This window comes from Psychrobacter sp. 1Y4, from assembly GCF_051847555.1.
The window spans coordinates 1-57,671 of record NZ_JBPYDE010000011.1 but is presented as its reverse complement, the minus strand read 5'-3'; the positions used below and the strand labels follow the sequence as shown (position 1 = coordinate 57,671).

At 43.4% G+C, this 57,671-nt stretch carries 51 protein-coding genes, 1 tRNA gene and 3 pseudogenes (1 of these 55 running past the window's edge); 23 read left to right on the top strand and 32 right to left on the bottom strand.

What is annotated here, in order from left to right:
* Positions 1-369: the end of an IclR family transcriptional regulator gene (locus tag ACS8FC_RS10480; RefSeq protein WP_439296705.1), read on the top strand. The gene continues 459 nt to the left of window position 1, outside the view; the window shows 369 of its 828 coding nt (coding positions 460-828); the start codon falls outside the window, past its left edge; it ends in the stop codon at positions 367-369.
* Between the two features lie 179 nt (positions 370-548).
* Here ACS8FC_RS10480 and rtcR read toward each other — a convergent pair whose 3' ends face one another.
* Entirely contained in the window at positions 549-2,321 is a 1,773-nt protein-coding gene (gene rtcR / locus ACS8FC_RS10475; protein WP_439296703.1) for an RNA repair transcriptional activator RtcR, read from the bottom strand.
* A 123-nt stretch (positions 2,322-2,444) separates the two neighbouring features.
* Between rtcR and ACS8FC_RS10470 the strand changes: the two genes are divergently transcribed.
* From ACS8FC_RS10470 to ACS8FC_RS10435, 8 genes and pseudogenes are all read left to right on the top strand, one after another.
* The gene (locus tag ACS8FC_RS10470; RefSeq protein ID WP_439261028.1) at positions 2,445-2,585 is read left to right on the top strand and encodes a hypothetical protein; all 141 of its coding nucleotides are present in this window, start codon (positions 2,445-2,447) and stop codon (positions 2,583-2,585) included.
* Between the two features lie 585 nt (positions 2,586-3,170).
* Positions 3,171-4,403, top strand: a complete 1,233-nt coding sequence (locus ACS8FC_RS10465; protein ID WP_439296702.1) for an RtcB family protein — start codon at positions 3,171-3,173, stop codon at positions 4,401-4,403.
* A gap of 38 nt (positions 4,404-4,441) precedes the next feature.
* Entirely contained in the window at positions 4,442-5,137 is a 696-nt protein-coding gene (locus tag ACS8FC_RS10460) for a hypothetical protein (protein WP_439296701.1), read from the top strand.
* Positions 5,138-5,204: 67 nt separating this feature from the next.
* Positions 5,205-5,750, top strand: a complete 546-nt coding sequence (locus ACS8FC_RS10455; protein ID WP_439296753.1) for an LA2681 family HEPN domain-containing protein — start codon at positions 5,205-5,207, stop codon at positions 5,748-5,750.
* Positions 5,735-6,088: pseudogene (locus ACS8FC_RS10450) on the top strand (LA2681 family HEPN domain-containing protein); the annotation flags it as partial. The gene ACS8FC_RS10455 and the pseudogene ACS8FC_RS10450, both read left to right, overlap by 16 nt.
* A 77-nt stretch (positions 6,089-6,165) precedes the next feature.
* A complete protein-coding gene (gene rtcA / locus ACS8FC_RS10445) occupies positions 6,166-7,260 on the top strand; it encodes an RNA 3'-terminal phosphate cyclase (protein ID WP_439296700.1) in 1,095 nt (364 codons plus the stop codon).
* 211 nt (positions 7,261-7,471) lie between these two features.
* Positions 7,472-9,277, top strand: coding sequence for an FMN-binding glutamate synthase family protein (locus ACS8FC_RS10440; protein ID WP_439261032.1), 1,806 nt, complete (start codon positions 7,472-7,474; stop codon positions 9,275-9,277).
* 35 nt (positions 9,278-9,312) lie between these two features.
* Entirely contained in the window at positions 9,313-10,140 is an 828-nt protein-coding gene (locus ACS8FC_RS10435; protein ID WP_439296699.1) for a phosphodiester glycosidase family protein, read from the top strand.
* A gap of 9 nt (positions 10,141-10,149) precedes the next feature.
* Here ACS8FC_RS10435 and ACS8FC_RS10430 read toward each other — a convergent pair whose 3' ends face one another.
* The gene (locus ACS8FC_RS10430; protein WP_439261034.1) at positions 10,150-10,545 is read right to left on the bottom strand and encodes a DUF7079 family protein; all 396 of its coding nucleotides are present in this window, start codon (positions 10,543-10,545) and stop codon (positions 10,150-10,152) included.
* A gap of 137 nt (positions 10,546-10,682) precedes the next feature.
* On the opposite strand from ACS8FC_RS10430, the gene ychF reads away from it, so the two are divergent.
* The 3 genes from ychF (at position 10,683) to ACS8FC_RS10415 (ending at position 14,189) form a co-directional block, all read left to right on the top strand.
* Complete coding sequence (gene ychF / locus ACS8FC_RS10425) at positions 10,683-11,774, top strand: redox-regulated ATPase YchF (protein WP_439261035.1); 1,092 nt, start codon at positions 10,683-10,685, stop codon at positions 11,772-11,774.
* Positions 11,775-11,967: 193 nt separating this feature from the next.
* The gene (locus tag ACS8FC_RS10420; protein WP_439296698.1) at positions 11,968-13,410 is read left to right on the top strand and encodes a deoxyguanosinetriphosphate triphosphohydrolase; all 1,443 of its coding nucleotides are present in this window, start codon (positions 11,968-11,970) and stop codon (positions 13,408-13,410) included.
* A 98-nt stretch (positions 13,411-13,508) separates the two neighbouring features.
* Complete coding sequence (locus ACS8FC_RS10415) at positions 13,509-14,189, top strand: TetR family transcriptional regulator (RefSeq protein ID WP_439296697.1); 681 nt, start codon at positions 13,509-13,511, stop codon at positions 14,187-14,189.
* A 30-nt stretch (positions 14,190-14,219) separates the two neighbouring features.
* Here the strand turns inward: ACS8FC_RS10415 and gspK are convergent, their stop codons facing one another.
* The 6 genes from gspK to ACS8FC_RS10385 all read right to left on the bottom strand — a co-directional run bounded on the left by gspK (position 14,220) and on the right by ACS8FC_RS10385 (position 19,245).
* A complete protein-coding gene (gspK, locus tag ACS8FC_RS10410) occupies positions 14,220-15,269 on the bottom strand; it encodes a type II secretion system minor pseudopilin GspK (RefSeq protein ID WP_439296696.1) in 1,050 nt (349 codons plus the stop codon).
* 12 nt (positions 15,270-15,281) lie between these two features.
* Positions 15,282-16,064 carry a type II secretion system minor pseudopilin GspJ gene (gene gspJ, locus ACS8FC_RS10405; RefSeq protein ID WP_439296695.1) on the bottom strand — a complete coding sequence of 261 codons (783 nt, stop codon included), beginning with the start codon at positions 16,062-16,064 and terminating at the stop codon, positions 15,282-15,284.
* A complete protein-coding gene (gene gspI / locus ACS8FC_RS10400) occupies positions 16,061-16,549 on the bottom strand; it encodes a type II secretion system minor pseudopilin GspI (protein ID WP_439296694.1) in 489 nt (162 codons plus the stop codon). Before gspI ends, gspJ begins: the two co-directional genes overlap by 4 nt.
* A gap of 3 nt (positions 16,550-16,552) precedes the next feature.
* Positions 16,553-17,467 carry a pilus assembly FimT family protein gene (locus tag ACS8FC_RS10395; RefSeq protein ID WP_439296693.1) on the bottom strand — a complete coding sequence of 305 codons (915 nt, stop codon included), beginning with the start codon at positions 17,465-17,467 and terminating at the stop codon, positions 16,553-16,555.
* 13 nt (positions 17,468-17,480) lie between these two features.
* Complete coding sequence (locus ACS8FC_RS10390; protein ID WP_299219409.1) at positions 17,481-18,170, bottom strand: TetR/AcrR family transcriptional regulator; 690 nt, start codon at positions 18,168-18,170, stop codon at positions 17,481-17,483.
* 286 nt (positions 18,171-18,456) lie between these two features.
* Positions 18,457-19,245: a TatD family hydrolase gene (locus ACS8FC_RS10385; protein WP_439296692.1), complete on the bottom strand. Its 789-nt coding sequence runs from the start codon at positions 19,243-19,245 to the stop codon at positions 18,457-18,459.
* 159 nt (positions 19,246-19,404) lie between these two features.
* Here ACS8FC_RS10385 and ACS8FC_RS10380 point away from each other — a divergent pair, with 159 nt between their 5' ends.
* A complete protein-coding gene (locus tag ACS8FC_RS10380; RefSeq protein ID WP_439296691.1) occupies positions 19,405-20,163 on the top strand; it encodes an acyltransferase in 759 nt (252 codons plus the stop codon).
* A gap of 21 nt (positions 20,164-20,184) precedes the next feature.
* Here the strand turns inward: ACS8FC_RS10380 and ACS8FC_RS10375 are convergent, their stop codons facing one another.
* Complete coding sequence (locus ACS8FC_RS10375) at positions 20,185-21,972, bottom strand: GspE/PulE family protein (RefSeq protein ID WP_439296690.1); 1,788 nt, start codon at positions 21,970-21,972, stop codon at positions 20,185-20,187.
* Positions 21,973-22,053: 81 nt separating this feature from the next.
* Positions 22,054-23,004 carry a tRNA (N6-threonylcarbamoyladenosine(37)-N6)-methyltransferase TrmO gene (gene tsaA / locus ACS8FC_RS10370; protein ID WP_439296751.1) on the bottom strand — a complete coding sequence of 317 codons (951 nt, stop codon included), beginning with the start codon at positions 23,002-23,004 and terminating at the stop codon, positions 22,054-22,056.
* A 546-nt stretch (positions 23,005-23,550) separates the two neighbouring features.
* On the opposite strand from tsaA, the gene ACS8FC_RS10365 reads away from it, so the two are divergent.
* Both ACS8FC_RS10365 and ACS8FC_RS10360 read left to right on the top strand, forming a co-directional pair.
* Positions 23,551-24,324, top strand: coding sequence for a ferredoxin--NADP reductase (locus tag ACS8FC_RS10365; protein ID WP_439296689.1), 774 nt, complete (start codon positions 23,551-23,553; stop codon positions 24,322-24,324).
* A gap of 146 nt (positions 24,325-24,470) precedes the next feature.
* Positions 24,471-24,557, top strand: a tRNA-Leu gene (locus tag ACS8FC_RS10360).
* Positions 24,558-24,769: 212 nt separating this feature from the next.
* On the opposite strand, the gene ACS8FC_RS10355 is transcribed toward ACS8FC_RS10360, so the two are convergent.
* Positions 24,770-25,465: a hypothetical protein gene (locus ACS8FC_RS10355; protein WP_439261045.1), complete on the bottom strand. Its 696-nt coding sequence runs from the start codon at positions 25,463-25,465 to the stop codon at positions 24,770-24,772.
* Between the two features lie 118 nt (positions 25,466-25,583).
* On the bottom strand, positions 25,584-27,497 hold the full coding sequence (locus ACS8FC_RS10350) for an acyltransferase family protein (protein WP_439261046.1): 1,914 nt from the start codon (positions 27,495-27,497) through the stop codon (positions 25,584-25,586).
* A 343-nt stretch (positions 27,498-27,840) separates the two neighbouring features.
* On the opposite strand from ACS8FC_RS10350, the gene ACS8FC_RS10345 reads away from it, so the two are divergent.
* Complete coding sequence (locus tag ACS8FC_RS10345) at positions 27,841-28,092, top strand: transposase (protein ID WP_439296688.1); 252 nt, start codon at positions 27,841-27,843, stop codon at positions 28,090-28,092.
* Positions 28,093-28,264: 172 nt separating this feature from the next.
* Here ACS8FC_RS10345 and ACS8FC_RS10340 read toward each other — a convergent pair.
* The 9 genes and pseudogenes from ACS8FC_RS10340 to ACS8FC_RS10300 all read right to left on the bottom strand — a co-directional run.
* Positions 28,265-28,432, bottom strand: a pseudogene (locus ACS8FC_RS10340) (cation transporter); the annotation flags it as partial.
* A 111-nt stretch (positions 28,433-28,543) separates the two neighbouring features.
* Positions 28,544-28,600 (bottom strand): annotated as a pseudogene (locus tag ACS8FC_RS10335) (hypothetical protein); the annotation flags it as partial.
* A 203-nt stretch (positions 28,601-28,803) separates the two neighbouring features.
* Positions 28,804-28,980, bottom strand: a complete 177-nt coding sequence (locus tag ACS8FC_RS10330) for a hypothetical protein (RefSeq protein ID WP_439261048.1) — start codon at positions 28,978-28,980, stop codon at positions 28,804-28,806.
* A 137-nt stretch (positions 28,981-29,117) separates the two neighbouring features.
* A complete protein-coding gene (locus ACS8FC_RS10325) occupies positions 29,118-29,594 on the bottom strand; it encodes a DUF305 domain-containing protein (RefSeq protein WP_439296687.1) in 477 nt (158 codons plus the stop codon).
* A 95-nt stretch (positions 29,595-29,689) separates the two neighbouring features.
* Positions 29,690-30,838, bottom strand: a complete 1,149-nt coding sequence (locus tag ACS8FC_RS10320) for a copper resistance protein B (RefSeq protein WP_439296686.1) — start codon at positions 30,836-30,838, stop codon at positions 29,690-29,692.
* A gap of 25 nt (positions 30,839-30,863) precedes the next feature.
* Positions 30,864-32,567 (bottom strand): copper resistance system multicopper oxidase, encoded by a 1,704-nt coding sequence (locus tag ACS8FC_RS10315; protein WP_439296685.1) that lies wholly within the window; start codon positions 32,565-32,567, stop codon positions 30,864-30,866.
* A gap of 74 nt (positions 32,568-32,641) precedes the next feature.
* Complete coding sequence (locus ACS8FC_RS10310) at positions 32,642-33,283, bottom strand: DUF411 domain-containing protein (protein ID WP_439261052.1); 642 nt, start codon at positions 33,281-33,283, stop codon at positions 32,642-32,644.
* A gap of 90 nt (positions 33,284-33,373) precedes the next feature.
* Entirely contained in the window at positions 33,374-33,970 is a 597-nt protein-coding gene (locus tag ACS8FC_RS10305) for a c-type cytochrome (RefSeq protein WP_439296684.1), read from the bottom strand.
* 132 nt (positions 33,971-34,102) lie between these two features.
* Complete coding sequence (locus ACS8FC_RS10300; protein ID WP_439261054.1) at positions 34,103-34,378, bottom strand: hypothetical protein; 276 nt, start codon at positions 34,376-34,378, stop codon at positions 34,103-34,105.
* A 218-nt stretch (positions 34,379-34,596) separates the two neighbouring features.
* Between ACS8FC_RS10300 and ACS8FC_RS10295 the strand changes: the two genes are divergently transcribed.
* A complete protein-coding gene (locus ACS8FC_RS10295; protein WP_439296683.1) occupies positions 34,597-35,298 on the top strand; it encodes a heavy metal response regulator transcription factor in 702 nt (233 codons plus the stop codon).
* A 4-nt stretch (positions 35,299-35,302) separates the two neighbouring features.
* Positions 35,303-36,790 carry an ATP-binding protein gene (locus ACS8FC_RS10290; RefSeq protein WP_439296682.1) on the top strand — a complete coding sequence of 496 codons (1,488 nt, stop codon included), beginning with the start codon at positions 35,303-35,305 and terminating at the stop codon, positions 36,788-36,790.
* A 41-nt stretch (positions 36,791-36,831) separates the two neighbouring features.
* Here the strand turns inward: ACS8FC_RS10290 and ACS8FC_RS10285 are convergent, their stop codons facing one another.
* The 10 genes from ACS8FC_RS10285 to ACS8FC_RS10240 all read right to left on the bottom strand — a co-directional run bounded on the left by ACS8FC_RS10285 (position 36,832) and on the right by ACS8FC_RS10240 (position 47,928).
* Positions 36,832-38,142: an arsenic transporter gene (locus tag ACS8FC_RS10285; protein WP_439296681.1), complete on the bottom strand. Its 1,311-nt coding sequence runs from the start codon at positions 38,140-38,142 to the stop codon at positions 36,832-36,834.
* Positions 38,143-38,185: 43 nt separating this feature from the next.
* Positions 38,186-38,944, bottom strand: coding sequence for an arsenical resistance protein ArsH (arsH, locus tag ACS8FC_RS10280; protein WP_439296680.1), 759 nt, complete (start codon positions 38,942-38,944; stop codon positions 38,186-38,188).
* Complete coding sequence (gene arsC / locus ACS8FC_RS10275) at positions 38,928-39,338, bottom strand: arsenate reductase (glutaredoxin) (RefSeq protein ID WP_201595128.1); 411 nt, start codon at positions 39,336-39,338, stop codon at positions 38,928-38,930. Before arsC ends, arsH begins: the two co-directional genes overlap by 17 nt.
* A 101-nt stretch (positions 39,339-39,439) precedes the next feature.
* Positions 39,440-39,790 (bottom strand): ArsR/SmtB family transcription factor, encoded by a 351-nt coding sequence (locus ACS8FC_RS10270; RefSeq protein WP_439296679.1) that lies wholly within the window; start codon positions 39,788-39,790, stop codon positions 39,440-39,442.
* Positions 39,791-40,137: 347 nt separating this feature from the next.
* On the bottom strand, positions 40,138-40,863 hold the full coding sequence (locus tag ACS8FC_RS10265) for a DUF3726 domain-containing protein (protein ID WP_439296678.1): 726 nt from the start codon (positions 40,861-40,863) through the stop codon (positions 40,138-40,140).
* A gap of 12 nt (positions 40,864-40,875) precedes the next feature.
* A complete protein-coding gene (locus ACS8FC_RS10260; RefSeq protein WP_439296677.1) occupies positions 40,876-42,603 on the bottom strand; it encodes a hypothetical protein in 1,728 nt (575 codons plus the stop codon).
* A gap of 176 nt (positions 42,604-42,779) precedes the next feature.
* On the bottom strand, positions 42,780-44,453 hold the full coding sequence (locus tag ACS8FC_RS10255) for a BCCT family transporter (protein WP_439296676.1): 1,674 nt from the start codon (positions 44,451-44,453) through the stop codon (positions 42,780-42,782).
* A gap of 196 nt (positions 44,454-44,649) precedes the next feature.
* Complete coding sequence (locus tag ACS8FC_RS10250) at positions 44,650-45,639, bottom strand: membrane dipeptidase (RefSeq protein ID WP_439296675.1); 990 nt, start codon at positions 45,637-45,639, stop codon at positions 44,650-44,652.
* 187 nt (positions 45,640-45,826) lie between these two features.
* The gene (locus ACS8FC_RS10245) at positions 45,827-47,302 is read right to left on the bottom strand and encodes an aldehyde dehydrogenase family protein (protein WP_439296674.1); all 1,476 of its coding nucleotides are present in this window, start codon (positions 47,300-47,302) and stop codon (positions 45,827-45,829) included.
* A 236-nt stretch (positions 47,303-47,538) separates the two neighbouring features.
* A complete protein-coding gene (locus tag ACS8FC_RS10240) occupies positions 47,539-47,928 on the bottom strand; it encodes a RidA family protein (protein ID WP_439296673.1) in 390 nt (129 codons plus the stop codon).
* 181 nt (positions 47,929-48,109) lie between these two features.
* On the opposite strand from ACS8FC_RS10240, the gene ACS8FC_RS10235 reads away from it, so the two are divergent.
* The gene (locus ACS8FC_RS10235) at positions 48,110-49,051 is read left to right on the top strand and encodes a LysR family transcriptional regulator (protein ID WP_439296672.1); all 942 of its coding nucleotides are present in this window, start codon (positions 48,110-48,112) and stop codon (positions 49,049-49,051) included.
* Positions 49,052-49,098: 47 nt separating this feature from the next.
* Here the strand turns inward: ACS8FC_RS10235 and ACS8FC_RS10230 are convergent, their stop codons facing one another.
* Positions 49,099-50,889, bottom strand: coding sequence for a potassium/proton antiporter (locus ACS8FC_RS10230; RefSeq protein ID WP_439261068.1), 1,791 nt, complete (start codon positions 50,887-50,889; stop codon positions 49,099-49,101).
* Positions 50,890-51,281: 392 nt separating this feature from the next.
* On the opposite strand from ACS8FC_RS10230, the gene ACS8FC_RS10225 reads away from it, so the two are divergent.
* The 4 genes from ACS8FC_RS10225 (at position 51,282) to ACS8FC_RS10210 (ending at position 57,597) form a co-directional block, all read left to right on the top strand.
* Positions 51,282-52,667, top strand: coding sequence for a purine-cytosine permease family protein (locus ACS8FC_RS10225; RefSeq protein WP_439296671.1), 1,386 nt, complete (start codon positions 51,282-51,284; stop codon positions 52,665-52,667).
* 117 nt (positions 52,668-52,784) lie between these two features.
* Complete coding sequence (gene capB / locus ACS8FC_RS10220; RefSeq protein ID WP_439261084.1) at positions 52,785-54,569, top strand: caprolactamase subunit beta; 1,785 nt, start codon at positions 52,785-52,787, stop codon at positions 54,567-54,569.
* A 56-nt stretch (positions 54,570-54,625) separates the two neighbouring features.
* Complete coding sequence (gene capA / locus ACS8FC_RS10215) at positions 54,626-56,707, top strand: caprolactamase subunit alpha (RefSeq protein ID WP_439296670.1); 2,082 nt, start codon at positions 54,626-54,628, stop codon at positions 56,705-56,707.
* 146 nt (positions 56,708-56,853) lie between these two features.
* Positions 56,854-57,597 carry a cupin domain-containing protein gene (locus ACS8FC_RS10210; protein ID WP_439296669.1) on the top strand — a complete coding sequence of 248 codons (744 nt, stop codon included), beginning with the start codon at positions 56,854-56,856 and terminating at the stop codon, positions 57,595-57,597.
* The last annotated feature ends 74 nt before the right edge of the window (positions 57,598-57,671 follow it).

Here is a 57,671-nt window from a genome sequence, read left to right as displayed (position 1 = left end):
GGCTCAGCCGTACCCATTGCACGCACCGCCATTGGACGAACTTTTTATGCGGCAAGCTCACAAGAAAGACAGGCGGTTATCATTGGCAATCTGCAAGAGAATTTGTCTGTCGAGAATTATAACCATGCGCAAAGCACTCTAGCCAGCGCAGCGGAGCATTATGAGCAGTACGGTTATACTGTGTCTGATGGAGAGTTTTCTACTGACATATTAGCAGTCGCGGTTGGGGTGTTTGATGTCGCCACTGGGCAATATGCGTATTCACTCAATGCTAGTGTGCCAAGTGCCAACTGGGAAGCAGATGACTATGCTGAGATGATAGTGCCAAAGTTGCAGGCATTGGCGGAGCGGATTGGTGGTGGGGATTAAAGCGGTTGATATTTATCATCTTTAACGCTATAGATCATTATCGAACCATTAGCATTAACCTTATAACGATTGCGAACATGAGCAATGTAAGGATCGCCGCCACAGATTTCATCGTGGATCACTCATAACTACTTCCTTTTATTTTAATATTCAATCAGCAAAAACAATGCTTTTAAACTCTACCCCAGCTCATCAAATCTAAGCCCGAATTTGAGCAAATACTTACGCAATCTATCGCTATCATTTGGGCTTTTAAGCTTATCTCTTGAATTAGCGTAAAGATAGCGTCCCGCCGCCGCTTGGTTTTTATGGCTGATACACACCTCAATGACATACGCCAGTTGTACTGCGTCAAACGGATCAATCGTAGCAAGGGTTTCATTATCTAAATATTTATTTAGAATGTCATAACTACCCTGCTCAACTAACTCACTGTTGGAACTGATTTTAACATCATTACTTGAACCATTACTTAGGCTATTTTTAGTTGCGTCATTGCCTTTATCATTACTTAAACTGTTCGAGCCATTCAAACCATCTACCAAACCCCAAATATTCATCAAGCGCGCGATCTCTGCTTGTACGTCTGTTTTCCGAATCACTTTACTTTCAGTCAGCGTTGTTAAGCGAATCATACTCGCGGTCAAATCACGAAAGTTACCTTGCCATGTCGCCTCAGAACTTGTCGCAAAGTCTTCGTATAATTGCCGCGCATCAACCGTAAAGCGGAATTGCTGTTGCTGCTCGCTACCCAAACGCGCCAGCTCATAGTCGATATTGGCAGGTAAATCCTCTAAGCGGTCTTTTAATGAGGGCAAAAAAAACGTCCAAGTATTGAGCCGTGCAAATAAATCCGCACGAAACTCTCCATTGGCAACTGCTTGTCGCAGGTCTTTATTGGTTCCTGCCATCAGCTGAAATGAGACACTGATCGGCGTATCACTACCCAGCGGATAAAAGCGCTGCTCCTCCAAAGCGGTTAGTAACATCGCTTGCTCATCAAGACCCAACTCGCCGATTTCATCTAAAAACAACAATCCGCCATCGGCTGATTTTAGCAGTCCCTCACGACTGGACGCCGCGCCGGTAAACGCGCCTTTGATATGACCAAAGAGTACGCTCATAGCGGTATCGCCGCGCAAGGTGGCACAGTTGACCTCGACAAAGTTATCAAGGGTATATTTGTTTTGCGCGCTGCTATTGGCTTTGGCTTTTTTAAGCGCGTAGATTTGGCTCGCCAATTGCGACTTGCCTGCCCCTGTTGCGCCTATTAAAAGTATTGGCGCGGTGGAGCGCGTCGCGACTTTTTCGATATCGGATATTAGCTTTTGATAAGCAGCGTTTTGGGTGACCAGATTGGCTTGTAAGGTTTGCCAATGTTGCTGCTTTTCGGCCTCAAAACGCTCACGCAAGCCATCGTAGCGTGAGACATCCAAATCAATCACTTGATAGCGGCCTTGCGGATCAGCTTGGTCGGGTCTTGGGCACGGCGAAGTTTGAACCAGATCGGCAGGAATAAACCCCGCCTCCACCAGTAAAAACCAGCAAATCTGTGCCACATGCGTGCCTGTGGTGAGATGTAGCAAGTAATCAGTATTATCTTGAAAATCAAAGCCTGTGGCAAAGTCATATAGCTCGGCATAGACATCGGCAAAGTCCCACGGGCTTGATAACGTCACATGATGAGCGATGACTTGTGTCTGCGGACTGACTTTGGCGATATCGTCTTTGACAATCTTAAACAGGCGCTTATCACGCTTGCTATATAAAACATGCAGCTCATCGACGAGCATATCATCGTGCAGGCATAGACTTACCGTCGGTCGCCAGCGTTGCCAACGCTTGTCATTAAAGCCGTTGTCTAAGGTGGTACCGAGAAAGCCGATGATGGCGGTTTTATTAGGGATAGCTTGGTTAAGATGTTTTATATTAGACTGAGAGTTATTAGGCATATTTTTATTATAAGTCAGCTGCTCTATTGAGCTTTGTAAAAAGGGACATTCTGCTATAATCAAAGCAACCAGCTATCATTATAACCATAGCGTATAAATGCCTATTATAAATAAGGAACAAAAATGAGAAACCAAATCATGTATGGTCTATTAGGAGCCACATTACTGCTTGGCGCTTGTGCTGAGCCGCCACCAGAAGAAGCAGCGCCAGTTGAAGGACCGCCAGATACTGAAGTTGAGCCGGTAGAGCCAGTCGCTGAGTAATAAAACAGTATTAATAGTCTGCAAAACATTTGGCGAATGATTAATACTGTTTTTTATAAGGTTAAAACAAGCGTATTCTTTTTAGACAGTTACTTTAATTAGCTGTCTATCTTTATCAGCTGATCCATATCTAGCTCATCAGTCGCTTGCCCATCGTCAATGTAGTTATTGCCCCCGATAGCCATCTCATATAGTCCCAATACTTAAGCCAAACTGCCAGATGTTTTATTTGTAAATACAAAGTCCTGATTGGTTTCATAAGGTAACCGGATGATTATGTAGTATTGCACTCCGTGAGCCATCATCTACGCTACACCTGTCTCTAAACTACACACTTAAAAATATATTCAAATACTACTTAACTTTAATCTTACCTAATATATATTAAATTATATAACAATAGAATAATTTATATTTTTAAAGTTCAAAGCTATTTTATGAATATAACTCTTCTCAAAATGTAAAACTATTTTTCTTTTTATATCAGATACTTATAAAAATAATTCTAGGGAATAGAAAATTTGGCATACCCTTAGCACTATATAAAATAAGAAAAACAATTTTTACAACGCTAAGGAGCACGCTATGCAACCTACCACTCATAACATCATTCAAGATGGCGGAACCCCGATAAAACTTTGGACCAAAGGCGTGCCTGTCGATCCCAAAGCGCATGATCAGCTGATTAAAGCCTCGCAGATGCCATTTATTTACAAGTGGCTAGCGGTGATGCCCGATGTGCACGTGGGTATCGGCGCAACCATCGGTACAGTATTACCGACTAAAGAGGCGATTATTCCAGCGGCAGTCGGTGTCGATATCGGCTGCGGCATGATGGCGGTGCAAACCACCTTAACCGCTGAGGACTTGCCTGATAACTTGCAGGGCCTACGTAGCGAGCTGGAAAAAGCCATTCCGCACGGTCGCAGTAAAACTCGCGGACGCGGTTCTCGCCGTGATGTCGGCGCGTGGTCAAACCCTGATGACACCGTTCAAGACGGCTGGGGCACGCTGGTTGATGATTTTAATTATCTCACCCAAAAGCACCCTAAGCTTAGAAACACCAATAACCTAAAGCACTTGGGCACGCTCGGAACCGGCAACCATTTTGTCGAGGTGTGCTTGGATGAGACCAATCAGGTGTGGATTATGCTGCACTCCGGCTCGCGCGGGGTCGGTAATACCATCGGTCGTTACTTTATCGAGTTAGCGCGTGAAGATATGCGCAAGTGGTTTATCAATTTGCCGGATAAAGATTTGGCGTACTTTGCCGAAGGGACTGAGCACTTCGATGATTATTGGTTTGCGGTCGGTTGGGCGCAACGATTCGCCTTTAAAAACCGTGAAATCATGATGGAAAATGCTATTAAAGCACTACGCAATATTGTTACCAAACCCTTCAATGCCCAAAGAAAAGCGGTGAACTGTCATCATAACTATGTGGCTAAAGAAGAGCACTACGGTGAGGAAGTATTCGTTACGCGTAAAGGCGCAGTACGTGCCCGCGTCAGTGAATACGGTATTATCCCAGGATCGATGGGTGCAAAATCCTTTATCGTACGCGGCAAAGGCAACGCAGAATCTTTCCATTCTTGCTCGCACGGCGCGGGTCGTATCATGTCGCGTACTGAAGCCAAAAAGACCTTTACGGTAGATGATCAGATCGCCCAAACCGAAGGGGTGGAATGTCGTAAGGATAAAGAAGTGATTGACGAGATTCCAGCGGCATATAAAGACATTGACGATGTGATGCAAGCACAAAGTGACTTGGTGGAAGTGGTGCATACTTTGCGGCAAGTGGTTTGTGTTAAAGGCTAAATAGGAACTGCAATTTTATAACAAACAGGAAAAATTTTATGGAAGATTCTATTCAATCTAGGGTTCTATATACAAACTTGCAGCTAGACAATGCATCTGAAATGATTGATGAAGGACAGTTTGAGGAAAGCTATAAGTTATGCTTATATTTGAAGGAGCTTCTAGAAGAGGTTAATGATATTAATGAACCAAGTTTATCTTTAGCACTTTTTAGACTCGCTGGTATATTTGTCGATATAGGTCATATGGCTTCTAAGGCAGAAGCTAACTATATAGGCTTAAAAATAATGGAATCTGATAGCTTTGAAAACTGTTTAACTCGTGATAGTTATTATTACTGTTTAGCAAATGCTAACCGAAATATAATTCAGCATAAATATGGCAATTCTTTAGCTTCAGATATCAAATCTATTCCAGAGTTGTCAAAAATTAATTCACTTTTCCTTAAAGCTATTTTAAATTGTAGAGAACAAGAAATAGAAGCTCAACCACAATACTTAGTGAATCTAGGAAATAACCTTAAGCAACAATACAGATTTTCCGAGGCATTAGCTCTATACGATCAAGTTATCGCAATGAATTTGGATATCGCTCAAGCTTGGGTAAACCGTAGTGAATGTTTAATTTTACTGAATAGCATTACTAAAATGCATACTGTTCAGCAGGGTAAAGAAATAGCTTTAGGTTACAGAAAAGCAAGTGCATCAAAGTGCATCAAAGTGCATACCTCCTGACTGGGCAAAACACTATCTCCTAAGAGCTGAGAGAATAGATAGTGATATCGAAAAAAAATGCTTGGATATGGGAATAGCTATAGAAGATAACAGCCATTTAGATGAGCAGGAATATCAATCTTTTTCAGAGTATCGGAAGTGGTGCTTAGATAGCTTCTTAAGCCTTAGTGAACATGGCTTATATTGTAAATGCTATGGAAGTGCCCGTGATAATTTAACTATTCCTTTAACTACTAGAGCTATATCTGGGGATTTCATATTGCCAATGGAAAAGGTACTAAATAGGCTTAAATCGGAATTCGGACTTGCTAGATTGATGCTGTATGAATACAAAGTTGCTAAGAGCGATAACGATATCGACGACGATGCTTGCTATGCAGAGCTATATGACAACGAGTTGCTAGGAACAAATATCGAAAAGCTCCGTACTGCTTTTAGAATTTGCTTTGGTATATTAGATAAGATAGGTAATGCTGTAGCCTTGTTGTTTGATTTACAACTCAAAAACAGTAAAGGTAAGGTAAAGTCAGACCTTCATATTTTCATACTTTCTGGGAACTTGAAAATGAAGAAAGACTTCAAAAGTTCGAAGCTTATGATAATGAAGGTTTGATTGGTTTATATAGTATAGCTTGTGATTTAAACCATAAGTTAGAAGGCGAGCTTAGTTTTTACAAGCAGTGGCGAAACGCCTTGGAACATAGCTTCGTATTTGTTTACGAGAATGAAAAACCTGAAAGCATTGAAGCCTCGTTAACCTATTATGAAGAACCAGTTTTTATTTCTGAGTCCGAATTTGTTGAAAGCGCAGAGCATGTTTTGCAATTGACGCGTTCAGCTATTTTCTCTTTCGTCTTTGCAGCTAGGATCAAAGCTGAGAAAGAAGCTCTTGAAAATATTCCTAATATTTTAATTCAGGACAAGTTTATCGAGCGAAAGAAATATACTTAAAAAATAAAATTAGCAAATAAGAGAGAACCAAAATTAAACTTGCCGAAGCCCTACTCATCCGCTAAAAAGAAAACCCTATGCCAAAAACCAAACCCCTAAAAATCGACGGCAGCACCGGCGAAGGCGGCGGACAAATCATCCGTACCGCGCTCTCACTATCGATGCTAACGGGCACGCCGATTGAGATTAGCAATATCCGCGCAGGTCGTGCCAAACCCGGACTTATGCGCCAGCACTTGATGTGCGTAGAGGCATCGCAAGCAATCTCAAACGCCAGCGTATCAGGCGCGCATTTAGGTAGCACGGCTTTTAGTTTTACGCCAAATACTGTTAAGTTCGGTGACTACACCTTTGATATTGGCTCGGCAGGCAGTACCAGTCTGGTGCTACAAACCCTGCTCCCTGCTCTACTATTTGCCAATGCCGATCAACATTGCAAATCAACCGTGACCATTAAAGGCGGCACCCATAATCCGATGGCACCGACCAGCGACTTTTTACAGCAGGCCTTTATACCTGCACTAGCGAAGCTGGGCATGCAAGTCGAACTTGAATGCCAGCAAGCTGGCTTTGCACCTATTGGTGGCGGCGTGGTTCAAGCGACTATCACACCGTTTATGCGTCGTGCTGATTCAAAATCATTACAGCTAACCAAACGTGGAGAGCTTATCAGCATAGAGCTGATCGCTAGTGTGCTCAATCTAGACTATGATATTTGCAAACGCGAGCTTGCCAGCGCCAAAAGTGCGCTCATTGAGTCAGGTATCAACGAGACGCTTATTAGTACGCAAGGCAATAAACTACGCGGCATCGGTGAGGGAAATACTTGTTATGCCCTCGTCACTCATAGAGTAACCCACAAAACTGGAGAGCACACGCACCAAGAAGTTTTTACCTTGCTAGGAGAGAAACGCAGCTCAGCGGAAAATGTGGGTAGCCGCTTAGCAGGACTGGTGAAACGTTATCTATTTCAAACGGATGCGCTGGTCGATGAGTACTTAACCGATCAGCTACTATTACCTTTAGCCTTGTCAGGTGGCGGTGAATTTACAGCGCGTGTCGTCAGCGAGCATTCTAAAACCCAAGCGTGGTTGATTGAGCAGTTCTTGCCCGTTGAAATTAAGTTTAATGCTATTGATGACGATAAAACATTGGTGCAGGTCGTCGGTTAAGCCACCTATGAGTATGAACCTTATAATAACTACATTAGCACATTGTTACTCAAATACCGCTATGCAGTGATATCATATGTGTATGATATAGGCGATAAATTTGAGCGCGTTATTTGTGCTTAATAATGATAAAAGAGGGGTTTTTTGATCTACTTGCTCTTTCGATTATTATCGCCTTTTTAATCTTTACGTATTACTGCCGAGCCTTGCTATGCCCCAATCTCGTACCAATCTAAATCCTGAACCCAAACACAGTCGCCCTTACATCACAGGACTGCTACTACGCTATAGTACCTTTGGTGCCTCTATTTTAATTTTTTTGGCAGGGCTATTATTAATCAACTGGTGGTTGATTGTTATTGGTGGTTTGGCAGTAGGTTTAGGTATTTATGATCTAGTTCAATCCAAGCATTCCATCTTAAACAACTACCCTGTCGCAGGTCATATTCGTTACGTACTAGAGGATTTTCGCCCCGAGATTCGTCAGTATTTGCTTGAGGACGATAAAGAACAAGTACCGTTTTCACGTCAACAGCGGGCATTGGTCTATCAGCGGGCAAAAGGGGTCAGTGACACCAATGCTTTTGGAACGCTCGATGATTTATACGCGCATGGTAAAGAGTGGTTTTTGCAATCAGCGATTAGCGCACCTATAAAAAATAAAGACTTTCGTATCATCGTCGGTGGCAAGCATTGCACCCAGCCGCATGATATGTCCGTATTTAACATCTCAGCGATGAGCTTTGGAAGCTTGTCTGCCAATGCCATTATGGCGCTCAACCAAGGCGCGAAGATGGGCGGCTTTACCCACGATACGGGCGAGGGCGCAATCAGTCCTTATCACCGTAAATTCGGTGGGGACCTGATTTGGGAGATTGGTACGGGTTATTTTGGTTGCCGTGATGAAAATGGCGACTTCGACCCACAGTCCTTTGCCGAAAAAGCGGTTGACCCACAAGTAAAAATGATTGAAATCAAACTATCACAGGGCGCAAAACCAGGTAAAGGTGGCGTGCTACCAAGCGAAAAAATCACTCAAGAGATTGCAGATACGCGTCAAGTCTCTACTGGTCAAGACTGTGTGTCGCCCTCCTCGCATACTGCCTTTAGTACCCCGCGCGAGCTGGTGAATTTTTGGCAAGAGCTACGCGAGCTGTCCGGCGGTAAACCTGTGGGCTTTAAGCTGTGTATTGGTCAGCCGTGGCAGTTTATGGCGATTGTCAAAGCCATGATAGAGATGGACAATTACCCTGATTTTATCGTGATTGATGGTGCAGAAGGTGGTACGGGCGCAGCACCCGTTGAGTTTATGGACAATGTCGGCATGCCCATGGTTGAAGGGTTTTTGTTGGTACATAACACCTTAGTTGGGGCTGGCGTCCGTGACAAGGTTAAACTTGGCGTCAGTGGCAAGATTGTGACAGGTTTTGATATTGCTCGTCTAATCGCGCTAGGCGCCGATTGGTGTAACTCTGCGCGCGGCTTTATGTTTGCGGTTGGCTGTATTCAGTCGCGCTCTTGTCATACCAATACTTGTCCAACAGGGGTTGCAACCCAAGATCCGTATCGTCAAAAAGCGCTCGATGTGCCAAGCAAAGCTGAGCGCGTTGCAAGCTTTCATAAAAACACACTCAAATCGCTCGCCAGTATTGTCGGGGCAGTTGGTCTTGAGCACCCAAGCCAATTGCAACCTTATCATATTGCACGTCGCCTAGATGATGGTCAAATTAAGCTACTATCGAAGTACTTTTACTTTACAGATAAGGGGGCGCTACTTGATCAAAGCGCTCGTGCTGATGTCTTTAACCAGATGTGGGTCATGGCAAACCCTAATAGCTTTTTGGCAAACAACGATGCGCTGATTGCTTATAACAAAGACTCGCGTGATAAAGGTAAAGAGACCAGCGCCCCTACAGAAAAAACCGTTAATAGCCCAGAGTATGATGAAGTCGATGGCGGTCAACTGATTGGTAATGTAAACAATACCTTTCGCGACCTTCCATCCACTAATCATTAAAAATAGTTTATAGGGGCTGAGCTATTATTATTGATATGACAAAAGATAGCGGATTGATATCAAGCTTTGTGTTTGCCTTACTGTTGACCCTACTCACGTTAAGCCTTAGCGCCTGCCAGCCGATAGATGCTGACAAATCTAATACTGGTACGCAAAGCTGGTCATGCCAGTCGCAAGATTCACCCTTTACTTATAGTACCTGTCGTATCAATGCTGAGATACTAAATAGTGAACGCTACTCTCTACAGCTGTTTTGGCAACAACCTGATGGCTCAAAACCATTACTTACTTTTGCTAATTTATTGAATACGCTGCCAAAGAAACAGAACTTAGTTTTTGCCATGAATGCAGGCATGTACAATGAGCGTTACGCACCGATTGGTTATACAATCATTGAAGGTGACAAGATTCGCGCTTTAAATCTAAACGCAGGCGGTGGTAATTTTCATCTATTACCCAATGGAGTCATGTGGTGGGATAAATCTGGCAACGTGCAAATCACTGAAAGTCATGCTTTAGCTGAGCAGCTTAACAGTGGCGAAGTAGATCCTTGGTACGCCACCCAATCAGGGCCAATGCTGGTCATCAATGATGAGATACATCCAAAGTTTAACCCTGATAGTAGCTCACGTAAGTTTCGTAACGGTGCAGGCGTTTGTAAGGATGGCAGCATACAGCTCGTCAATAGCGATGAGCCTGTGACATTTTATCAGTTTGCATCCTTATTTAAGGATAACTTAAACTGTCCAGATGCGCTGTTTTTAGATGGCGGTGTTGCTTCAGCATTATATGCGCCCAGTATTGATAAGCACGATAAAAAAGAGATGGGTGTGATGATTGGAGTGGTTGAAACTAAAGAATAAGCCTTAACTTTAAAAGTCAAAATTTTGTAACTCGTTTGCTTGCTTTTTTTGTGCTCGGCGCATTCTGGCCATTAGCTTTAACCAATCTTGCTTCAAAAAAACCTTGTAAAACTTTGCCTTTAATAAGACCTTACGACGATAAAACCCATTGGACTGCATTTTAGCCAAATGCTGCTGCATGCTAGAGAGGACGTAATTCTCACTAAATTTCTCGCAGACAGTCGGTGTGGGCATCAGTAAATTGCTCATACAAACAGGGGCGACTTCATGAAATAAGATTTGTTCTACTTCGCTGATGGTCAAATGAGCCACTTGATTGGCTATGTGCTCATGATTGATACGATGGTCGACGAACAAGTCTGACAACGCCATCCATACCAGTTCTCTATCACTTAAGCTACTCATGTCTTTGCCTCAGTCCCGCACTATTTACTAATGCCTTACTATGAAATTAGCATATCTATACGCCCGCTAACAGCTAAACTTTGCTACAATAGCGCCAATTTTTATTCCACAATATATTAAATGATTGAGAGATTACTATGGGTTTTAACTGCGGCATCGTCGGCCTACCAAACGTAGGCAAGTCCACTTTATTTAATGCCTTAACCAAAGCGGGAATCGCCGCTGAAAACTTCCCGTTTTGTACCAAAGATCCTAATACTGGTATCGTACCAGTGCCAGATCCACGTTTAAAGAAGCTGGCGGACATCGTCAATCCTGAGCGCGTCTTGCCAACGACGATGGAATTCGTCGATATCGCAGGCTTGGTCGCTGGCGCCTCAAAAGGTGAAGGTATGGGCAACCAGTTTTTGGCCAATATCCGTGAAACCGATGCCATTGCCCATGTGGTACGCTGCTTTGATGATGATAATGTGGTGCATGTCGATGGACGCATCAGCCCAATTGATGATATCGAAACCATCAATACAGAGCTGGCACTTGCTGATTTGGACGCGGTTGAGCGCGCGATTTTCAACTTAACCAAAAAAGCCAAAGGCGGTGATAAAGATGCATCAGCTATGCTCGATGTGTTCAAAAAAATCGAGCCGCTCTTAGCTGAAGGTAAAGCGGCGCGCGCAGCAGGATTAGATAGCGATGAGAAAAAACTGATCAGAAGTTATGGTCTGATTACCTTAAAGCCTACCATGTATATTGCTAACGTGTCTGAGGATGGTTTTGAAAACAACCCTTATCTCGATGCTGTACGCGACTACGCCACGGGTGAAGACTCTATCGTAATCGCCTTATGCAACCAAATCGAATCTGAAATCGCGCAACTGGATGAAGATGACAAAAAAGACTTCTTAGAAGACATGGGTATGGAAGAGGCAGGTTTGGATCAAGTGATTCGCGGTGGTTATGACTTACTCGATATGCAGACTTACTTTACCGCTGGCGTTAAAGAGGTGCGTGCTTGGACTGTCGCTATTGGTGCAACAGCGCCGCAAGCGGCGGGCGTGATTCATACTGATTTTGAGCGTGGTTTTATCCGCGCTGAGGTCATCGCTTATGATGATTTTATCGAATATAACGGCGAAAAAGGGGCTGCTGCCGCTGGTAAATCACGCCTAGAAGGCAAAACCTATATTGTACAAGATGGCGATGTGATGCATTTCCGCTTTAACGTATAAGTGTCCCAACAGTATGAGCATTTTGCCTGCTTGCTGACTTACACAGTCTTAGCATAGTACAACTAAAAGTCAGCCTTCGCGCTGGCTTTTTTTATTATACTGATTTAACGGATGTCAAAATACATCGCATATTTTTATAAAGCGTATCTCAAAAGACGATAATGTTAATGACAATAATAATGGAATATAAACCATGCCTGCTCATTTTAATAAGCTTACTACCCCAGCCGATCATTGGGCACGATTATTCACCGCACAGCGTCTAGGTAGTGTAAAACCAGCCCCTATCCAAGACAGTGCTCGCTCCTCCTTTCATAAAGACTATGATCGTTTGGTGTTCTCGCACTCCTTTCGTCAGCTCAATCAAAAGACTCAAGTCCATCCATTAACCAATCAGCTAGGCATTCATACACGCCTAACTCACTCTTTAGAAGTGTCTTGTATTGGGCGCTCGCTAGGAATCATGGCAGCAGAAAAGCTTCATGATAAATTAGGCAATGGCCTACCTGCAGGTGTCACGCCAGCAGATGTAGGCGTCATCGTCCAAGCAGCCTGTCTTGCTCATGATATTGGTAATCCCCCTTTTGGTCACGCTGGTGAGTACGCCATTCGTGATTGGTTTATGCATTCTGATCGCCAATCAGTTTTACAGAATATCAGCGATAACGAGCGTCTTGATCTGTTTGCATATGAAGGCAATGCGCAAGGGTTTCGCCTACTGGTCCGTAATGAGCATCATCCTGACTTGGGCGGCATGCGCCTAACCTGTGCGACATTAGGCGCCTTTATGAAATACCCATGGCTAGCGGCGCACAGCAATCCGATAAATAGCACTCTAATAAACAGCAACCAACATCAGAGTGCTTATCAAAACGCCCCTAAAATACAAAAATTTGGCTGCTTTTATAGTGAAGCTGCACAGTTAGAGCAATTGGCGGACTGTTTGCAATTGCCACGCTCAGAGCAACACGATGGCTTTGTTCGTCATCCACTGGCTTATCTACTGGAAGCGGCAGACGATATCTGCTATGCGCTTATAGATCTAGAGGATGGAATCAATTTAAATATGCTCACTTATCATGAGGTGGCGACGATATTTTATGAGTTGATTGGCGAGCGTCCTAGTAGTATTGACTTACCTGCACATCTCTCTGTGCGGCAGAGCCTAGCTTCACTGCGAGCACGCGCAATGATGCGCTTGGTCAATACCGTGACCGATGCTTTTGTGGTAAATAGCGATAAGTTGCTAGCTGGAACCCTCAATGGCAGTCTATTTGCACATTGTGATGCAAGTGTGCAAAATGGTATCAATCAAGCCAAGCAGTTAGCGCGCGAACAGATATTTAATCATCCAAGTAAAGTGCGCATGGAGCTTATGGCAAATCAATGCTTACATCGTCTACTTGATTCATTTATGCCATTGGCATGGATGGCACACACAAGCGCATCAAAACCTTTTGAGCAGCAACGCCTATTGAGCTTGTTACAGCCCCATCTTGATGAAAACAGGCGCCTACTGACAGAGGATATTTATCATAATATTCTAAATATTTTAGACTTTATTACTGGTATGAATGATCATGAAGCTTATAGGTTGGCGCAAGAGTTGCAGGGTCATTGGGGTACAATGGTTTGATAATCTCGCTGTTAGTATCGACGCTAACCACGTATTTCATTCGTATTTTTGCGTTGAAATGAGTATGATAAACATCTATTAGGTAATTTTGAAATATTATGAGCAGTCGCGAACAAAAAAAGCTTCAAACTCGGCGAGCATTTTTTAATGCAGTGCTAGACTTATGCATCACCGGGCAATCATTTAGCTCCATCAGTCTTAGACAAGTAACTCGTGAAGTTGGTGTGGTGCCGACTGCCTTTTATCGTCACTTTGATGACATGGAATCATTGGGTGAAGCATTAGTCGTCGAAGAGCTAGGCGGTACCCTTGCTATCTTACGTGATGGTCTACAGATCGGTCGCAAACGCAGTTTTGATCGTCAAATTGCAAAAAGCATTCAATTATTTTTACAAACCGTCAATGCACAGCCTCGTTATTGGCAGTTTTTGGTCAGTGAGCGCTTTGGTGGCTCAGAAGCTGTCCGTAAAGCCATCAGCAATCTGATAAAGATGCATGGAAAAATCTTGGGAGAGGATTTAGCACTGCAGCCTGCCTTTACACATATCAACGATTATGACCGGCGTTTATTGGCCGAAGCTGGGGTCAATATGTTTTTTTCTTGGATTATTGATTGGTTAGAGCTCACATATTCTGAGGAGCATGACGATGAGATGAATCCAGCAGAAATCAAAGAGAAAAAACAATTAATGCTACATAACTGTACGCGCCAAGCGCAAATGTTGTTTTATGGTGCTTATAATTGGAAGTCAAGCGAAAAGACGCAGCTTAATGATTAACAATGCATTCTTGAATAATGTTACTGGTTGTTAAAAACTAGGACGAAATGCCCATAAGCGCTGTGCTACGACTGTTACGGTCTTAGCTTTGCTATTATTGTTACCGCTGTTGTTAACATCATTATTATTTATATCGTCGTCGTCATTTTCAGAGTTCGTCTTACTGATTAATACTGTGGCATACCGCTGTGGCGCGATGCCTACATCGCTATTGCCAGTTGCGGTAATGAGCGCTCTGAATGCTTGACTATCCACCGCTAATAACGACTCAAACCCTTGACGCGCCTCAGCACTCATACTGATGAATGGCGGTAACTGCCATAAATCATCAACAGAGGCCAACACTTGCTGCGTGCGCAAGTCTGTAAACGCTTGCATCTGCTGTGGGGTCGCCTCATCCATCAATGCAGCTAACAGTATGGGGCTTGCTGTATTAATATTGATTGGTACAAAATAAGGGACCGCGGTAATATACGGGCGCAAAATTGCCAATGTATCAGCGTTTATCCCGCGTACCTCTTGGAGTTGGTCGATACTGACCAATGATTGATTGGGCAATGCTTTATTTGCGCGAATATTTGTTTGCTCACCATATAAGACACTCTCATCACCGCCATCGTTATAGATTTCATTGTCTGGGTCTTGCCAATCAAGTACCGCGATCGCGATTTCAGGCTCTAGGTTTAACTGGGTTAACAAACGCTGAAACACTTCCAATGCATCGCTATCGACTGCGTCATCATGATAAAGATTATTGATATTAAAACGGCTGGCCTCATCGCGCAACGCAATAGTGATGCTGTGCGACCCTAAAGTATAGGGCGGCAACGGCTGCGCCCAAATATCTTGCATGCTATCGTTATCATTTAGCTTATCATCAGCGCGAATAATGGTGATCGCCAACTGCTTTCCTGCCTCAAGGTCTTGTAGCAACTGATCTTGATTAAATAGTAGCCCACTGCGGCGAATAACGATTTTTTGGCTTGCAAGCATTGCCCCTGCTACCACTGTAATACTGACAACCAAAAGCAAAATGGTCAATAAGGCCACGCCGCGCTGGGAGTCTGCTGTCATTGTCATAAGCGCCTCCTATTATTGGCCGTTTGTCGTGTTATCAAGATCATTTTCGTTATCGCTATTACCGCCTATATTGGTATTAAGTCCACTACTATTATTTGGTAGAGGTTGCGGGGCAAGTGCCCATTGCCAGGTAATCGGCATATCTTGATAAGTAAAGCTCATCCCTATTCCTTTAGGAAGTAAGACAGTCTCCGCTTCATCATTATTTGGATTATCGCTATTATTGTTATTAATCTGTTGCTTACTTGCGCTAGGGAAGTCGTTACTTACCTCAGGTAAATGGGCCTGCCAGCGCCCTGCTGTGATACCGTTAAGCAGCACCGTATCCAAGCTGACGCTATCAGTCCCACCTTGGATACTATTGTATTGTCGCCGGATAAGACGCTCATTTGTAAAGACATACTCAACACGCTGCAAGCTTGGACTGGTTTGGTAGCGCGGATCGGGATCAGCATAACGCACAAAACTAAGCTGCTCACCCTCTAAATTCATAAAAGGTTTAGCAGCTATAGAGTCGTGCTCACTATTAGTATCATTAGCGCTGTCGTTCAGACTGGAGCCGTTCGCGCTACTATTTTGCGTAGAGGGTTCTTGATATGCAATGATTTGACCCATGTCTTGTTGCAACTGCAAATACGCATATTGTAAGACCGCCAGCTGATCGGCATGGAACTGTGCCCGCTCGCGAGCACGGTTAACCCCATCAAACACCTGCCACCCTGCGACGGCAAGCATCGCAAATATCGCCATCGCGACCATCAGCTCAAGTAAGGTAAAGCCGTGCTGCTGCCTCACAAGTTGCCTCCACTTGGATTTAAACTACTTAAATCTAAGCTGCCGACATCTTGTTCTGCATTGCCTAAGATCACATCGATATCTGTTACCGCTGAGCGCACTTGTCCATCAATAATAGGGGCAACACTGATATTTACTTCCTTGAGCGCTGGCGACAACGTATTATTAACGGTCATGGCTACTTGCCACGTACGGCCTTGGGCATCCATCGTTTGAGTGCTATTGGCCGTCAACCACGACTCTTGAATCCGCAAATCAGCCGCGGCGTTTTGTGCTACAAAGTGTGCAAGCGTGCGCGTACGTAGTACCTCAACCGAGCTTAGATATGCACTACTGGCACGGCTAGCGGCAACAGCGACCACCGCCAGTATTGCAAGCGCCACCATCACTTCAATCAGCGTAAATCCACCTTCATGCTTGGCAAGCGAGGTTTGGCTTGTGCTATGTGTTGTCATGTGCGTTGTTGGTTTATTTCTCTTTGCCATCTGCTACAGTCCCTGCCCTATCGTCATACTACCGTCCGGCATAATAGTAATGACCTCTCCGACTAATCGCGATTGATGACGTACCTCAATCGTGACAGGAGTTGCTTGCCCAGTACCAAACCACAATACCTGCGGCACTGCTTGCCCATTAAACCAAGGCTGTAAAATCTGGGTGGACTCAAGCCCTGATGCATTATTTGCCTGTAAACTTTGAATACTTAAGCTGACCCCAGCTGGCATTTGTGGCAACGTAACTGCCGTCTCCAGCTCCCAGCTGGGCGTTGGTGGATTGTCGTCATCATCGCCTGACATACCGGACAAATCTGCAGATAACTCCATTGCGTTTTTGAGCGTGCTATCACCGTTTGGCGTTACTGATTGAGTCTGATAGCCGATATAGGGGTTTGATAAACTCATGATAACGGGCGTTACTTGACCTTGCTTATCTGCTTGCATGCTCAAACCCATCGGCTGCATACGCTCAGCTGCCAGCAGTCTGACATAGCTTAATGAATCAATAAGATGCTCATAAAAGGCGCGGTTTTTTCGGGATTCGCTACTACCGACTGATACAGCAATCATGCCAGCAAATATAGACAAAATAACCATGACCACCATGATCTCGACTAGGGTAAAACCAGTCTGCGAACGCGGTAAGTTTGGCAATACGAACTTTGCAGGAAGTATGCGACTAGGATGTGATTGATTAGGAAGTGCTTGATGATGGTTTTCTTGAAGCTGTTTTTTTTGCGAACAGCTTTCTTGAAAATGCTTGGGGAAATTGAAATGACAATGATAATGACTGAGTTTTATAGCCATATCATTGTTTAGAATACTTAGATTAGTTAGCTGGCTTTTTGTGGGGCAAAAAGAGTGCGCGACCACTGAGCTGGACTGAGTCTTGGCAGTGACCGGCATGTTGCACCTACTATCAATAAGTCGTATTACGATGTTCTTCTGATTCTGTATCAATTTGCTCAACCAATTCTTGCATGTCCTCATCCAATACATCTTGGTCCGTCTCATCGGCTGGGTAATGACTGGGCAACTCAAGCATTTGCTGCACAAAAACATAACGTAGCGTATCGCGGCGACCTAAATAACGCTGATAGAAACTGGAGTTTAATAGCCCCGCTCCGCCTTGACCCATCGCCCAAATAGAGGACAAATAATCACGAGTACTCAAACTGCTACGCTTGTCTTTTAGATAAATACTAATAATATCGAGCAAGCGTTTCATACGCTGACGGCGAATATCGTATAACTCACCGAATAAGCGATTAAGACCAGTCACTGACGCTGCCAGACGTTCTTCTATTTGATTAAGGAGCATGGCTTTTTGCGGATTAAGCAGCTGCTGAAATATCATCCGCGCAATCCCTGCTGAAGGACAATCATCGATACGGTTTATCTCAAACAGTTGCTCTTCATAACGAATAATAATACGCAGATACAGCTCATCTTTACTCGAAAAATGCTTATATAACGTCCCTTTTGCCAAATCCAGTTGTTCGGCCAAACTGTCTAAAGTGATGTCACCGTCGCCTGACTCAAGTAATAACTGCTCAGCCATCGCTAAGATATTCTCTTCGCGCGCTTTAAACTGATGTTGACGACTCATAATCTCTCCTAAAACCTGGTCAGAACAAACATCTGACCATATTGCGATAAACAGTACAATAGAAAGTAAAACGGTAGTGTCAGCATCACAACTGTATGAAAACTATCGTGGACTATAAATGGTTATGGCACTTATATTTGCTTAATATAGTCGGATACGTTGTAACACAATGCACAACTGGTATAAGTTTTTCTTGCTTGCTGTGTCAACGCTTTTATACTTAATAACTGAGTACGCAGCGAAAAGACTATACAATTAATGACTGACTGGTCATAGCATAACGATTTTAGTGGTACTGTGCTAGTAAATTTTCAAAGTTTTTTGCAGTTAGCGCCCCTACTTCATTGCTACTACAGCCATACATATCGGCCAGATAACTTGCTACATAGGGAACATACGCCGGCTCATTGGGTCTACCACGTTTAGGCACAGGGGCAAGATACGGGCTATCAGTCTCGATCAATATTCTATCTCTAGGCATATTTTTTGCTGCATCTTGAATCATTTGCGCACTCTTAAAACTCACAATACCTGAGAACGAGATATAAAACCCTAAATCCAGCGCACGTTTTGCCGTATCCCAATCTTCGGTAAAGCAATGAATAATGCCGTGTTCAGCACCTTCCGCTTTCAAGATATCGATAGTGTCCTCTTTGGCATCACGCATATGTACGACCAGAGGTTTCTTCAAGCTTTGGCTGGCATGAATATGACGCGCAAGGCTGGCTTGTTGCTCTTTTTTATTCTCTGTTGACCAGTAATAGTCTAGCCCCGTCTCGCCTATTGCCCAGACGTGCTCAGCGTCGGCGGTCTCTATCAAACGCTCGACCGTCGTTGATTGCAATACGCCAATATCTTCACAAGGATGGATGCCCACACTCATGCCTAGGTTTAGCGTCTTATCACCGTAGGTACTGACGATATTGGCAATCTCATCATATTCAGCAAAATCACACATAATTGCCATCGCACGCGTGACGTTGGCCTCTTTCATGGCGGCAATTGCACCGGACAACTGACCGTCATACTTCGTTAAATCTAACCGGTTTAGATGGCAATGGGTATCAGTAAACATAAACAATCTCGTTAATAAGTAAAATCTTTTAAAATATGGATTTGATAATCGTTATGCTATGTATTGCTCTAAATAGCACTGTTTTCAAGCGTTCTTTAACAGCTAACTACTAGGTTAGCTATTAATGGTATTCAAATTAACTTTATTAAAGCTATAGATATGGCAAACACCACCCTAAAGCGCTACCCTAATAATGGCGTATCACTAGCAAAACATCGCACTCTTTATTCATTCATCACAAGCCCTATCATTATGAACCATAAAAAAACCGTTACTCTGCCCCCTATTATAAAGACTCTGCTACCTAAGTATTTGTATAAGCGGCGGTTCTTATTACAGGACAACGGACATGACAATCACATCGATATTGCTACAGATGCGCGTATTATTGGTCATTCAGTCATTACCATTCGTAAAGGCCATGACAATCAAATTACCATTGGTGAGCATGGTAAGTTTAACAAGTTAAAAATCGATATCAATGGCAGTCATAACCAAATAACTATCGCGGAGCATGTCAAATTTTCTGGTCAATTATTAATCGTTGGCAACCATCTCCACATTCATATCGGTGCGCGTACCACTGCCATAGATTGCTATGTTTTGGCACGCGATAAGAGCGTGACTATCGGTAACGCTTGCATGATATCGCGCGGCATTGAAATTCGGGCGACTGACGTCCACAAGGTCTACGATATAGACTCTAATGTGCGACTGAATAATGCTCATGCTGATGTTGTCTTAGGAGATCACATCTGGATTGCTGCCAATGTGACTATCTCTAAAAACGTCACTATCGCTAGCGGTTGTATCATTGCAGCAGGTGCATTTGTAAACAAACCCATTGAGACGCCAAACTGTATGGTGGCGGGTACGCCTGCAAAAATCATTCGCCAAAATGTACGCTGGGAGCGCTAAAAATAGCTTAAACTATGATAGCTAATTAAGTGGCACCACGCGCATGACCTCTTCTATGGTCGTCACCCCTTCACTGATACGCTTCGCCCCAGATAGACGCAGTGGTTGCACGCCTTCGCGGTACGCTTGTTGTTTGAGCGTATCCAAATTGGCATCAGCGGCGACCAGCTTTTTTAGCTCATTCGACAATGGCATGATCTCGTACAGACCAACGCGGCCTTGATAACCTGTATGGCGACAGTGCTCACAGCCCTGCGCCATATAAACTCGTGCTGGCACAGCAGCGCGCCAAGGCTGTACTAGCTCTTGCCATTGGATAGCTGTCTCGCTATCTGGCATGACATCAACTGCCTGCTTGCAATGCGGACATAATGTACGTAACAAGCGCTGCGCCATCACGCCCAAGATAGTTGCCGAAGTCAAAAACGGCTGGACACCCAAATCATGCAAACGAGTCAGGGAGCTTGGTGCATCATTGGTATGCAACGTTGAGAGTACCAAGTGTCCAGTTAGGGATGCCTGCACTGCCATGTTGGCGGTCTCGTTATCACGAATCTCACCGACCATAATAATGTCCGGGTCTTGACGCATTAAAGAGCGGATACCATCAGCGAAGTGCAAATCCACGCCCGTATTGACCTGCATTTGGTTAAAGGCGGGCTCAATCATCTCGATAGGATCTTCGATAGTACAGACATTGACTTGCTCAGTCGCTAGCTGCTTGAGCGTACTGTATAGAGTAGTCGTTTTACCAGAGCCCGTCGGACCGGTGACCAAAATAATGCCGTTTGGATGTGCGGTCAGCTCCTGCCAAGTTTCAAGCTGCTTACCCGACAATCCAAGCTGAGCAAACGAGCGCACCAGTACTTCTGGGTCAAAGACGCGCATAACCAGCTTTTCACCAAAAGCAGTCGGCATGGTAGACAGACGCAGCTCAGTCTCCATTCCATTATGGGTACGGGTTTTTAGGCGGCCATCTTGCGGTTTGCGCTTTTCTGCCACATTAAGACGTCCTAAGATTTTAATACGCGCGGTTACCGCGACTATAATCGCAAGTGGCATCTCATAGACAGTATGCAGCACGCCATCGATACGAAAACGTACTTTGCCTGTCTCACGGCGCGGCTCTAGATGAATATCACTGGCGCGCTGCTCAAAGGCATATTGCAGCAGCCAATCGACGACTTTGACGATATGTTGGTCATTGGCATCTGGATTGGTGTTGTCGCCTAACTGCAATAAAGCCTCAACATTGGTCACATCAGCAGCCGCACGCTTATGCACACTATTTGCCCCGGCAATCGCTTGTGTGACTTGGTAAAACTCTTGCCGATAGCGATTAATTTGTTCAGGATTAATATAGACCGTGCGATAGCTTTTAGATTTAATCAGCTTTTCGATGTTTGTGTGCCAATCGGTATAAAACGGCTGATCGGTACCGATGATGACCTCATTTAATGTAACCTCAATCGGCAAAATATGCTGCGAGCGTGCGTATTCAAAAGACATCAACTGTGTCACCGCTGGCACATCAACCTTTAACGGATCAATACGCACGATTGACATATCTGCTTTGGCTGCCAGCCATTGGTTGAGCCATGCCAGTGTTAATTTATTCTCGGAACTATTATCAAGCGCATGACCATTTGGCAAACCAAATTCACTAATCGTCAGTAGCGGATGCTGCGCCTTATCACGGCGACTAGTAATCACCAAATTATAGCCACGCTGGTCAATCACCCTATCTGCCAATAGTTCATCAAGACACCAACGTAAATCAATCACTATCGAATACTGCTGAGCGGACATATTTTTCTTCTTTCATGGTTAATTGAGTAGCGAAAGCATTACGCTAAACTCTAGAAATTTATAAAATTAATAACTTTGAATTCAATCCACTTCTACAATTGCCGTGATCTGCAACTGCCCTGTCTTTAGCAACTGAAAGCTGACATCTACTGACTTATAACGCATCGTAAACACTTTGTTCATCTCCGTACGGCGGTACGCAGGACGTGGATCTTGCGCGATTAATTCTTTTATATGGTCAATATCAGAGACTAGCAATTGCTTTTGTACTTTGTGGACTAGCCCATCTCTTGAGCTTAGCGAATTTGTTGAGTTTGTTGAATTTATAAAAAGTAATGCAGCATTTTCCGTACCACTATTTGTGTCATTATTTTTATTATTAGCTTTATCAGATTGCTCTACATTAACCTGCTCTACATTAATCAAAGTCATAATCTGCTCATGAGCAGATTCAGTCATCGTCACATCTAGTAGTGTTGGCGCAGTTGGCGCAAAGCCACTCTCCGCATCATCAACAGTATCGCTATAAGCCACATAGGGTTTGATATCGATAATTGGCGTACCATCAATCATATCAGCACCGCTAATGATAAGTAATACGCGACCTTCTACTACCTCAACACGTTCAAGTTTTACCACAGACAACCCTAATCCTGATGGTCGATACATACTGCGACTGGCAAACACCCCTATCTTTTCATTACCGCCTAGCCGTGGTGGTCGTACTTGCGCGCGAAAACTGTCTTGCGCTTTATTGTTGATATGACCATTTTTATTTGCATGGCCGTTTTTATTTATAAAGTTATGATGAAACTGCCAGCTAAGCCAAACATGACTAAACGCTTCTAGTCCTGCAAATGCCGCTGGTGTGTCATAAGGCGCTAACACCTCAATCACGCTAGTCAATGCCACCAAATTTGGCTGTCTTGGCGCCCCAAACTTCTGTGACAGCGGCGCACGATGATAGCCAATAATTGGCGCATGGTGATAGCCTTCTGACGCATAGCCCTCCGGTAGATTGCCCTCTACCATATTGTCACCTGACATAAAAAATCTCCAAAAAAACTTGCCAATAGCGACAATTTGTCTATTCAAAACAGATTTATACAATAAAACAGACTGACTATAAAACAGTCTCATCCAATCATACAAAATTATTTACTAACGATATTCTATTTTATCATGCCCGCTTAGAGCCGCTGAGCGGATTTTTATTTTAAAGTTTGGTATTATGAGCGTGGAATTTATTGAGAATCGTTTGTATTCGTATACTGGCGTCTCTATACATATACTTAACAGGCATTCAGGTCCCCTTATAACGCTTAATAATAATGTTAAAATAGCGGTTTATAATGCAGCCTATTTGCTTGATTCATGATGCTATTGAACTCATAACATCCAAGCTTAATAAGTTTAATATTTCAAATTTTAAGCGGTTGCACTCACTGTCTCTATCATGATTTTGATAATGGTCATAAGCGACATACATTTTTAGTGTATGAATCTACCATTGAAAATTTTAATTTAATACTTATTTAAACCTAATAATGTAGTCAGTAATCTATTAACGAGGACTTTATGTCAAAACTTCGCACCGAAACGGTCACAGAGGTTCATCACTGGAATGACGCTCTATTTAGTATCAAAACCACGCGCGATGATGGTTTACGTTTTCGTAATGGTGAGTTTGCGATGATCGGTCTCGCTATCGATGGCAGACCACTACTACGCGCTTACTCGATCGCTAGTCCTAACTATGAAGAGCATTTAGAATTCTTTTCTATTAAGGTTCAAGACGGTCCATTAACTTCACGCTTGCAGCATATCAAAGTTGGTGACGAGCTATTGGTCAGCAAAAAACCGACAGGTACGTTGGTGCTTGATGATTTACTGCCAGGTAAGCATCTATACATGCTATCAACGGGTACTGGGCTTGCGCCGTTTTTAGCATTGGCACGTGACCCTGAGGTGTATGAGCGCTTTGACAAAATCATTCTGGTCCACGGCGTACGTCATATTGATGATTTGGCTTATCAAGATATGTTTGAAAACGAGCTGCCAAATGACGAAATCTTTGGCGAATGGTACCGCGAAAAGTTCATCTACTATCCGACGGTCACGCGTGAAGCGTTCAGAAACACCGGACGCGTCACTGACTTGATGAAATCAGGTAAACTGTTTGAAGATATTGGCCTGCCACCGATGAATAAAGAAGATGACCGCGTCATGCTCTGCGGTAGTATGCCTTTTAATGCGGAAGTGTCAGAGATATTAGATGGCTTCGGTCTTACTGTGTCACCACGTATGGGTGTACAGGCAGATTATGCAGTCGAGCGTGCCTTCGTCGGATAATTTGGCTAGGGCTGACAACACTAAAATGCAATTTATATAAATATTTCTTGACGGCTCAAAATAGGCTGTTATAATACGCAGCCTATACAGTTAACCCTGTAGTCCAATTCGATAATATTTATCCAATAAACATTATCTTCTAACATGCCAGTGTGATGGAATTGGTAGACATGACGGATTCAAAATCCGTTGCCTTTAAAAGCGTGTCGGTTCGAGTCCGACCACTGGTACCAATACTAAAATACCGCTAACCATAAATCGTTAGCGGTATTTTTTTGCGCGTTGGTTTATAAATCTATGCTAAAAAATCTACAATATAGTTGTTACTAAATAAAATAGAGGCATTGCATTAATATGAGAGACTGGTACAAATTTTTCTTGCGTGCTATATATATTGACTCTATCTCATAGAGCATGTGGAATATAACTTACTCTAAAACCAAATCTATTCAGCTTCATCTATGAGGGTATTTAACGCTTCTGCCATATCGTCATCGATAAGATTGTCTTCAATATAATTGACCAATTGATGTATGGTGCTCAGATCCATCTCTTTAATACCTAAGCTGACCAGCTCTTCGTTGATAGACTCTAAACTTACAACATCTTCAGGGTTGCCCAATAAGTGTTCATCAAATCCAGCATTGACGAACCAATATAGCTTTTCTAGTACGGTGTTTTTTTCGGTCAAGGTAGAATAACCATCGCCTTGGATAAATAAATTAAAATGATAAGGTATCTCTACATCATTGATGAAAAACGTGCGCATACAGTCTATCGTGTAGGCTTGGCTATCACTATTCTCATCGTCTACATTGCCTTCGCTGTTTTCAATCTGCTCTGTGACTAAGCTTCCTACTATCTGATAATCGCCTGTTTTTACCTTGTGATTATAGATGATAGTAGCGTCAGCTATGGCGTCAAAAATGACCGCGCTAACATCTAGCGTATTGTCATCGATATCGTAAAAGGCTTTTAGTGCGGGTAAAAACTCGGTTAACTCATCTTCAGACACTGGCGTGAGAAACTGCTGCTCGTATATGGTTATCATGTCTTCAGGAGCATAAGTATTGACGTTGTCTTCTTCATTTCTGCCGGTAGGATTGAGCGGAATAAGGTTAAAGGGATTGTTATTGGTCATGTATAGTGCCTTGTACTAGAAGTTCGCTGTATTGATAGCTGTGACCACAGTTCTAGCGTATATCGCTAGTTATGACGCCACAATAAGGGGCATACGCCCCCTTTTAGCCCTCAAACAGTTACTTTAACTCAAAGTTATTTATCATAGCTTGGTAATTACTGTGGTTCATAAAGTGTTTTGCAGAATATTTTGAACCTATAACTGAGATATGATCTCCATCAAAAGTGTACGGAACATTAGTTCCATTAACATCGAAAGTGTTATTGTTCTCAAAGAGCATTGTTCTGTCAATATAATAAACATTGTCATGTTTTTGAGATAAATTGTTCAGTCTCATGTTTGCTTTACTTACAAATGTATCATTACCATCGAAAGCATCTATATCAAATGGTTGATCAAAATAAATACTTTTATAAAAACCTTGTAACGGGTTTTTTTTGTAATCATAAGGAGCTGCCATAAGGAATATATTTACATCCAGCTTAGCTGCTTCATCAATCAGTTTTTCCACATCTTTAAACTGTTCAAATTCTAAAGCATTACCCCATGATCCTGCGAATATTAAATTTTCATAATTTTGCATATTTTCTTTCAGGTATTTCCTGTTTAATAAGCATTGCTCATAGGCCTTATTCGTTTTAGAACCTATAAAGTTTTCGGTAAGAGATGGAACACACCAATTGGTAACTATTGATTGAAAGGATGCGTCATTAGCCTTAAATACCTCGTCAAAAAATGGTTCATTATGACCAGCAAAAGAATCACCAAATAGCAATGTTTTGGCATTTTTTTCTTTATTACCTAAATAACAATCAATCCCCTTACTTTGGCTTACCTCAAAACTTGGGTCGTGAGATGAATAAAAACAATAACCGTTATTTCTATAAGGTATTTTTAGGCCATCAATAATATTTTCGTCAGACGCGTTTAACGAAAATCTTTCCTCAACCCCTTTATCTACAAAAACAAAGCTTCCTAGGACGCCAATTGCCAATACCATGTATATAGGCTTGTGCTTTAAATACGTAAATAAGTTGCCAAACTCTCTTCTGAAATTGATTTTTTCAACATATTTGTAGCTCAAAAATCCAAGTAGTATAGAGAGTGCCATACCTAAATAAATATAAGAGCTACTTAGTGAGAAGTAGTATATAGCTACAACAAGTGGCCAATGCCAAAGGTAAATTGAGTAAGACCAAGCTCCTAGTTTTTGGAAGACTATATTACTCGTAATAATACTGTCATTACGCTGTGCTTGGATGATTAGGAACGATCCTAGAACCGGAAATAACGCTAGGTAACCTGGCCAAGGATTTTCTGCTGATATTAAAAAATAAGAGCTGACAACCAAAGCTACGCCTATCCACTCTACAAACTTTTTTCTGCCCTCTTTTAAGGTAAAAGGATAAGAATAAGCAACACCACCAATCAACATCTCCCAGGCTCTGGTAGTCAATAAGAAGTAAGAGGCATTGGGCCATTTGTAAGTAGAAAAAACACAAAATATAAAGCCTAGAACCGTTGCCACTAGTATCATAAGTTTCATAGTCTTTATTGACAGAAACTTGCGCATAGCGACCAGAATCAATGGATAGATAATGTAAAACTGCCATTCTACTGATAATGTCCAAGTATGTAACAGCCATTTTTCAAGAGAAGCTGCATCAAAATATCCAGCTTCCCTCCAGTACATGATATTGGATAAAAAACCTATACTACTGGCAACATGCTTACCTAATACTCTGTAATCAAAGGGCGTAAGGTAAAACCAACCAAAAATCATCAGGACTAAGCAAAGCAATGCTAAAGCAGGAATGATTCTATTGGCGCGAGCAACATAGAATTTTAGAATAGAAAATCTGTCTTGCTCAATCCCTTTAAATATTATTCCAGTCATTAAGAACCCTGAAATTACAAAAAAGACATCAACGCCAGCAAATCCCCCTGGCATCCAAGAAGGGTTGAAATGGAATAGCAGAACAGCGATAACTGCGATTGCCCTAAGGCCATTAATATCTTTTCTAAATTTCATAAGAACACTGTCCAAAAGGTTAATATAAAGTTGTTATAAATATCGCTGTAAATACAATATTGTAGGCTGTACACCAGTCGACTAAGAAGATATTGTCGATGGTATCTTATTTGTATGTGAATGCATAGCTCTACTAGAGCAGTTAATGTCAGTTATGTGCAATAGACATCATTTTATTAAGAAGGTTTAAGGCCAAATTACAAACCTAAGAAACATATACGAGAGATCAGCATAAAAGTTGCTGATGAAAGGTTATAAAAATTCTATGCTCGTATAACTATCTCCTAAACTAATACACCTTAGCCATAGAGTTTTTTATAAAACATCCATAAAACGTTTTAACATGAGCAAACGTATCACTGAAACGCAAATTGTATCCATTTTAAAAGAAGCTGATGTGGGGTTTTCTGCCAAAGAGCTATGCCGTAAATACGATATCACTAGTTTAACCTTCTACAAATGGAAGTCTAAATATGGTGGTATAGAAGCATCTGATGTGAAGCGTCTAAAAGAGCTTAAAGAAAACCGCAGATTCAAACAGATATATGCTGATTTAAGTTTAAAATCTCAGATACAAGAAGAGTTTATAAATTAAAAGATTATAAATTTGACAGTTCAATTATCGTTATAGTCTATAAAAAAGAGCCACCACTGCATGCAGTGTTAGCCCTTTCAAACGGTGTTTCTTATTAGATTATCTTAGGTATTTTTAAACCATATTATGTTCGATCTTGATACCCAGTGCTATTTCGATAAATCCAAACCCCTCAACCTGAGCGCGTTACGTTACCAATCACCGAGACTGACGATAAGCTCATCGCTACCGCTGCTATCATAGGACTTAGCAGCAGACCAAACACCGGATAGAGCACGCCAGCAGCAATCGGTACGTCAAGCGTATTATAGATAAAGGCGAAGAATAAGTTCTGTCTGATGACGGATTTTACTTCCCTGCTGTCCGCGCCTTCTCCATGACTATATGCATGTTTATGGTTGTGGTCGTGATTATTATTGTTTGAGTTAGCAAATTCATTCTCAGGTTGCAGAAATATACCGCATATTGGACAATCGCTCTTTTCAACATCTCTAACTTCTGGATGCATTGGACAGATAAAGATTGTGCCAATGTAGCCAGTAGGTACTTTATCGTACTGTCCGCCTTCTATAGACTTTGTATCGTCAACATGCTTCATAAAATCACTCCTTGAAGACAACGAGTAGAGATTTTGAACCAATTATATCAAGCGCTGATAGCCGTGGTTTCTACTCTGCTTTACCTGCCTAACCATTCAATTGAGCCTCAGACTTAGTCTGGTTTACGCAGATATTTAATCAGTGCCAAAATAGCCAATATCAGTACAGCAAAAACCAGTACCGTAAACAATAGGGAGACTATGGATCTTCCCCACCCCACACCATGCATTGATCCATTCATCATGCTATACATAACAGCATCAGTCATACCATGCATCATAATTACCATTATAAAGCCCCCTTATTTTTATTTCCTTATCCATAGTAATGATATAGTACTGGCGTGTGATCGTATACCTTTCAATGAGCTAGTTACTCGAAAATATCGAATACGTAATACTCAAAGTTGATAATGCTCTATTCTAGTTATTTCAATTCATCAATTAATTGCTGCATCTCATCGATTTCACGCTTTTGTGCTTCGATAATGTCATCGGCAAGCTGGCGTACACGCGGATCTTCGATATCAGCACGGGTACTGGTCAAAATAGCAATCGAGTGATGCGGTATCATCGCTTGCATCCAATCGACCTGATCAACCGTTTGTTGTGATCTAACGCCCCATAAACCAAAGGCAAGTAGTACGACGCTAATCCCATAAATCATAAGATTGACCTTAGTCTTTTTATACATATTGGTCATAAAGGCGAGCATAATAATAGCCATCATAGCGCCCATATATAACGCCATATAAGCTCTAGTTTCGCTAAAATAAACGTGATCCCACTGATAAGTATTAAAATACATCATGATAAACATCACTACTGTCGATGTTAAAATCATGATTGTGAACTTCACATAGGGGTTCATTTGCTTCTGTTTATTATCCATATGATTATTCATATTCTTGTCCTTAATTTAGTAAAAAAGGCACCTAAATGAAGAGGTGCCCGTTTTTAGCGCTAGTGTTATAACTGTTTTTGCTTACATGGTTAACACTAGAACCAAAATTTCACACCAGCTGTCACGCTACTAGAATCAACAGCTTCGTCTTCTTGACGTCGCAAATCTCTTGTGTCGCCTAAAGCGGTCTCATAGCTGATACCCACATAAGGCGCGAGCTGACGACTTAACATCTCGTAAGTAAGCCTAACGTCAGCCCCAAACTCATTAAAGCCTTTAGTAATATGGTTATCCGTATCATCTTTGCTAAATACCGTCAGCTCTACTTCTGGAATCACTACCCAATGCTGATCTAAGCGCCACTCGTACTCCGCAGCTAAATCAAGCCGGACTTGCCCATCAGTATATAAATAAGCTCTAGCATCAGTTTCGATGAAGTAAGGTGCAGTGCCTGCAATACCAGCCATCACGGCAGATTTATCATTTTCGGTATCATAAGCAACACCGGCTTCCCCATTCCAAAAAATACTAAGTGGCTTCCAGTAAGATAATGAGGTTAAGCTATCAATTTCTTTATCATCTTTAGTTTGGATACTACCTTCGCTACGTAGCGTTACGCGGTTGCTGTCTGTACCGTACCACGTATCAAACTCATAATTGATTTGATCATCGTCAAATTGATAACCCAAATCGTCTACTGACACGCCCCATAATGGCAAGGTGCCCATCATTAAAGGCTTACCATGCTCTCCATAAGGAACGCCATTTGAATAATCTGGACTACGAGCATCGGCTGGTGGTTCGCCGCCTTGCATCCCAGACATATCCATACTGCCATGATCCATGCCCGACATATCCATGCTGCTGTGGTCCATACCTGACATATCCATACCACTGTGGTCCATACCTGACATATCCATACCACTGTGGTCCATATCTGACATATCCATACCACTGTGGTCCATATCTGACATATCCATACCACTGTGGTCCATATCTGACATATCACCTGACATGTCCATGCCGCTGTGGTCCATGTCTGACATACCACCTGACATGTCCATGCCACTATGGTCCATATCCGACATATCACCTGACATATCCATGCTGCTGTGATCCATACCAGACATATCCATACTGCCATGATCCATGTGCGACATCTCAGCAGCATTTGCTAAAGGTGACATTAATAACATCAAAGATGACATGCCAATAAACGGTAGACCTACTTTATATACTTTCATAATAAGGCTCATATTCGAAGGTTTATTAAACAACGGCAACTTCTCTAAACATCCCAGCTTCCATGTGATAAAGCAGATGACAATGCCAAGCCCAGCGTCCAACTTCACCCGTAACATCAAAACTAATCTTTTGGGCAGGTTGTACCGTGATCGTATGTTTACGAACCTGAAAGCCACCATCAGGCGCACGCAGATCACTCCACATACCATGCAAATGCATCGGATGATTCATCATAGTGTCATTGACTAAGGTGATACGCACGCGCTCATTAGGTTTGATGTTGACCGGCGCGGCATCCCGAAACATAACCCCATCTAATGCCCAGATGTAACGCTCCATATTACCCGTTAGGTGAATCTCAAGCTCTCTAGTCGGTTTTTGCTGCTCAGCTAAAATATGCTCATCAACAGAGCGCAGTTGACTGTAGTTTAAAACCTGCCGATCAATATTACGTAGATTAATACCCGGATCATCAAGATTCATACGCGGACTATCGACGCGCATATCCGTCTTAAAGTCGTACTCTGTATTGGCATGACGAGCGTCATAACCCTTGTCTCCCATCGCACCCATCATATCAGCCATGGTCAACCATTCAACTTTATCCATAGCAGGTATTGGCGCACGCGCGTCCTTTTTAGTAGCAAGCGTCGTCGCTACATAACCTGTCCGATCGATATTTTGGGCAAATATCGTATGGGCATCTTTAGTTGGCGTAACGATGACATCATAAGTCTCGGCCACTCCAATACGGAAATCATCGATATCGACAGGACTCACATCAATTCCATCTGTCGCGACTACCGTCATTTTTAGACCAGGGATGCGTACATCAAATATCGTCTGCGCTGAGCCATTAATAAAGCGTAGCTTGACTGGCTGACCTGCTTTGACAAGTTGCGTCCAGTTAGCCGCAGTCGTTTTACCATTCATCAAATAAGTAAAAGTCGTTTCACCAGACAGATCCGTAAAATCTGTTGGCATCATGCGCATCTGATTCCACATTTTACGCTTATCAAAAGCAGCTTCTAAATCCGTTGCGGCAATATCAGACAATAGCTTCTTGAAATCTGGCAAATGATAATTATCAAAGTCTGCGCGCTGTTTTAATAGTTTCAGCAAATTGTGTGGGTCACGGTGCGTCCAATCACTGAGTAAAATGACATGATCTTCTTGGGTAGGATGACGCTCGCGTCCTTTTGGTTCGATGACAATGGCCCCGCGCATACCGGTTTGTTCTTGAAATCCAGTATGCGAGTGATACCAATAAGTGCCCGCTTGTTTCAGCGTAAATTTATACGTAAAGGTACTATTGGCTGGGATACCATCAAAGCTGATACCTGGCACACCGTCCATCTCAAACGGTACGAGCAGACCATGCCAATGAATAGAGGTCGATTCATTCATCTGGTTATGGACGCGGATCACTACTGTATCGCCTTCGCGCATTTTTAGCGTTGGCGCTGGTAATGAATCATTTATGAGAGTCGCCATGCTCGACTTGCCGTTAACAATAATGGGCTTTTTGCTGACATAAAGATCAAACTCATTGCCTGTCAATATGGGTACTTTATGCTCGGGCTTATCAGTGTTAATGACGACGTTTTTTTGATTTGCCCCCAAGGCACTATTGGCAATGGTCGGTAACGTCGATAGCATAGACGCGCCAAGTAGCGTAGATGACCCTGTCAAAAAACGCCTGCGGTTAAGCATGCTGTTATTATTCATAATAATGACCTAACTTAATCCATAAAATGGGAATTGAGTTTGTACCAAACGATCTACTTCAAACATCAATCAAACTACAATTGCTGCTGCGGCGACTCAATATCAGCATAGACGCTGGTTGTACCGTCTTTATTGATTTGCATGATTTGATATGGCATAAACTGATTTTGATACTCCATACCAGGGCTACCGACTGGCATGCCCGGTACGGCAAGACCGATAGCATCGCTAGGTGGGTTCTCTAAGAACTGCGCCATGTGCTTAGCAGGGACATGGCCTTCAAAGACATAGCCGTCGGTGGTGACTGCGGTATGGCAAGACTGCATTTGCGGCGGTACGCCATAACGCTCTTTAAATATCGATAAGTCTGCAACGTCTTGCGCGGTAGCGTTTAAGCCATTATCTTCTGCATGGCCTATCCATTCTTTACAACAACCACAATTAGCATCTTTATAGACCGTAGCCGAGACATTTTTAAGAAGCTCTGATTGGTTTATCAAAGGAGCCGTCACCGCTGACAGCTCAGCTTGGGGCTGTGCTATCTGAGCTGATTGTGTCGCAACTGTTGGCTCAGGTTGTACAGGCTGAGAATCAGCAGCGCTCGTATTTGATTGGCTACAAGCCGCTAATAATAATGAAGATGTCGCCATCACTAAAAGAGCACGACCAGATAATTGGTTGTGTTCGCTAGAAAACATATTGGTATAGCGCTTCATAAAGCCACTCCTAAGCGTCTGTTTGTATTTTTGACATTAAAAACTAGGTATTAAAAGCTATAAGACTAAAAACCATGATCTTGAAAACAACTAATGCTGCATTTCAAATCCGTCGTCTGACATATCCATCATGTCGCTATTGAACGACATATCCAGCATATCGTCGTCCAACCTAGTCGTTAGCATGGTGTACTGGCTTTTATCTAATTTAGGTAGCGATCTGATAAAAGCGACCATGGCCCACATTCTATCGTCATCATGCGTTGCACCCCATGCTGGCATTCCAGACGCCATGATGCCATGTTTAATCGCCCAAAACCCTTGTCTAGCACCAGCCTGCGCTTGATAACGCGCAACAACATCAATATTGGTAAAATTAGGTGGCTTTGGATATAAGCCTTGACTAAGGTCAGTCTGTTCTACGCCAGGAGACAAATGACAGCCTGCACACATGTCTTTATAATCTGCACCGCCACTGCTAATCATGTCCACCTGTTCTAAATCTGGAACGATGATATCTTTACTCGCATTTTCTATAGAACGATTACGAGCTGTTTCCAAGAAATTGTAGACCATTGGACTATGCTCTTGATCGGCGCCAATATTTATAACACCACCAGTAATGACAGCAAAAACACCAGTAATTGCGACAACAAGGGTAAAAATTATCCCCAATAAGAATTTCATGTACTTATCCTAAAAATCTATTTTTGTTAATACACCACTATTATTTAGTAAGGCTGTTTACTTAATAAAACTGCTTATTCAGTAAAGCTGCCTAATAGTGATGTATGTTTCATAGGACTATATTTAAAATTCTTAAGATTTACTGTCATTACTTCCGTTGTCACTACTGACGCAGTGTTTTTGATAAATCTGTTTCATTTTGCCCATATTGGCCATCATTGCTTTCATAGCAGGGTCGTTCATATCCATCTTACTATGATCCATCTTTTGCATCATTTGCATATGTTTTTCCATCTTTTTACAGTTCATTTGATCCTTTTCGGCATGGAATTTGGGATCATGAGCCATAGCAGACGTTGAAACGACTAGAGCAACAGCAGTGATGATGATTGATTTGGTTGAGTACATGGTAAACCCTTATTTTTTGGTGAAAAGCCATGTTACTGGCTTAGATTATGTCTTATTTATTCTGACTGCTAGATGACAATAAGATGACAATTTTGTCATCTTCGTCGCTTTAGATTTTCATGCCGAGTATACTCCTTTAGTATGAAGACCACAGTAAGGCTAAAAGTAATAGCGAGAACGAGCCGCATTAAATTGATCCGCCTAATGGAGGCCAGCCTATGAAAGTATTGCTAGTAGAAGATGAGATAAAGCTTGGTGAGTACATAAAAAAAGGGCTCAGCGAAGCCGGCTTTATCGTTGACCATCAGACCACAGGACTCAACGGCTATCATGCTCTTATGACCGAAGACTTTAATGTCATCATCATGGACGTGATGTTGCCTGATATTAGTGGCTTTGAGCTAGTATGCAATTATCGAGCCGCTGGCAAGCATACGCCTGTCTTATTTTTAACGGCAAAAGATGAGTTAAGCGATAGGGTCAAAGGTATTGAAATCGGTGGCGATGACTATCTAACCAAGCCTTTTGCCTTTGCAGAATTAATAGTCAGAATAAAAAGCCTACTAAGACGCGCCAATCAAGCAGATTATCAAAGTACGATTATGCAAATAGCGGATCTAAAAATGGACATTGCCAAGCGCACTGTGCATAGAGGCGACAGCGCTATTAAACTGACGGCAAAAGAGTTTGCTTTATTACAGTTTATGCTTGAGCGTCGCGGTGAGGTACTGCCGCGCTCCGTCATTGCCTCGCAAGTATGGGACATGAATTTTGATAGCGATACCAATGTCATCGATGTGGCTATAAGACGTCTGCGACTCAAAATCGATGATGGCTTTAATACAAGACTGATCCATACCGTGCGCGGCATGGGTTATAAATTGGACGTTTTAGATACACATGATACAGACGTTGAATAAATCGATGTTAAATAAAACACCACCTAATGATACTCAAGCGAAATCTGATAATCGGCGCTGGCCTTTATTATGGCGCACGATATTTTTACTAACCTTCTTCGTGATTCTCTCACAAGTAGTGATTTATATCTGGGTGCAACGTTCTGTCAAAGGTCACTTTGAGGAGATGGACGCGGAGATTATCACCCATGCTGCTTTTGATTTGCGTCAGCGTCTAACTGATTTTAATGATCAAACGGCTACCTCTAACTTATCTACCCTCACAGTTCCAGCAGACAACGACCATTTGCACCCCTCTTGGCGCGATTATGATTTAAAAAAAGTCATTGCTGATAAAGAGGGGCAGCTTTTGACCAGCATACCCAGCCGCTTTGTCGACGATTTGCCAGCCAGCTTTAATATATTATCATTATGGAAAGAGCATCAGGAGCAGCAGTTCGTCGTTGAGATAAACGATAGAAATTATCGAGCCATCATTATCAAAGACCACCATACCTTGGCATTTATCGCCCTACCCATCGATATTCATCACCAATATTTATTACAGTTCAACCGTCAGCTTAGTATGATCTTAATGGCCATTACCCTATTGTTAGTCTCCGTGGCAGCATTAAGTGTTTACTGGGGCTTTGCGCCTCTATCTACTATTATGCAAAAGATGAAAGGCATCAACCCTGAACGGCTGGATGAAAGAATTAACGCTCATGACATGCCATTGGAGCTGCGTCCGCTTGCTGAATCCTATAACTTAATGATGGGCAAGCTTGAGAGCAATTTTGCCTCCCTGCTACGCTTCTCTGACAATATTGCCCATGAGCTGCGCACCCCACTTGCGACCCTTAGCACCCAAACACAGGTAATGCTCAGTAAACCTAGAGATAGCGCTGAGTATATCGAGCAGCTGCATCACCAGCATGAAACTTTAGAGCAGTTATCGAGTCTGATTAATAATATGCTCCTGCTCGCTAAGACTCAAAAGGGGCTGAGTGACTCGCAGCTTAGTACTGTCGATACTGACAGGCTGATTGGCAAACTTGTCGATTATTTTGAGCTGATCGCCGATGAGCGCGGTATCACTTTTGACAAATTAGGAGACTTTGGCAGTGTGTTAGGTGATGAAGGGTTGCTGCAAAGGCTGTTTGCCAATCTACTATCAAATGCTATCTATTATGCGGCTAACGATAGCGTCATTACTATTGCCGCGCATAAAATGGCCATGATTGACAAAGACAACTTATCAAAAAATGTTACATCTTGCACAAAAAAACAGTCATTAAAAATAACCATTACCAATCGTTTGGACGAGCCACTGGCACAAAGCGATGCGGATAAGTTATTTGAGCGGTTTCATCGTCACGATCAAACCAAGGCTATGCACGCAGGATCAGGTCTGGGATTATCCATTGTGCAAGCTATCGTCAACGCCCATAACGGCAAAGTCAGCATTACTATCAAAGATGATTATTACTTCCAAGTTGAGGTGATTTTGTAGCGAGCACTGTATCGGTTTTAAAGCGAATCAACTATAGCTTCTTAATAACTCGGTAGCATCGGCAACCAAAACACCAAGGCCAACAGCGTGGCTAATAATACTGGCGGCGTAATGAGCAGCCCGATTTTCATATACTGCCCCCAGCTTATTTTATAGTCTTTCTCTGCCAATACATGCAGCCATAACAAGGTCGCAAGGCTACCAATGGGCGTAAACTTCGGCCCCAAATCATTGCCAATCACATTAGCATATATCATCAGCTCGCGAGTCGCTGCGGGTACTTGCGCGCTATCAATAGCCAGTGCACCAACTAAGGTAGATGGCATATTATTCATTATAGAAGCCACGATAGCCGAAAGGAATCCAGTCCCCAACGTTGCGATAACGACACCCTGCTGCCCTAACCAATTCAGTATTTGGGCACCATAAGCCGTCAGTCCTGCGTTACCCAAGCCATACACCACCAAATACATACCCACAGAAAACAAGACGATTTGCCAAGGCGCGTTACGTACGACATCAGACACCGAAACAACGGCATCTCGTCCGCCTTGCCACCAGCGGCCTGCAATAGCCATTAATACCAATGCCGCCGCACCAGTTACGAGGGAGATAGGAATACCTAGTGACTCGGTGGTAAAATAAGCAACCAATAACAAGGCAAGCAGCGGAAAAGCGGCTTTAAAAACCAACGGATCTTCAATAGCGGATGCAGGCGCGCTAAGATTGGCAATGGAATAGTGTTTTGGGATTTGGCGGGCATAGACCACCCACAGCACTGCTAATGTCGCGATGACAGAGACAATATTTACCGGCACCATGACCGCCGCATAACGTCCAAAGCCAATATCAAAATAATTGGCGCTGACGATATTAACCAGATTAGAAGTCACTAACGGCAGGCTCGCGGTATCAGCGATAAAGCCTGTGGCGATGATAAAAGCCAATGCCGATGGCGGTGAAAACTTAAGCCGTAGCAAGATAGCGATGACAATCGGTGTTAGGAGTAATGCAGCCCCATCATTGGCAAAAAACGCCGAGATAAACGCGCCCAATATTACAATCATGGGAAACAACAACCGTCCCTGCCCATTGCCAAGTCTGGCCACATGTAGCGCCGCCCAACCAAAAAATCCTGCTCTATCTAAGATAAGCGAGATGATAATTAGCGCTACAAAAGTAAAGGTCGCATCCCAAACGATGTCCCATACAATACCGACATCGGATAACTGCACCACGCCAAAAGCTAAGGCGATTAAAGCCCCACCCAGCGCGCTCCAACCAATACCCAAGCCTTTAGGCTGCCATATCACCAAAATCAAAGTCACGATAAAGATAGTTAATGCGAGCATGGAGCAACCTTATTTACAGCGTGTTGATTATAACTAGGAGATATTACAGCGACTTTTGATTGACACGTTGCGACACTGCTTCAGCACTTTCCACCCGCTCAGAGTATCTATCTGTCAAATAGGCTGAACGTCCACGAGTGAGCCAAGTAAACTTTACCAGCTCTTCACAGACATCAACGAGGCGCAGATATAAGGGCGACTTGTCCATGCGATTATCGTCGTTAAACTCTAAAAAGGCTTTAGGGATAGACGATTGATTAGGGATAGTAATCATACGCATCCAGCGCCCCAGAATGCGCAGCTGATTGACGGTATTAAAGCTTTGACTGCCACCGCTCACTTGCATCACCGCTAAGGTTTTACCCTGAGTTGGTCGTACGCCGCCCAGTGCGAGTGGTATCCAATCGATTTGTGCTTTCATAATGCTAGTCATACTACCGTGACGCTCTGGACTCACCCACAGCATACCCTCTGACCACTGCGCCAACTCGCGCAGCTCTTGCACCTTTGGATGATCGATATCAGCATCATCTGGCAGCGGTAGACCCGATGGATTAAACATCCGTACCTCGCAGCCATACCAACGCAGCAGCCGACTTGCTTCTTCAGCCGCCAGCCTGGAAAACGAGCGCTCACGTAATGACCCGTATAGCACCAGTATCTTAGGCGGATGACGTGGGTCAGTTGGCGCAATCAGCGATTCAATATCGATCGGTTGTAATTGATTGGCATCAATATTGGGCAAGTCATCTAGCTTCAATGAATCCTCTGCGTGAGGCTGATTTTTATTCGCTTTTGTCATGATAAATCGTCTCGCCGTCTTCTTTTGTAAAACTGCTCACTGGGTTTTCTAATAATTCAAACACTCGCTCTGATGGTCGGCATAACGCTGCGCCTTTATCTGTGACCACGATAGGACGGTTAATTAAGATAGGATGGGCAATCATTGCATCGATAATTTGATCATCAGATAACTCAGGCTTATCTAAGCCCAACTCATCATTGATGGTTTCTTTGCTACGTAGTAACTCTCTTGGCGAGATATTCATCTTCGATAGCAACGCAACCAACTCATCACGGCTCGGCGGGGTTTTTAGATACTCCACCACTTCTGGCTGCTCACCTGATGCCTTTATGATGGCAAGCGTATTGCGAGAAGTACCGCAGTTTGGATTATGAAAAATTAATGGTTTCATAGCGATTTAACCTATTTTTTGGGTATGGTTATTAAGAATTTATTTATTAAAATCTTTTTATTGAATCAGTTATTAGCTTAGCGCTGGCTTTAAAAAATTTCTTAATTATTAGGTTTAGCAATTTCACAGCCGCCTAAGCTATCCATCAGCGAGGCACACAATTCTGGATGGCCCGCACAGCAATCTTGCAATAAAAACTGTACGACAGCTTCCATATGCGTAAGGGATGCACGATAGATTATCTGACGACTTTGACGTTTTGACACCACCCACCCTGCCCGCGCCAGCACCGATAAATGCGCGGACATGGTGTTATGTGGCACAGACAGCTGACGGGCTATTTCACCCGCAGGTAAACCCTCAGGCTCTTGACTGACCAGTAGTTTAAAGGCTTTAAGACGAGTGTCTTGAGAGAGCGCCGCAAAGCTTGCGATAGCAGTTGTTATTTCCATACGTCCAATAATACAGACATATCAGAATATTTCAATAAACAATAAATGAAAAATGTTTATAAGTAGCATTTTAAAGCTTTCGATAATCCAATTTTTAACAACGTACAACCCACAGCAAAAAACCCGCTAAAACAATTTAGCGGGTTTCTAATGTCAATAAACAAGTCAGGCTATCAACTAACAGTCTACAAAATAAATTGCCTTACACTGCCCAACAAGAGCAACTAAATATATTAAAAAAATATTTAAAATTAGATACTTCCGTTCTAGTAATATTATTCTAAGTCCGACACTCCAAGAACGACGTGTCCCAAGCGCTTGATTTAAAAAATGAAAATCAGTCAAGTTTACACCCCGCCAGCGCCTTTGCTCGATACCTCGCTGTTTTCTACCAGTATGGCGGCCGCTGTTTTTTTGAGTATCGCCCACTGCTCATCATCGACATGAATACCCTCTTTCCATGAGCGCTTATGGTTGGCATACAATTCATCCGTCGATATTTTATGATCAAAATGTTCGATTTCTTGTTCAATATCGAAGTTAGCAGTCGCCAGCTCAATGATCATATCGTTGGTATTGTAGTTGGCTTGAGCCTTATTAAAGAAGTAAATATCAGGATAGACAAAGCCTTGGTTTAGGGTAAGTAAAGTATGCTTGGGCACCGTGCCATTATCCCATTTTGCTAGGCAGGCAATGCCATTATCAGCGAGCTTGACCAGCTCACTATAAGCCAGCCAACGATTATGGCAGTTCATTATATAAATCTGAAAATGCTCCAAATCACCCATTTTCTCTAGTGCGTAGTCCATGATGGCAGGCAAATGACAAATCAAACTGCTGTCATGCAAATCAAAGCGAATCGCGCCAGTCTCTTGATGGACAATATCGATAGGCGTATCTTGTTCAGATAAAATAAAAGGGGTGGCATTATTAAAATGGCGTACACCGTCCAGCCCTGCCATCTCCAGCTCAGCGACCATTGAAGCAATAACATCAGCTTCGCCTACTTCGCGGTGCATACCAGTAAAGGCTTTATACACCATTGCTACGATTTCATTATGCGATACAATCATGTTTAAACCTCCCTACTGTGTGAATGGCTGTTTGATTGACGACTCTTCTTTTGACAAATTGGGCAATAACGGAAACAGCCATTCATCACTATGCACCTCGCTAAATAAAGGCGCACCTTGAAACAAAGTAATTCGCACCCATCGATCAGATCTGGGATCGAACTTGGTCGCGCCAAACATCGATAGCTTACAGCGTAGCAGATGCATGGGCGGTGTGTGTTTATTCAAAACATTCATCTGAATATCACCCATTTTTTTATGTCCCATGGTCCATACGCGGCGCGCGATAGAGCGGTACTTAGGTTTGCTTAACATAAACTCGGATATGAGCTGCTGTGGATCGGCTTGCTGCAATGCTGAGTATAGTTTTTTGGTTTGCCGAGCGATGTCTAATGACAGCTCTCGATCGTCGCCAGGCTCTTGACCGCGCACACCCATACGTGGCTCTTCTTTATCCACCGAGCGATACCAAAACCAATAGCGATTTTCAGGCTCATCAAAATCAATAGTAATTGCCCATTGATAACGTGATTCTAATACATCAAGTAAATCTTGAATCACTTTACCCTTCGGTAATGATAAGCTTTCATCGGCATTCACCTTTTCTTGGAACGAATCTACACGTTCAGGATATAGCTCCATTAAGCAAGAAATAATAACTTCTTGGCTCTCAAAACTTAAATGATCATGAGCTTGCAGAAACTCCGCCCATGTTTTATGACCTTCAATCATGTTCATAAGCTTACTTTGTAATACACTCAACTCTATAACGACGGTCGCGTTCAATTGATCTTGCTGCTCATTGATAGTAACGATTTCGGTAAAATGCTGAATCGCACGTGTCAACAAGCTTGAAAAATATGCCGCCTTTTCTGCTTCAATAGCACAGACCAAAGTCGCTTGTACGGCTTCTTCACGAGTGGTGAGCCACTGATCGACGATACAAGGGTGATTGATTAGATACGGTGCCATACCCAGACCCGTCGCGTTACCGATTCCTAGATAACGCTTAATCTCTGGATGGAGCGCGACTGCTTTATTACCGCCTTTTTTCTTGGCTAAAAAATCAACCCAATCAAGGCTAAACTCGCGCAATAGATAAACTGCACACATCTGCGCGCGAAACGACTGATTAAAATCTTCGCTATGATCTAATGGCTTAAAATCATAAATACCAAATTTGCCGTTTCCATAGACTGCCGTGGTACGCAGGATATAACCGACTTGTGCGAGCACCTCAAGGTCAGGCTGCTGACCATCAGCTAAGGCGCTCACGATATGATCAAACACTCGCACGCTTTTATTAGCGCGTGCCAGCACCATCACCATGTTGGAATTGCGACCTGCTTCTTGTAGCGGTACATTGGCTTTGAGATTATCGAGTAGCTCCTGACCAATCTCCCCAAATACGAGGCCAAAGGTGACATCCCATTTTTGAGCGATCACTCGATCATTACGCTCGTCATCGGCCAGCTCATTACAAAACACCACCAGATGATAAGTATGCTCAGGGGTTTGCAGACGGTAGATCACTTGTCCATAACCCTTGTCATCCAAATCCCACAGATGCGTACTCAGTGTCCATTTTTCTCTATCAATTTTACGCAGTAATGTACGTACAAAGCTGATACGCGTCTGGTGCATAGCACCCAGCCGCTCAGCATTCATGACCACATCGGGGCTGCGTAAAGACAGTGTCGCTACGTCAATGCTCTCATTGTTTGCGTGAACCAAATTCATAATGCCACTACCTTACATAATATGTCAGACCAGTTGACTGGCTGACCGTTTTAACGAAGTGCTTTTAATCAAAGCCATTTAAAAACCAACCATTTTAATCAAACCACTGTAAATAAATTACTATCATAATCAACATGTTATACACAATATATCTATTATTATAGTTGTTCAACAATTTACTTTTCTTCAATAATTTTTTGTTTAGCGAGCTCTTCCTCCGCCTTGCGATGATTGACCACAACCTTGTTAGGACGATACAAATCTTGATCGCGTGCCATTTGCTGGGCGATTTTTGGTCCGTTCCATAGAGACGGCAGCAAAACAAAAGATACAGGAACCGCAGTAATGACAATAAAGGACTGCAAGGCGCTCACACCGCCTGAACCAAGCGAAATCAATACAATAGCAGTAACCCCCATCATGATGCCCCAGAAGGTACGAATCATAGCGTTTGGCTCACGCTCGCCACTGATGACGACACTAATGGTATAGGTCATCGAATCCCCTGTCGTCACGATAAAGATCGTGGTCAAGATTAAAAACAGAATTGAGGTAATCAAAGGAAACGGTAATTGCTGCGTGACCGCTAATAGCGCACCTGGCAAATTAAAGCCTTCAAAGGCGGCGCTCACACTGCCCGGATTGGCAATCTCAAACGCCAGTCCCGAACCGCCAACGATGGTGAACCAAAAACAGGTGACAAGCGGTGCAATGATACATACTGTGGTAATCAACTCTCGAATGGTACGACCACGTGAAATACGAGCAATAAAGATAGCCATCATCGGGCCATAGCCCAAAAACCAGCCCCAAAAGAACACCGTCCACCAGCTCAGCCAGCCTTCATCACCGCGATAGGTTGCCATCGGGATAAAGTTATCGATCAAGCTACCGACACCTTGAATATAGCCATTAACAATAAAGTTGGTCGGGCCAAAGATCAAAATAAACACCATCAGTGCAAAAGCCAGCGTAACGTTAAAACGGCTTAAGAGCTGCATACCGCGCGTCAGTCCACTAATTGCTGAGATGGTATAAAGCGCAATAGCGAATACGATAATAATTAGCTGAGTGGTAAAGGTATCAGGGATACCAAATAACTCATTGAGCGCATAGCTGGTCTGCAAACCCAAAAATCCAATAGGACCGATGGTGCCCGCCGCCACCGCGACGATACAACAAGCATCGATAATGGCGCCAGCTTGACCCGTCAGTACACGCTCACCAAACACAGGATAAAGTAAGGTACGCGGCTTAAGTGGTAAGCCTTTGTCATAATGCAGATGCATCACTACAATAGCGGTCAAGCTGCCCACAATCGACCACGCCAAAAAGCCCCAGTGCATAAAAGACTGTGACAAAGCATTGAATGCACGTTGTTGTAAGTCTGGTGACTCACCATATAAAGGCGGCGCCGTCACATAATGCGCAATAGGTTCAGCGGCCGCCCAAAAGACCCCGCCGCCAGCAAGTAGCGTACAAAAAAGAATGGCCATCCACTTAAAGCTGTCCATCTCTGGCACAGGCAGATTACCCAAAATAACTCGTCCTGTGCGGCCAGCACCAACAGCCAAAGCAATGACGAAAGTCGCTAATAATAGTATCTGCCAAAAGGGACCAAAAATATTGACCGACCAAGCAAAGCTGACATTGACGATTTGTGCTAATTGCTCCTCAGCAAAGATAGCCATCAAAACAAAGAGGGTAATAAAACCGCCACTGTACCAAAACGCTGGATTTTTAAGACCTAAGGTATCGGACGGCCCCTCTACATGGGTTAAGGTGCCTGTTGTTTTGTCGACGTCTGAGCGTCCTTGCTCATCGCTATTAAATCCCTTTAAATCGGCCATGATGTGGCTCCATATGCTAACGTTACATTGTTTAAATCAGAGGTATAGTCAATCCACTATAAAAATGAAAGAGTTTTAACGCTATAAAACGTCGTTTGTCTTATAGCGCGTTGGAGTGATGGCTTGCAAAGCTTAGATTTAAACAACGAACCTCTAAAAAACGAGCTTTCAAAGCTTAACTTTAGAGTGTTAATATTTAAGCCGACGGCTTTAAACCTTGCTCTAAAAAATCAAACCAGTTTTGGCCGATAATTTTGCCAGCATCAGCCTCATTAAAGCCATGCTGTAAAAGACCGTTATAGATATTTTCCATACCATCTTTGCCAGCGAACCAAGGCAAAGTATCCGGCCAGCCTGAATTATTAGCATTACCTTCACCATAATCCATCGCTTTTGACCAGCGACCATTACGCATCCATTCAAGTACCGCTTGCGGCTGATTAAGGCACAAGTCGCTACCAATAGCTAAGTGCTCAACACCATATTTATCCGCACAATTGGCAATCATTCTGCAAAAGTCCTCAAGCGTACAGTCGCTACCATTTGGCAAGTGGAACGGGTATAAACTAAAGCCTAATAGCCCGCCCGCTTTGGTCAAGGCGCTAATAACCGTGTCTGATTTATTACGCAAGGCATCATGAGCGGTGGTTGGATTGGCGTGACTGATACATATCGGACGCGAGGAGACTTCTATCGCCTCAAGCGTAGATTGCTCAGCACTGTGCGACATATCGACGATCATACCGACGCGATTCATCTCTTTAATAGCTTGCTGACCAAAGCGGGTGACGCCGCTGTCATTCTGCTCATAGCAGCCAGTTGCTAGCAAGCTTTGGTTGTTATAAGTCAGCTGCATAATCAGTAAACCCAAACGGCGCATGACGCTAATCAGACCAATCTCGTCATCGATTGGTGAGCAGTTTTGCGCGCCAAAAAAGATACCGACTTTGCCCTGCTCTTTTGCCGTTTTGATATCAGCGACCGAATACACGGGCATAATCAAATCGCTGTTCTGCTCAAAGCGTGCGTGCCATTCAGCGAAGCGGGTCATGGTCTGACGCGCATCTTCGTGATAGACCAAGGTGGCATGTACCGCATTGATACCACTATCTTTTAGCATCTTGAAGTAGTCGCGATCCCAATGGCTATACTGTAATCCGTCAATGACGATATGATCTTGATACATATCCATTCCCTTTTTATGCTTTCTTAATTTTATGAGCTGGCTTCTAGCTTAAGATTTGCGTAGGGTGGGTTAGCTTTATTAAGCTTTCGTAGAGAGTGCCAATAAAACGTAACCCGCCGTTTTGAATAATCTAATATCGAATATTGGCGGGTTACGCTATCGCTAACCCACCCTACGCTTTATCCTATTAGTACGCTTTTTGATAAGCGGTCTTGACGATGGTATAGAATTCTTTAGCGTATTGACCTTGCTCACGCAGGCCAAAGCTCGACTCTTTACGACCACCGAACGGCACATGATAATCGGTACCCGCTGTCGCTAAGTTCACCATCACGCAGCCAGCTTGTACTTGCTCTTTAAACATCGCACTACTACGCAGACTTTGGGTGATGATGCCGCCAGTCAAACCAAAGCGCGTATCATTGGTCATCGCAATCGCCTCTTCCAAGTCCTTGACACGCAAGACACAGGCCAGCGGGGCAAACACTTCTTCTTGGTTGATATCCCAGCTGTTATCGGTTTCAGTAAACAAGGTCGGCGACATATAGTAGCCTTCATGTGGCATCTCTAAACGCTCACCACCAAAGGCTAAATTGGCTCCCGCTTGTTTGGCTTTTTCAATCCAATCCATGTTTGATGCCAACTGCTTGTCATCGACCACAGGTCCCATAAAGATACCGTCATCAAGCGCATGACCGACTTTTAGCGTTTTCATTTTGGCGACCACACCGTCGACGAAAGCATCATGGATACTGTCCATGACGATAAGGCGTGAAGAGGCGGTGCATTTTTGTCCTGAGCCCCCAAATGCACCAGCAACCGCTGTATCAATAGCAACCTGCAAATCAGCATCATCAGCGATGACTAACGCATTTTTACTACCCATCTCAAGCTGGCAGCGGATAAAGTTTGGTGCCGTTGCAGCAGCAACTTTACGTCCTGTCGGTACAGAACCTGTAAAGCTGACCGCATCAATCTCTGTAGAATGGATAAGCGCGTCACCGACGCTAGAGCCGCCACCCAATAGCAAGTTAAACGTACCTTCAGGCATACCTTGACGGTGAATGATTTCCGCTAACGCGACCGCACTGGCAGGCGTTAAATTCGCAGGCTTCCAGATAACACTGTTACCAAAAGCTAACGCTGGCGCGATTTTCCATACCGCAGTGGCAGTTGGAAAGTTCCAAGGAGAGATAATTGCAACCACACCGACAGCTTCACGGGTGACTTCGACTTTGACCCCAGGGCGTACCGAGTCAGCAAGGTCGCCCATTTGACGTAACACTTCAGCGGCATAATAATGAAAGAACTGACCAGCACGATAAATTTCACCGCGACCCTCTAGAAAAGGTTTGCCTTCTTCACGTGATAACAAAGTACCTAGCTCATCACAGCGGGCAATCATCTCATCACCAATCGCTTGTAGAATAGACTGCTTCTTTTCAAGTGGCGTTGCTTCCCACTTGGGCTGTGCTTGGCGAGCAGCTGCAATAGCATCTTTGACTTGGTCTTGACTTGCTTGCGCGAACTCACCAATGGTTTCGCTGGTATCAGATGGGTTAATATTGGCAATGGTATCAGCGCCCGCTTGCCATTCACCATTGATATAAAGTGACTTAGTTGGGTCTTGTTGCAATACTTGTTGGGTGGTTTGGGCTGACATAAGAACATCCTTAGTAAAACGATTAAAAAACCTGGTAAATAAAAAATATGAAATGAAACCTATCTATATAATTGATTTACTTTGAAGAAAATAGTGCTACTGGGATGAATTTTGTGAAGCCTCTGGAGTGCAAAGCGCACAGCAAGCGAGGAAAATTTATACCAGTAGCACGTTTAACCACTGTATTTGTTTTATTTTAAAATAAATATATTTATGAATAGAAATTTATTCAAAACTTAAGGCACAGCAGCATAAACGACCAGCTCTACCAGCATCTCTTCACGAGCAAGCCCTGAGATCACCAGAGCGGCTCTGTTTGGATAAGGAGCTTCAAAGTATTCAGCATACACTTGGTTAACGGTTTTGAGATACTCGCGATCCGTCACATAAATAAGCACTTGCAATACCGAATCCATGCCGACATTGGCACATTCTAGTGTGTGCTTAAGATTGTCTAGCGTTTGCCGAGTTTGCGCCTCAATACCGCCTGCGACCACTTCACCATTTTCATCGATAGGAATCTGTGCGGTATACAGCGTGCCATTGTTAGTAATCGCCCACTCTAACGGTGACTTAGAAGCGTAAAGTGAGGTCTTAACGGGCTGCTTAGTGGTTTGAGTCGTCATGCGGTGTTCTTCCTTAGATAAATGGCGGCATCATCTGTTTAATTGATAGCCTGTATTGCGATGTTGCATCCATGCTACCCTTTTAATAATGACAAATCTAACTAATTAAATATTAAAATTGATAGATTTAATCTATCATAGTAGATATATTATTGATAAATAGATTTAGGCGGCAGAAAATATGAAAATACAGCAATTACGGCATTTTTTATTTGTGGTAAAAGAAGGCGGTTTTCGTGCCGCGGCTGAGCGCGCCAATCGATCACAAGCAGCGCTGTCAGCCTCCATCAAAGAGCTGGAAAAGACGCTCGGTCAGCGTTTATTTGAAAGTGGTAACAAAGCCACACTCACCCCTTTTGGTGAAACCTGCTTACCGAAGATTGAGCAATTCCTTACCACTTATAAAGCACTAGAAGATGATCTCAAAGCATCTGCGTCTGGTGACAAAGGTAAAATAAGAATTGCAAGCGTGCCATCGCTCGTCACCAAGCTGTTGCCAAGCGTGTTGGTCGAATACTCAAAAAAGCACCCTGATATTGAGATTGTATTGATAGATGATAATTCTGTTGGGGTAGCCAATCGATTATTGGCAGGAGAAGTAGATTTAGCATTGGGTAACTGTATCAGTATAGATCAGGCGGATATAGATTTTACCCCACTCATATCAGATCCTATTGGTGTCGTTTGCTTAAAAAGCAATTCGTTAAACCAGTTGAAAAGTCAGCCAGAAAAGCAGTCAAACAACCAGACAAAGAGCCAACGGAAAAAAGGGCTTAAGTGGCAACAGCTAGTCACGCAGCCTTTTATTTATAACGGTACTTGTCGATTGCTTGAAAACACGCCTGCCGAAGTACTCAATCGCAATGCACGCTACACGGTCAAAAACATCACGTCTTTATTTTCACTACTGCGCAATGATTTGGGTATCACGACTTTGCCCAAGCTCGCCTTCCCCTCTAATGAGCCAGAGCTGGTTTGGATTGACTTACTTGAGCCATCTTTGGATAGACAAATTGGTATTTTTAAGCTGGCGAATAAAACCATCTCACCGCCAGCGCAAGCCTTTTATGAGCTGTGTATTGCCTACGTTCAGAAGCATTACCCTTTGTCAGACATGGCCTGATTTTGCATAGCTTGGTTTTTTAACAGTATCAAAGCTTGTTTATTGTCTTAGACCATCGTTGGCAATTCTTGGTGTTTTAAGCCAATGGTTCTAAGCGCTCCCTTGTCATCGACCTCTTTAATAACTAACGACCATTCGTCATTTATCGTGACCGTATCACCCGACACTGGAGCCGTGTCCAAGCTTTCTTTAACGTACTCAGCCACGGTCTGCTGCCACATGTTTATTGATGGGTCGTCAGCTTTAGACTTGAGCTTATGTGTGAGGGTTTCGGATGCCATGACACCAGTAAAAAACGGTAAATCCCCAAGCTTTACACTGGGTGATAACAACCAATCTCCGTAGAAGTCATCAATGGCTTTACGATCTAACGTCGTATCATTAAAGATCTTGGCAATCTTACTGGCATGATTGCCCCTCATGGCGTACCAGACGCTATCACCAAATTTCAGCTTAGTATTTTCATCGACAATGACTATTTGTTGTCCACGCACTAGCGCAAAAATACTAATCTCATCAGGACTGACTCGGTTGGAGATGCCTTTAGGATGACGACCGATGGCAAACGCCCCTGATTGAACTTCAAACTCGTATAAAGTGATACTTGCCTTGTCTGACACCCAAACTTCGTGCTCCTCTTTTGGGTCTTTATTAGTCGGAATACGCACCTTAAATAAATTTGCCATAATAGGAATGGTCGTTCCTTGTAAAATCAACGATAAGACCACCACCCCAAACGCAATATCGAACAACATAAAAGCGCCATCTATTCCCGCCATGACTGGCAAAATGGCAAGGGTAATAGGGACAGCACCGCGCAAACCGACCCAAGAGATAAAACCAATCTCCCTATCTTTAAACTTAAAAGGCTTAACACTGGTATAGACGGCGATAGGTCGGGCAACCAAAATCATAAAGGCGGCGATTGCCACTGAATAATGCCAAACATTGATGACGTTTGATGGTGTGACTAATAGTCCTAAAACGACGAAGAGTACCGCTTGCGACAACCATGCAAAGCTATCCATCACTCGCATTACATGCTCAGTTGAGCGCACTTTATGGTTGCCAATTAGCACACCAGTGAGGTAGACAGCCAAAAAGCCACTACCGCCGATTAAATTGGTAGCTGCAAAGACTGACAAGCCAGCAGAAAGTATCAAAATTGCATACATACCCTCTGCTAAATGAACCTTGGGTAATAGCCTAGAGAGTAGATAACCGAAAAGTAAGCCCATTCCCAAGCCAAAGCTCAATTGCTGTAATAGCAATCCTAGAAATCCAAATACGGTCTGCCCAGCAGGATCTACATTTAGAGCGATTAAGCCCGTAACCAACAAGATAGCCAAAGGATCGTTGGCACCAGACTCTAATTCGAGCGTGGCTTGAACACGATCGTTGAGCTTGACCCCGCCATTACGTAATAGAGAAAATACTGCTGCCGCATCGGTCGAGCCAACGATTGCTGCCATCAGCAAACCAAAGCGCCAATCAACATCAAGTAACCAAGTAACGAAGACTCCTAGCACCATAACGGTAGCCAGTACGCCCCAAGTCGCTAGAGTGACCGCAGGCTTTAGACCGACTCGAAATGATTTAAACGAGGTACGCAATCCACCGTCTAACAAGATACAAGCTAAGGCCGCCTGCCCGACGAAGTTGGCAATATTATATTGTGAAAACTCAATTCCTAAGATACCCTGCTCGCCCGCCAACATGCCTACTGCTAAAAACAGCAGTAACAACGGAACGCCCAAGCGTGCTGATAGTGTACTTGCCATGATACTGGCAAAAATTAACAATGCCCCCACTAGGTATAGGATATTTAAGGTATCCATCTTTTTAAGCCCTATTTTTAATAATTATTATGATGGTATTGGTTATGGTGATTGAGCGAATTATAGTTACTGATAGTACTATAAATAACTATTACGGATGTGGCTAGGTGAAAGTTAACAAAAACCATCAATCAAAAAACCCTAACAACCCTGCACCCTCAATCAAAAACTCTGCATCTCCAGTCATTTTATTTCTTAAGGTATTGTCTATAGTTAAATGACTACAGTTATCTTTTTAGTTATAGAGATATTGTAGGAATAACACCATTTTACAGGACGTAAAAAACATGGTGTGGCTACTGTCAACGAAACAGAAGTCTTTGCTAATTATGTTTAGCCGATAGACGATTACGACGACGGTACAACCAATAGACTATCATAAGGAGTGTGATATGGCAGGTGTAATACAACCAAAGAATAAGGGCCAGGATAATTCTGCTACCCCTTCTGATCCTAACCAAGAGTTGGTGTCAAACGAAGATCGAGCTACAAAAGGTTCCTTAACCATGGCATGGTGGGGCGTCTGTAGCGCCATGTTCTATCTGGTCATTGGTATTGCAATGGCAGAGAACTATGGGACTAAGAATGCGATTATCGGCTTATTGATAAGCTGCGGCGCTTACGGAATCATAAATGGAATCATCACTCGCTATGCCATTCGCACAGGCATGTCAGTGGCCTTGTTTTCTCGCGTATTATTCGGTCATAAAGGCGCAGCTTTAGCGACACTGATATTTTTTGCCACGGCGATGTATTACGCGGTATTTGAAGGCTCTGTCATTGCCGTCACCTTTAGCCAAACTTACCCTTCTGTTCCTTACTGGATAGCCGCTTTGATCGTGGTGGCTTATAGTGTGCCTATGATTATGGGCAGCGTACAAAACTGGCTGGACAAACTAAATGGTGTGCTCTTGCCGTTTTACATTATCGGGCTCATTGCGGCGGTCGTCATGGCGACCAATGAGTATGGTTATAGTAGTGCTTGGCTGTCTTTAGGGCCTGAAGAAGCACTGCCTTTTGGCTGGTGGAACGTTGCCGTATATTACATGGGCATATGGGTATTGATGATGTATACCTTTGATTATGCGCGTTATGGCAAGCAAGAAGACAGCAAATTCTTATCTTGGTTTAATTTCGGCATCCCCTTCTATCTAGTCGCTTTTTTCTTGAGCGGACTGGCGGGGATTTATTTAGTGAGCACTATCCCCTTAGAAGGCGCATTATCCGAGGTGTCCATCACTTTAGGACTGGTAAAATTGATGGGTGTGTTCGGTCTTATCTTTGTCGTCGTTACACAAACTCGTATTAATACTGCCAACTACTTATTGGCGACAACCAATCTGCAAGCATTCCTCAAAGATACCATCAATATTCAAATTCCAAAATTTGTTGGCGCTTTATTAATTGGTACTTTTATTTTCGTTCTGATGCTACTCGATGTATTTGCTTATCTGTTACAAGCGCTTGCCTATCAAGGTGTATTTGTGGTGGCTTGGGTGGCGATTGCCCTCACCCATATTCTTTATCCTAAACGAAAAGACATCTTTGGCGCGGTTCCCATCATTGATCCGCAGCGCTTGCCAGCATTTGATAAGTCAGGATTGGTCGCTTGGATAGCAGCCTCAATCGTCGGAATCGTGCTTATGAATCTGGGCGGCAGCTGGGTCAATTGGTATGCGACCTTGACCTTTATTACAGCGACTGTCTTGTACGCGATATTGATGCCCAAAACTCAGCAACACGTTTTACAACTCTCACCAAAAACAACGACTGGCTAAATAAATGAGATAAAAAGTGCACTGACAGTCAAATACTGTGCCTGCTCAATCCATTTATTTGTGGTTAGCATTGTTATAGTAAAGCCAGTGCGATAATAAGATTACAAGGAGTGAATCATGAATCAAGCTAAAAACACCTCGACCACCGCTTCAACCAAGGCCCTCGATCCTATCACTTTATCCGTTGTCCGCGGCGCGTTAGAAACCGCGCAACGCGAGATGACACTTACCTTAGAAAAAACAGCACGCTCTAGTGTGTTTAACCTAGCGCATGATTATAGTAATGCGCTGTTTGATCATCTACCTGAGATGATACTGCAAGGTCAAGACATTCCTATTCATCTAGGCTCATTAATGCCAGCCATGAAAGCGGTGGCAGGATTTTATGGCGACGATATCCATGAAGGCGACATTATATATCATAATGACCCTGTCGTTATGGGCAGTCATATTTTAGATTGCTGCATGTATAAGCCTGTGTTTTATGACGGTGAGCTGGTATTTTGGACGGTATGTAAAGGTCATGTCACCGATATCGGCGGTCCTGTACCTGCTGGTTATAACCCAGATGCCAAAGAGATTTATGCCGAAGGCTTGCGCATTCCACCCATCAAAATATGGGAAAAAGGCGTTAGACGTGATGACGTTATCAACCTAATTCATAGCAATATGCGCTCACGTCGCAATCAAGAAGGCGATTTGAATGCCCAGTACGGTGCTTGCGCGGTTGGTGAGCGCAACATGATTGCGTTGCTAGACAAATATGGCGTAGAGACGGTTCGTGCAGCGATCGAAGAGCTGAAAAACATGGCTGATAAGCACATGCGCTCGCTCATCGAATCGCTGAATGATGGTGAGTATCATGGCGAGGCCGTTCTGGAAGATTCAGGGCATGGTCTTGGCGATTTGACTATCAGTGCAGACATTACTATCAAAGGTAGCGATGTACATATCAAGATAGATAGCCCGCCACAAGTGCCTTATTTTATCAACTCTTATGCCGGTAACTCAATGTCAGGCGTCTTGCTTGGCCTCATGATGTTCGCGCAAGTGGACCCTCCTTATAACGAAGGTCTGTATCGCTGCGTCACCGTTGATTTAGGTGAACATGGCACGCTATGTAATGCCAAAGAGCCAGCGCCTCACGTCAACTGTACCACCACACCGATGGAGACGCTGACAGATGCAGTTCGTAAGGCGTTAGAGGACGCAGCGCCTGAGCGCGTAACGGCATCATGGGGACATTCGTCAGGAGTCAACATCGCCGGCATTGATCCAAAAACGGGTGAGCAATATGTCACCATGGTACTCGCCTCTATTATCTCAGGCGCAGGCGCCACTCAGCAAATGGATGGTTGGCATGCTTGCGGGCCTTTGTGCTGCTTTGGTGCGTTAAGCTCAGGTGATATCGAGTTATTAGAATATCAATATCCTATCGTCGTCCATAAGTATGGACTGGCAGAAGATAGTGGTGGCGCAGGACGCTTGCGCGGCGGCTGCGGTACAGTTTGGGAGGTAGAACCCCTCGATCACACCATGACCGTTGTTGCTTTTGGTGAAGGGCGTCATATCCCAACGATGGGTGCAGGCGGTGCTGAGCAAATCTCTCCAGAGCTCAAGTTAGGAAAATTAGAAGTGTTCCGTGAAGGTGGCACCACCGATACTCATCTTCACAATACGGTAATTGAGATTAAGTCAGGAGAGCGCGCGCGGAATACCAATCCTGGTGGCGGCGGCTTTGGTCGCTCTTTTGAGCGTGAGCCTGAAGCGGTGCTACGTGACGTCATCGAAGGGATTGTCTCTGTGACTGCCGCTGCAAAAGAATACGGTGTCGTCATTGATAGCAAAACCATGCAACTAGATGAAAAAGCGACTCAAGCATTACGGGCAGAGGCGGCATAGTTGGTACAGGGATGTACTGACTCTACATATAAAATAGAAAAGTTTAAGGATGAATTATGAGTTATGAATTTCGTTTAGGCGTAGATGCTGGTGGTACTTTTACCGATTTCGTATTGGCTGAAAATGGGGGCGATATACATCTATTCAAAGCCCCTTCTACCCCTGAAGATGGTACTAAAGCGATTGCTAACGGGCTGCAACAGATTTCCGAAAAATTCAATCGCCCAATTACCGAGATCATCCAAGCCTGCGACTTATGTATTAATGGTACCACCGTTGCCCTAAATGCTCTGATTCAAATGAAAGGGGTAAAAGTAGGACTACTCTGTACGGAAGGTCATGAAGACAGCATTGAGATTCGTCTGGGCCATAAAGAAGAAGGCCACCGCTACGATGCAAGCTACCCGCCAGCACCGCAAATAGCGCCGCGGGATTTGCGCTTCCCTATTCGCGGTCGAATACTTGCCGATGGGACAGAGCGTGAAGAGCTCAATGAAGACGATATTTTAGCAGCCATAGAAGAGCTAAAACGCCAAAACGTCAAAAGCGTGGCCATCTCTTTTGTATGGTCAATACGCGATACCAAACATGAGCAACGAGCAAAAGAGCTGATACAGCAGCATATGCCAGATGTATTTGTGTGCTGCGGTAGTGAGGTCTATCCGCAGATTAAAGAATATACGCGTACCTCAACGACCCTAGTTAATGCCTATCTCAGTCCGATTATGTCATCTTACGTATATAAGATAGATGATTACTTCAAACAACTTGGCGCTGATCAACCAGTACGTTACTTCCAATCTAATGGCGGGCTTGCATTGGGTGAAGTCATGAAAGAGCGTGCGGTTAACGCGATCAACTCAGGGCCTGCCTCTGCCCCGCAAGCGGGATTGTATATCGCTGAACCTTTCGGTATTAATAACGTAATTACTGTCGATATGGGTGGTACCTCGTTCGATATTACACTAGCAAAAGATGGCAAAACCAGTCTAAATCGCGATATTGACTTTTTGCGCAATCGCATTGGTGTACCTATGATTCATGTCGAAACCCTAGGTGCTGGCGGTGGCTCTATTGGTCATATCAATAACTTTGGCATGTTAGAGGTCGGACCACAAAGTGCAGGCGCGACCCCAGGACCTGCGTGTTATGGTAAAGGTGGCACACTACCGACGGTCACCGATGCAAACTTAGTATTGGGATATTTGCAGTCTGGTGCCGTACTAGGCGGGATTGTCACTTTAGATGAAGATAAAGCAAAGGCTGCTATCGATGAGCATATTGCCAAGCCTTTAGATATCGATTTACCTCATGCAGCTTATGGTATTAGTACGATTGTCAATCAAAACATGGCCAATGGTATTCGCCGTATTACTATCGAAAAAGGCTATGACCCTCGCGACTTCGCTTTAGTTTGTGCTGGCGGTGCTGCGGGTATGCATATTATCTCACTAGCAGAGGAGATGGGTATCAATACAATACTTGTACCTAAGTCAGCTTCTTGCCTATGCGCTTTTGGACAAATCATCTCTGATGTCAAATACTCGTATCTAGCCACTCAAATTATGATTATGTCTGCAGATGTTGAGCTAGAAGCATTAAACGATACCCTTACAAGGCTTGAGCAAGACGGTATTACAAAGCTTAAAGAAGATGGATTTAGTGACGAAGATATAGAAATTGAACGCGCTATGGAGATGCGCTACGTTGGACAAGTCCATGAATGCAATGTCATCGTGCCAAACGGCAACATAGATAGTAATGCAGCCGAAGATATCCTACAAGCCTTCCACAAGCGTCATAAAGAATTGTATACTTATGATGAACGAGACAGTGCTGTAGAGCTTGTCAATGTAGAAGTTTCAATCATTGGGAAAGTCAACAAACCTGAGCTACCTACCCTAGATACTCAAGTTGGATCGGTGGAGAGCGCTAAAGTGGATGAGCGCAAGATGATACATGACCATACTTATCAATGGATGCAAACCCCTATTTATGATGGCAATAAACTGGGTGCAGGAGCGGTTGTTACCGGTCCAGCTTTGATTGAAGAGCCAACCACAACTATTGTGGTTAAACCTAATTGGCAAGCTGATTTGCATCAATCTGGAACATACAAGTTGAGCAAAATTCAATAATGTGGATATAATAGTCATAACTATTTCAGCCTTTCTCTCTTTATGGGAGAAGGGTATTTATCGTTTTTGTTAAGATAAATCTGAAAACCAAGTGGAGAGAATAAAGAGCTGTAAACTTATTACCTAGCATTTAAGGATGAATGCAAATGGAACATAGTCAAGGCATAAGCAAAAAACTCTATGAGCATATAGATAACACCAGTAGCACTCAAAAACCAATCAAGCCTTTACTAAATGCTGATGGCTGGCAAAACGCAATTAGTGATACCTATTTTGACTTAAAGGTACAAGTTAAAAACCCCAACCAGTTCACAGGTCAACTTCAACAAGCCATCCTAACCCAAATGGGTGTCTCAGGCTATATCGCGGATTCTGTACATTATCAACGTAGTGGACAGGATGTATCCAAGGCTTGCGATAGTATTTTGCTTACGTTTCCACTGAATGGCTCAGTGTGCTTTGAACAACAAAAACGGTTATTAACTTGTCACCCTGGTCAGTTCTTTATTGAGCTATCTCACCAACCTTATCAATTTTATCATACCGAAACGGTAAAGCTACAAGTCTTAAAAGTACCGATAGCCAGACTAGAAAACCATCAGCGTTTAATAGAGCAGTATTTTGCTCAGGCCATTACTACTGAACAAGGCTCGGGCAGACTACTTAATCATCAAATCAATCATGCTCTGCACCTTGCCACTAACTTTACATTATCCTCTACAGAGTCTCAGTTTCTCGAGCAACAACTATTAGACTTAATCATACATACTCTACATCGACCCACCTTATCTCTAGCAGATAGTCAAAACTCAACGATCAAAGCCGCGCATCTACAACGGATCGAAGACTTTATACATTTTAACTTAGCCAATCCTCAGATTTCTCCTTGAACCGCCCCGGGATTGTCGGAGACTCAACATTCTGAGAGAATACAACGATGAAAACACGACACTACACCCCCGAG

What these genes read in the sequence shown, in the direction of transcription:
- rtcR (WP_439296703.1), bottom strand. Translation starts at nt 2,321, where the DNA reads ATGCCTAATAACTCTCAGTCTAATATAAAACATCTTAACCAAGCTATC.
- ACS8FC_RS10470 (WP_439261028.1), top strand. Translation starts at nt 2,445, where the DNA reads ATGAGAAACCAAATCATGTATGGTCTATTAGGAGCCACATTACTGCTT.
- ACS8FC_RS10465 (WP_439296702.1), top strand. Translation starts at nt 3,171, where the DNA reads ATGCAACCTACCACTCATAACATCATTCAAGATGGCGGAACCCCGATA.
- ACS8FC_RS10460 (WP_439296701.1), top strand. Translation starts at nt 4,442, where the DNA reads ATGGAAGATTCTATTCAATCTAGGGTTCTATATACAAACTTGCAGCTA.
- ACS8FC_RS10455 (WP_439296753.1), top strand. Translation starts at nt 5,205, where the DNA reads ATGGGAATAGCTATAGAAGATAACAGCCATTTAGATGAGCAGGAATAT.
- rtcA (WP_439296700.1), top strand. Translation starts at nt 6,166, where the DNA reads ATGCCAAAAACCAAACCCCTAAAAATCGACGGCAGCACCGGCGAAGGC.
- ACS8FC_RS10440 (WP_439261032.1), top strand. Translation starts at nt 7,472, where the DNA reads ATGCCCCAATCTCGTACCAATCTAAATCCTGAACCCAAACACAGTCGC.
- ACS8FC_RS10435 (WP_439296699.1), top strand. Translation starts at nt 9,313, where the DNA reads ATGACAAAAGATAGCGGATTGATATCAAGCTTTGTGTTTGCCTTACTG.
- ACS8FC_RS10430 (WP_439261034.1), bottom strand. Translation starts at nt 10,545, where the DNA reads ATGAGTAGCTTAAGTGATAGAGAACTGGTATGGATGGCGTTGTCAGAC.
- ychF (WP_439261035.1), top strand. Translation starts at nt 10,683, where the DNA reads ATGGGTTTTAACTGCGGCATCGTCGGCCTACCAAACGTAGGCAAGTCC.
- ACS8FC_RS10420 (WP_439296698.1), top strand. Translation starts at nt 11,968, where the DNA reads ATGCCTGCTCATTTTAATAAGCTTACTACCCCAGCCGATCATTGGGCA.
- ACS8FC_RS10415 (WP_439296697.1), top strand. Translation starts at nt 13,509, where the DNA reads ATGAGCAGTCGCGAACAAAAAAAGCTTCAAACTCGGCGAGCATTTTTT.
- gspK (WP_439296696.1), bottom strand. Translation starts at nt 15,269, where the DNA reads ATGACAATGACAGCAGACTCCCAGCGCGGCGTGGCCTTATTGACCATT.
- gspI (WP_439296694.1), bottom strand. Translation starts at nt 16,549, where the DNA reads ATGGCAAAGAGAAATAAACCAACAACGCACATGACAACACATAGCACA.
- ACS8FC_RS10395 (WP_439296693.1), bottom strand. Translation starts at nt 17,467, where the DNA reads ATGCCGGTCACTGCCAAGACTCAGTCCAGCTCAGTGGTCGCGCACTCT.
- ACS8FC_RS10390 (WP_299219409.1), bottom strand. Translation starts at nt 18,170, where the DNA reads ATGAGTCGTCAACATCAGTTTAAAGCGCGCGAAGAGAATATCTTAGCG.
- ACS8FC_RS10385 (WP_439296692.1), bottom strand. Translation starts at nt 19,245, where the DNA reads ATGTTTACTGATACCCATTGCCATCTAAACCGGTTAGATTTAACGAAG.
- ACS8FC_RS10380 (WP_439296691.1), top strand. Translation starts at nt 19,405, where the DNA reads ATGGCAAACACCACCCTAAAGCGCTACCCTAATAATGGCGTATCACTA.
- ACS8FC_RS10375 (WP_439296690.1), bottom strand. Translation starts at nt 21,972, where the DNA reads ATGTCCGCTCAGCAGTATTCGATAGTGATTGATTTACGTTGGTGTCTT.
- tsaA (WP_439296751.1), bottom strand. Translation starts at nt 23,004, where the DNA reads ATGGTAGAGGGCAATCTACCGGAGGGCTATGCGTCAGAAGGCTATCAC.
- ACS8FC_RS10365 (WP_439296689.1), top strand. Translation starts at nt 23,551, where the DNA reads ATGTCAAAACTTCGCACCGAAACGGTCACAGAGGTTCATCACTGGAAT.
- ACS8FC_RS10355 (WP_439261045.1), bottom strand. Translation starts at nt 25,465, where the DNA reads ATGACCAATAACAATCCCTTTAACCTTATTCCGCTCAATCCTACCGGC.
- ACS8FC_RS10350 (WP_439261046.1), bottom strand. Translation starts at nt 27,497, where the DNA reads ATGAAATTTAGAAAAGATATTAATGGCCTTAGGGCAATCGCAGTTATC.
- ACS8FC_RS10345 (WP_439296688.1), top strand. Translation starts at nt 27,841, where the DNA reads ATGAGCAAACGTATCACTGAAACGCAAATTGTATCCATTTTAAAAGAA.
- ACS8FC_RS10330 (WP_439261048.1), bottom strand. Translation starts at nt 28,980, where the DNA reads ATGGTAATTATGATGCATGGTATGACTGATGCTGTTATGTATAGCATG.
- ACS8FC_RS10325 (WP_439296687.1), bottom strand. Translation starts at nt 29,594, where the DNA reads ATGAATAATCATATGGATAATAAACAGAAGCAAATGAACCCCTATGTG.
- ACS8FC_RS10320 (WP_439296686.1), bottom strand. Translation starts at nt 30,838, where the DNA reads ATGAAAGTATATAAAGTAGGTCTACCGTTTATTGGCATGTCATCTTTG.
- ACS8FC_RS10315 (WP_439296685.1), bottom strand. Translation starts at nt 32,567, where the DNA reads ATGAATAATAACAGCATGCTTAACCGCAGGCGTTTTTTGACAGGGTCA.
- ACS8FC_RS10310 (WP_439261052.1), bottom strand. Translation starts at nt 33,283, where the DNA reads ATGAAGCGCTATACCAATATGTTTTCTAGCGAACACAACCAATTATCT.
- ACS8FC_RS10305 (WP_439296684.1), bottom strand. Translation starts at nt 33,970, where the DNA reads ATGAAATTCTTATTGGGGATAATTTTTACCCTTGTTGTCGCAATTACT.
- ACS8FC_RS10300 (WP_439261054.1), bottom strand. Translation starts at nt 34,378, where the DNA reads ATGTACTCAACCAAATCAATCATCATCACTGCTGTTGCTCTAGTCGTT.
- ACS8FC_RS10295 (WP_439296683.1), top strand. Translation starts at nt 34,597, where the DNA reads ATGAAAGTATTGCTAGTAGAAGATGAGATAAAGCTTGGTGAGTACATA.
- ACS8FC_RS10290 (WP_439296682.1), top strand. Translation starts at nt 35,303, where the DNA reads ATGTTAAATAAAACACCACCTAATGATACTCAAGCGAAATCTGATAAT.
- ACS8FC_RS10285 (WP_439296681.1), bottom strand. Translation starts at nt 38,142, where the DNA reads ATGCTCGCATTAACTATCTTTATCGTGACTTTGATTTTGGTGATATGG.
- arsH (WP_439296680.1), bottom strand. Translation starts at nt 38,944, where the DNA reads ATGACAAAAGCGAATAAAAATCAGCCTCACGCAGAGGATTCATTGAAG.
- arsC (WP_201595128.1), bottom strand. Translation starts at nt 39,338, where the DNA reads ATGAAACCATTAATTTTTCATAATCCAAACTGCGGTACTTCTCGCAAT.
- ACS8FC_RS10270 (WP_439296679.1), bottom strand. Translation starts at nt 39,790, where the DNA reads ATGGAAATAACAACTGCTATCGCAAGCTTTGCGGCGCTCTCTCAAGAC.
- ACS8FC_RS10265 (WP_439296678.1), bottom strand. Translation starts at nt 40,863, where the DNA reads ATGATTGTATCGCATAATGAAATCGTAGCAATGGTGTATAAAGCCTTT.
- ACS8FC_RS10260 (WP_439296677.1), bottom strand. Translation starts at nt 42,603, where the DNA reads ATGAATTTGGTTCACGCAAACAATGAGAGCATTGACGTAGCGACACTG.
- ACS8FC_RS10255 (WP_439296676.1), bottom strand. Translation starts at nt 44,453, where the DNA reads ATGGCCGATTTAAAGGGATTTAATAGCGATGAGCAAGGACGCTCAGAC.
- ACS8FC_RS10250 (WP_439296675.1), bottom strand. Translation starts at nt 45,639, where the DNA reads ATGTATCAAGATCATATCGTCATTGACGGATTACAGTATAGCCATTGG.
- ACS8FC_RS10245 (WP_439296674.1), bottom strand. Translation starts at nt 47,302, where the DNA reads ATGTCAGCCCAAACCACCCAACAAGTATTGCAACAAGACCCAACTAAG.
- ACS8FC_RS10240 (WP_439296673.1), bottom strand. Translation starts at nt 47,928, where the DNA reads ATGACGACTCAAACCACTAAGCAGCCCGTTAAGACCTCACTTTACGCT.
- ACS8FC_RS10235 (WP_439296672.1), top strand. Translation starts at nt 48,110, where the DNA reads ATGAAAATACAGCAATTACGGCATTTTTTATTTGTGGTAAAAGAAGGC.
- ACS8FC_RS10230 (WP_439261068.1), bottom strand. Translation starts at nt 50,889, where the DNA reads ATGGATACCTTAAATATCCTATACCTAGTGGGGGCATTGTTAATTTTT.
- ACS8FC_RS10225 (WP_439296671.1), top strand. Translation starts at nt 51,282, where the DNA reads ATGGCAGGTGTAATACAACCAAAGAATAAGGGCCAGGATAATTCTGCT.
- capB (WP_439261084.1), top strand. Translation starts at nt 52,785, where the DNA reads ATGAATCAAGCTAAAAACACCTCGACCACCGCTTCAACCAAGGCCCTC.
- capA (WP_439296670.1), top strand. Translation starts at nt 54,626, where the DNA reads ATGAGTTATGAATTTCGTTTAGGCGTAGATGCTGGTGGTACTTTTACC.
- ACS8FC_RS10210 (WP_439296669.1), top strand. Translation starts at nt 56,854, where the DNA reads ATGGAACATAGTCAAGGCATAAGCAAAAAACTCTATGAGCATATAGAT.